Here is a 57,671-nt window from a genome sequence, read left to right on the forward strand (position 1 = left end):
CCAGTACCACCGGCAGGCTCAATGCCACGCCACGCGTGTTGAGTTCGGCGTAGGCGGCATGCAGGTCGGGTTCGCCATGGAGGGGCCAGTAGACGGCAAGTTCGGCAATGTTTTCAGTTGCACACCATGCCAGCAGGCGCTGTGCGATGGCCGCATCCCACTGCCTACGGACGGCTTCGGGCAGGGCGCGGCGGGTCGCCAGCAGGGCTTTGCGCAGGCTGGCCTTTTCCTGTAGAGCAATGGGTGGCGAGCTGGCCGGATCGCATGTTATTCTAGGGTCGCTATTCATATCACCATCAAGCCTACATTGAGAGTCGTACATTGATTTCCCCACTGAAATGGATTGCCGGTACGATGCTGTGTGTTGCATCCGCCTTCACACCCCTGGCCGCATTTGCCCAGGCCGCCACCCCAGTCAATCCGGCCGTCCCCGATACGCGCAGCGAAGATGACGCTTTCCTGCTGCTGCGCGACGCCGCGCGCAAGGACGATCTCGAGAAGGTCGATTTTTATGCCGGCCGCCTGGCCAATTACCAGGTGCCCTCCTATGTCGACTATTATCGGCTGAAACCGCGCATCCGGCAGCTCTCCGAAGCGCAATTTCGCGATTACCTGGCCCGCTACAAGGGCAGCGCGATCGCCGACCGTTTCCGCAACGACTGGCTGCTGGAACTGGGCCGCCAGCGCAACTGGGTGATTTTCGATGAACAATATCCGCAGTTCGCGCTCGATGACGATACCCAGCTGAAATGCTATGCGCTGATGTCGCGCGTGGCCAAGGGCCAGAAAGTGGCGGACGAGGCGCGCAACCTGTTGCTCTCGCCGCCCGGTTATGGCGAAGCGTGTGGCAGCCTGATCACGGCGCTGGCGCAAAGCGGGCAGTTCGACAGCAACGATTTATGGGCGCAGATCCGCCTGGCCGGCCAGAGCAACGCCACCGGCCCGGCGCGCCGCATCGCGCTGCTGCTGGGCGCCTCGGACGCGAAAATGGCGCAGGCGATCGACCTGCCGGCGCTGGTGCTGGCCAAGGGCCCGGGCGACAGCCGTGCCGACCATGAAATGTACCTGGTGGCCGTGGGCCGCATGGCCAGGAGCACGCTGAAACTGGGCGTGGTGGCGCTGCAAAAAAACCTGTCCCGGCTGACGGCGCAGGAACAGGCGATAGGCTGGGCCAGCCTGGCCTTGCAGGCCTCGTATTCGCTGGCGCCGGAAGCGCTGGAATACTGGCAGAAGTCCAGCGGTGCGCCGCTGACCCAGGAACAACTGCAGTGGAAGACAAGGATCGCCCTGCGTGAAGGCAACTGGCCGCTGGTGAAATCGACCATCCAGGCCATGCCGACGTCCCTGCGCCAGGACCCGGCCTGGGTCTACTGGCTGGCGCGCTCCTTGCAGGCGGAAACCCCGGGCCGTGCCAACGCCCAGGCCGACAAGCTGTACCGCAGCATCAATGACCAGTCGAATTTCTATGGCTTGCTGGCCAATGAAGAGCTGGGCAACCATCTGGTGCTGCCGCCACCGGGCCAGCCGGTCAGCCCGGCGGAAATCGCCGCCATGGCCGCCAATCCGGGCCTGCAGCGCGCGCTGAAATTTTTCAATATGCGCCTGCGTTTCGAGGGTACGCGCGAATGGAACTGGGAATTGCGCTCGATGACGGACCGCCAGCACCTGGCGGCCGCCGAATTTGCGCGCCAGAACAATGTGCTCGACCGCATGGTCAACACCTCGGACCGCACGCGCCTGGAAGTGGACTATACGCAGCGCTACCCGACGCCGCACGACGACGTGATGCATCCGGCCACGCAGACCCTGGGCCTGGACAAGGCCTGGGTGTATGGCCTGATCCGCCAGGAATCGCGCTTTATCATGGATGCCCAGTCGCATGTGGGCGCTTCCGGCCTGATGCAGGTGATGCCGTCGACGGCCCGCTATGTGGCCAAGAAGATCGGCTTGAGCGATTTCGTCACGGAAACGCTCAGCGATGTGCGCACCAACGTGTTGCTGGGTACCAATTACCTGAACATGGTATTGGGTGGCCTCGATGGCTCGCAAGTGCTGGCCAGCGCCGCCTATAACGCCGGCCCGGGCCGGCTGCGCATCTGGCGCGCCACCATGACGCGCCCGCTGGAAGGGGCCGTGTTTGCCGAAACCATTCCGTACACGGAAACGCGCACCTACGTGAAAAACGTGATGTCCAACGCCACTTATTATGCGGCCCTGTTTGAAAAGAGCCCGCAGTCGCTGAAGGCCCGCCTGGGTACGGTGGGTCCGAAAAACAGCGCGATTGCCGCCGATTTGCCTTAATCTCACTAACCGACAGCCGATCATGCAAACCACCGTCCTTGACCCCAGCCTGAAGCAAGCCCTGTCCAGCGCGCGCGAGCCCGGCCTGACCCTTATTATCGGCAACAAGAATTATTCGTCCTGGTCGATGCGGCCGTGGGTGGCGCTGCACGCCTTCGGCATTGCGTTCCAGGAAGTACGCGTGCTGCTCGACCAGAAAGATACGTCGAGCAAGATCGCCGAATATTCGGCCTGCGGCCGCGTACCCGTGCTGCTGGCCGGCGAGATCACCATCTGGGACAGCCTGGCCATTTGCGAATACCTGGCCGAACAGTTTCCGGACAAACACCTGTGGCCGCAGGACGTGGCCGCGCGCGCCATGGCACGCTGCATCTGCGCCGAAATGCATTCGGGTTTTACGGACCTGCGCAACGATATGTCCATGCATATCAAGGCGCACCTGCCGGGCCGAGGCCGCACGCCGGGTGCCCAGGCCGATATCGGCCGCATCAGCGAAATCTGGGAAGAGTGCCTGTCGCGTTTCGGCCACCATCAGTTCCTGTTCGGCGAGTTCTCGATTGCCGACGCCTATTTCGCGCCCGTCGTAATGCGCTTCCGTACCTATGGCGTGTCGCTGGCGCCAGCCCTGAACGCGTATTGCGAGCGCGTGCAGGCGCACCCGGCCGTGGCACGCTGGATCACGGAAGCGCTGGCCGAGACGGAAGTGGCGGCCAAGCATGATGCCGATTTGCCGGATTAAGCGGGACTGTGCCTGAGATGAAGATTTATACGGTCGGCGGCGCCGTGCGCGACGCCTTGCTGGGCTTGCCGGTCAAGGACCATGACCATGTGGTGGTGGGCGCCACGCCGGAGCAGATGCTGCGCAAGGGCTTCCGGCCGGTCGGCAAGGATTTTCCTGTGTTCCTGCACCCGCAGACCCAGGAGGAATACGCACTGGCCCGCACCGAGCGCAAGACGGCGCCCGGCTACCGGGGCTTTGTCTTCCATGCGGCGCCCGACGTGTCGCTGGAAGACGACCTGGTGCGGCGCGATCTGACCATCAATGCGATTGCCCGCGACGAAGACGGCCAGTTGAGCGATCCGTTTGGCGGCGTCGACGATATCCATAATAAAGTGTTCAGGCACGTCTCCGACGCCTTTGGCGAAGACCCGGTGCGCGTGCTGCGCCTGGCCCGCTTTGCCGCCCGCTTCGGCGATTTTACGGTGGCGCCCGCTACCCTGGCGCTGATGCGCGGCATGGTGGCGCAGGGCGAAGTCGATGCGCTGGTGGCCGAGCGCGTCTGGCAGGAGGTGGCGAAGGGCTTGATGGAAGCGCAGCCGTCGCGCATGCTGACGGTGCTGCAGGACTGCGGCGCCCTGGCGCGCATACTGCCCGAGCTGACCGTCAATGACCGTCTGTTGCAGGTGATCGACCGCGCAGCCGCCGAAGGCCATGAACTGTGCGTGCGCTTTGCCGTGCTGATGCTGGCGGTGCCGGTGGTACACATCAATACATTGGGCGAGCGCCTGCGCGTGCCGAACGACTGCCGCGAGCTGGCGGTGATGGCGGCGCGCGAGCAGCTTGTTATCGAAAATGCGCTGGCCTTGAGCGCGGAAGAACTGGTCAGTTTGTGCGAGCGCTGCGACGGCCTGCGCAAGCCGCAGCGTTTTGTGCAGATGCTGCAGGCGGTCGAATGTGCTGCGCGAGTGACTCGGGACCGCGCTTTTCCGCAGTCCGCCTGGCTGCAAGCGATGCTGGCGGCCGTGCGCGGCGTCGATGCGGGTGCGCTGGCGCTGGGCTGCGCACAGGAACCGAGACGTATCCCGCAAGTCATTCATGCCGCGCGCGTGGAAGCCGTCAGCAACGTGATCAGCAGCCGGGAAGTGCCATGACCCTGCCGAAACTGTTCCAGAATCCGTTTCGCCGCTGGCTGCAAAAAACCGGTGATGCGCGTCCGGCGGTGCTGGTCAAGCAGCTGCACGAGCGCGACCGGCGCCGGATGATGAAACACTTCTTGTCGCTGGAAAAGAGCGACCGCCTGCTGCGCTTCGGCAGTTCCCTGCCCGACGAGCTGGTGGCGCAATATGTGCAGAAGATGGATTTTTCGCGCGATATGGTCTACGGCGTCTACAGCAGCACCTTCAAGCTGGTCGGCGTGGGCCACCTGGCGTTTGCGCCGAAAGACAAGTCGCCCGCGAAAAGCGTGGTGACGACCAAGGAGCAGGTGGCCGAGTTCGGCGTGTCGGTGTCGAAATCGATGCGCGGCATGGGCGTGGGCTCGAAGCTGTTCGAGCGGGCGGCGATTCACTGCCGCAACAACGATGTCGATACGCTGTACATGCATTGCTTGTCGTCCAACAAGACGATGATGCATATCGCCAAGAAGGCGGGCATGGAAATCCAGCGCGAATATGGCGAAGCCGATGCCTATCTAAAACTGCTGCCGCCCAACCCCAGCAGCATGCTGCAGGAAGCGGTGCAGGAACAGTTCGCCATGTTCGACTACACCTTCAAGGCCAATGCGCGCGCCGCGTCCAAGCTGTGGGACAGCCTGCCGGGGCGCAAGAAAAAGCCCCAGGAACCGCCGTCACAATAAGGGCAGGGCGGTCGTATCCTTGATACGCTGCAGGGCAAAGCTCGATTTCACGTCCAGCACTGCCGGATGGCGCAACAGGGTCGCCATCATGAAGCGCGAAAAATGCTCCATGTCTTCCACGTGCACGCGCAGCAGGTAATCCATTTCGCCCGTCATCGCATAGCAGGCCACCACTTCCGGCCATTGCGACACGGCCACCGCGAAATCGGCCCGTGGCGAGGTGGTCGTCACCAGGTTGGGCGCCAGCACGCGCGCCGTGCTGTGGGTATGGGCGGCGGCGTCGCTGTGCTTTTCCAGCCGCACATTGACATAGGCCAACAGGCCCAGGCCGATCTTTTCAGGGTCCAGCAGGGCCACGTACTGGCGGATCACGCCCGCTTCCTCCAGCCGTTTGACCCGCCGCAGACAAGGCGATGGTGACAGGCTGACCTGTTCGGCCACGTCCTGGTTTGACAGCCGGCCGTCGGCCTGCAGCACCGAGAGGATCTTGCGGTCGGTTTTATCCAGCGTAATTTTGCTCATGCGTACCTCCGTGGGACTTGTTTCACGCAATATTATTGCGCAAATCATGGTTGTTCGGGAGATCTTTGGCATTTAATGCCGGCCGCCCCCGCCTATACTGTGCCCTACTTCTAGGAGGAGACATCATGCAATTTCAACCTTGGGATAACCCGATGGGTACCGATGGTTTCGAGTTCGTCGAGTATGCAGCACCAGACCCAAAAGCATTGGGCGAGCTGTTCGAGAACATGGGCTTCACGGCCATCGCGCGCCACCGCCACAAGGATGTGACCCTGTACCGCCAGGGCGACATCAATTTCATCATCAACGCGGAACAGGATTCGTTCGCCCAGCGGTTTGCCCGCCATCACGGCCCGTCCGTATGCGCCATCGCGATCCGCGTCGATGACGCCGCCTTTGTGTACCGCCGCGCGCTGGAGCTGGGCGCCTGGGGTTTTGACAACAAGACCGGGCCGATGGAGCTGAATATCCCCGCCATCAAGGGCGTGGGCGATTCGCTGCTGTACTTCGTCGACCGCTGGCGCGGCAAGGGCGCCGACAAAGCCGGCGCCGCGGCGCCGGGCGGCATCGGCGACATCAGCATCTACGACGTCGATTTTGTCGCCATTCCCGGCGCGGTCGCCAATCCGGTCGGCCATGGCCTGACCTATATCGACCACCTGACGCACAATGTGCACCGTGGCCGCATGAAGGAATGGGCCGGTTTCTATGAAAACCTGTTCAACTTCCGCGAAGTGCGCTATTTCGATATCGAAGGCAAGCACACGGGTCTCAAGTCGAAAGCCATGACCTCGCCCTGCGGCAAGATCCGCATCCCGATCAATGAATCGTCGGACGACAAGTCGCAGATCGCCGAGTACCTGGACCAGTATCACGGCGAAGGCATCCAGCATATCGCGCTGGGCACCGACAATATCTACGGCTCGGTGCAGGGCATGCGCGACACCGGGATCGATTTCCAAGACACCATCGAAACCTATTACGAACTGGTCAACCGCCGCCTGCCGAACCACGGCGAGCAGCTCGATGAACTGCGCCGTCTGCGTATCCTGATCGACGGTCACAGCACCGAAACCGAACGCGAACTGCTGCTGCAGATCTTCACGCAGACGGTGATCGGCCCGATCTTCTTCGAGATTATCCAGCGCAAGGGCGACCAGGGTTTCGGCGAAGGCAACTTCCGCGCGCTGTTCGAATCGATCGAGCTGGACCAGATCAAGCGCGGGGTGTTGCAGGTCAAGAGCGTTGCCTGATTTTTACCGGTGGTGTTTGTCGGGTTACGCCCTGCGGGCTAACCCGACCTACGCTACTGTTCGAATCGATCGAGCTGGACCAGATCAAACGCGGCGTGTTGAAAGACACGAGCGTCGCTTGAAAAATAACAAAAAGTAATAAAAAAAGCACCCGCCCGGGAGTGCAGTGCAGCAAAAGAACCGCGCGCATTCCTGTGGTAGTCTACGACAAACAAGTCATTTTTCCGCACCGTCGCGCTTACAAGGCATGGCGGTACGTGTGAGTTCAACCGACTTTGCACGCGTAGCACAGAGAATAATGGAGACAAGTAATGAATGCACCAGTCAAGGGCTCGAATCTTGAGCCGGGCGCGCACGCGTCCGATATTTCCCTCAACGACAAATACACGCTGCAGCGCGGCCGCGCCTTCATGACCGGCACGCAGGCGCTGATCCGCCTGCCGATGATGCAGCGCGAACGCGACCTGAAAGCGGGCCTCAATACGGCCGGCTATATCACCGGCTACCGCGGTTCGCCCGTCACCTCGGTCGACATGACGGCCGTAAAAGCCAAGAAATACCTGGACGAACACCACGTCAAGTTCCACCCGGGCCTGAATGAAGACCTGGCGGCCACGGCCGTGTGGGGCACGCAGCAGACCAATCTGTTCGAAGACGCCAAATACGACGGCGTGTTCGGCATGTGGTACGGCAAGGGCCCGGGCGTGGACCGCTGCGGCGACGTCTTCAAGCACGCCAACAACGCAGGTTCCGCCAAGCACGGCGGCGTGCTGGTGCTGGCCGGCGACGACCATGCGGCCAAGTCGTCGTCCACCGCGCACCAGTCCGACCATATCCTGAACGCCTGCGGCATTCCGGTGCTGTACCCGTCGTCGGTGCAGGAATATATCGATTACGGCCTGCACGCCTGGGCCATGAGCCGCTATACGGGCCTGTGGGTATCGATGAAATGCGTGACCGATATTATCGAATCGGGCGCGGCTGTCGACTTCGATCCGGACCGCGTGCAGATCACCCTGCCGACCGACTTCGAAATGCCGGCCGGTGGCCTGAACATCCGCTGGCCGGACACCGTGCTGGAGCAGGAAGTGCGGATGAACAGCTACAAATGGTATGCCGCGCTGGCCTACGCGCGCGCCAACAAGCTCAATAAAATCATCTGGGACAGCCCGAAAGCGCGCATCGGCATCATTACCGCCGGCAAATCCTACCTTGATACACGCCAGGCGCTGGCCGATCTCGGCATCGACGAGCAGACGGCGTCCGATATTGGCATCCGCCTGTACAAGATCGGCATGACCTGGCCGCTGGAAGCGGACGGCGTGCACGAGTTCGCCAAGGGCCTCGATGAGATCCTGGTGGTGGAGGAAAAACGCCAGATCCTCGAATACGCGCTCAAGGAGGAACTGTACAACCTGAAGGATGGCGAGCGTCCGCGCGTGGTCGGCAAGTTCGACGACACGGGTGAATGGAGCAACCAGAAGGGCACCGGCCACGGCGACTGGCTGCTGCCGGCCACCTATGAACTGAACCCCGCCATGATTGCGCGCGCGATCGCCAGCCGCATCTCGCGCTACTACGCCGGCCATCCGGTCGAGCAGCGCGTGAAGGAGCGCATCGCCTACCTGGAAGCGAAGGAAAACGTCCTCAAGGCCATCAGCGTGAAACCCGATCCACAAAAGGACCGCACGCCGTTCTTCTGCTCGGGCTGCCCGCACAACAGTTCGACTAAAGTCCCCGAAGGCTCGCGCGCGCTGGCCGGCATCGGCTGCCACTATATGGTGCTGTGGATGGACCGCGAAACGTCGACGTTTACCCATATGGGCGCCGAAGGCGTGACCTGGGTCGGCCAGGCGCCGTTCACCAATGAAAAGCACGTGTTCACCAACCTTGGTGACGGCACGTATTTCCACTCCGGCATTTTGGCGATCCGCGCGGCCGTGTCGGCCAAGGTGAACATCACCTATAAAATCCTGTTCAATGACGCGGTGGCGATGACGGGCGGCCAGGAATTCGACGGGCCGTTATCGCCGGCGATTATCTCGCGCCAGATCGCCGCCGAAGGCGTGGGCCCCATCATTGTCGTCACCGACGAGCCGGAAAAATATCCGTCCGACTACGCCTGGGCCGAGGGCGTCACCGTGCGCCACCGTTCCGAGCTGATGGACGTGCAGCGCGAACTGCGCGACATGCCGGGCGTGTCGGCCATGATCTACGACCAGACCTGCGCCTCGGAAAAACGCCGCCGCCGCAAACGCAATGAATACCCGGACCCGGCCAAGCGCGCCGTGATCAACGAAGCCGTCTGCGAAGGCTGCGGCGACTGTTCCGTGCAATCGAACTGCCTGTCGGTGGAACCGCTGGAAACCGAGCTGGGCCGCAAGCGCCAGATCAACCAGTCGTCCTGCAACAAGGATTTTTCGTGCACCACGGGTTTCTGTCCGAGTTTTGTCACGGTGGAAGGCGGCGGCCTGAAAAAGCCGAAAAAAGCGGCCAGCGCCGACCAGGGTGGCCCGGAAGTTCCGGCCCTGCCGACACCCGTGATTCCGACCACGGCCGAGCCGTTCGGTATTTTAGTCACCGGCATCGGCGGCACGGGCGTGGTCACCGTCGGCCAGATCCTGGCGATGGCGGCCCACGTCGAAGGCAAGGGCTGTTCCGTGCTCGACATGAGCGGCCTGGCGCAAAAGGGCGGCCCGGTGATGTCGCACGTGCGCCTGGCGGACCGCCAGGAAGATATCCATTCCACCCGCGTCGGCACCGGCGCGGCCGATCTGGTGATCGGCTGCGATTTGATCGTCACCGCCAGCCGCGACGCCTTGTCGCGCATGGGGGAAGGGCGCAGCTGGGCCATGATCAACTCGACCAGTTCGTCGACGGCGGCGTTCGTGAAAAACCCGGACTGGCAGTTCCCCGGTGCCTCCGCGCGCATGGAAATCGAAAAAGCCTGCGGCAAGGACCATGTGGACTTTATCGACGCGGGCCAGATCGCCACGGCGCTGATGGGCGACTCGATCGCCACCAATATGTTCATGCTGGGCTACGCCTGGCAAAAGGGCAAGGTACCGCTCAGCGAGGCGGCGATCATGAAAGCCATCGACCTGAACAATGTGTCGGTGGCCTTCAACAAGGCCGCCTTCAACTGGGGCCGCGCGGGCGCCCATGACACGGCCAGCCTGCAGCGCATGACGGCGCCGGCCAAAGTGGTCGAGTTCAAGCGCATCGACACGCTCGACGACATCATCGAGAAAAGGGTGGCCTTGCTGACGGCCTACCAGGACCGTGCCTATGCGCAGCAGTACCTGGACTTCGTCGGCCAGGTGCGCGCCGCCGAGAGCGCCCTGAACGGCCCGCAGCTGCGGCTGACGGAAGCGGTGGCGCGTTATTTCTACAAGCTGATGGCCTACAAGGACGAGTACGAAGTGGCGCGGCTGTACACGGACGGCGCGTTCCAGGCCAAGATCGCCGCCATGTTCGAAGGCGACATCAAGCTCAAGTTCCACCTGGCGCCGCCGATCATGGCGAAGACCGATGCCCAGGGCCACCTGGTGAAAAAGGAATTCGGCCCGTGGATGATGAAGGCCTTCGGCGTGCTGGCCAAGCTGAAAGGCCTGCGCGGCGGTACCTTCGACATCTTCGGCTACACGGCCGAGCGCAAGATGGAACGCGCGCTGATCGAGGAATACCGCCGCACGGTGGGCGGCCTGCTGCCGAAACTCACTACGGCGAAACTGGCACAAGCGGTGGCGATCGCCAGTATCCCGGAGGATATCCGCGGCTATGGCCATGTGAAGGAACGGCACCTGGTGGCGGCGAAAGAGAAGGAGGCCAGCCTGCTGACTGCATTCAATGCGCCGCTGGTCGCGCCACCATTGACGCCGACGCCGCTGGCCGCCACTGTGGCATGATGTACGCTCACACCAGGCTGTCAACCTGGCAGTTGAGCCGGGGGTAAAAGAATGGCGCCTGCGGGCGCCATTTTTTACATGTTTTTTTCAGTATCGGAACAGGCAACTGTTTGCCTGAAAAGCACTATAATTCATGAATAGTTTCTTTATGGAAAATAATTGTGAAGACTTTGCGTAATGTATCGTTGATTGCCACGCCGTTGTTGCTGCTGCTTAGTGCCTGTGGCGGAGGCGGCGGAGGCGGCAGCACCACCGTCAGCGAAACGCCGGTGCCGCCGGTGACCGGCACCACGCCGACCATCGTCGCCGCGTCCACCGTGCAAAACCTGTGCGAGAAGCCGCGCGCCGGCAACAGCACCGATCGCCAGGGAACGCTGTTGAACGAGCTGACCTGGGTGCGCAGCTGGATCGATGAGACCTATCTCTGGTACAAGGAAGTGCCGACCACCTACCTGCCGCAAAACTTCAGCACCCCCATCGCTTATTTCAACGTGCTGAAAACGTCAAGCGTCACCGCCTCGGGCAAGGCCAAGGATCAATTCCATTTCACCTACACGACGGCGGAATGGGAAGCGTCGCTGAAGGGCGTGGAATTTGGCTACGGCATGCTGTTCGCGGTCAGCCAGACCACGCCGCCGCGCAAGGCGGTGATCTCGATCGTCGAGCCGGGTTCGCCGGCGGCGCTGGCCGGCTTCCAGCGCGGCGACGTGCTGCAGAGCATAGACGGCGTCGACTTCGTCAACGCGGGCGACAAGGCCAGCGTCGATACCATCAACGCAGGCCTGTTTCCGGAAGCGCAGAACAGCCACCGCCTGGCGTTCAGCCGCAATGGCGTCAGCATCAGTGCCGCCTTGTCGCCGGTGGAAGTCAATACCACGGCCGTGCAGAACCAGCGCATCATCGATACGCCGACCGGCAAGGTCGGTTACCTGACTTTCAATACGCATAACAACGTGGCCGAGCGCCAGCTGATCGAGGCGATGCAGCAATTCCAGGCGGCCGGCATCAGCGACCTGGTGCTCGACGTGCGCTATAACGGCGGCGGCCTGCTCGACGTGGCCAATGAACTGGCGTACATGATTGCCGGTCCACAGGTGGCGGGCAAGACTTTCGAGCAGCTGCAGCTCAATGACAAGCAGAAATCGCCGGCGCCGTCGGTGTTCCGCACGCGCAGCGTGGGCTACGCGGCATCCAATCCCGTGGCTGCCGGCGTGGCCCTGCCGACGCTGGGCCTCAAGCGCGTGACGGTGCTGACCACCGCCAATACCTGCTCGGCCAGCGAATCGATCATCAACGGCCTGCGTGGCGTCGACGTGGAAGTCAACCTGATCGGCGGCACCACCTGCGGCAAGCCGTATGGCTTCTACCCGCAGCCGAATTGCGGCACCACCTATTTTGCGGTGCAGTTCCAGGGCGTCAACGCCAAGGGCTTCGGCGACTATGCGGACGGCATCAAGCCAACCTGCCAGGTCGACGATGACTACCAGCACGCGCTGGGCGACAGCAACGAAGGCATGCTGGCGGCTGCGCTGCGCTACCGTGTCACGGGCAGCTGCACGCCGGCTACCGGCCTGAGCCGCTTGTTGAGCACGGTGGAAAGTTCGGAAAGCGTGGCCTTGCGGGTGCTGCGTCCGCAGTACAAGGAGATCGCCATCCGCCAGTAAGCCACCTCCCGGTGCTTTGGCTTATAACAATATTGATATAAGGAAAGAAGAAAGCATTCGTTCTGCGAGGACTGGCATTTTGCTATCGTGCGAGGTTTCTTACCTCTAAGATATTTAGCAATGCACAAAGCTTACACGTTACACCCGCTGGCACTGGCCGTACTGGCCGTGCTGGGCGGCGCCGCAACGCAGGCACAGGCACAGGCGCAAACGCCAGCGCCGGCAGCGGAAAACCAGCCTGCGGCCACCCCGCAGGCTGTTGTCGTCACCGGTTCGCGCATCCCGCGCGCCAGCCTGGAAGGCCCTTCGTCGGTCACCATCCTGACCGGCGACGAGATCACCAAACAGGGCTACAAGAACGTCTTCGACGCGCTCAACAACCAGGTGCAGAACAGCGGCTTTACCCAGGGCGAAGACTACGGCAATACCTTCACGCCATCGGCCAATACCATCAGCCTGCGCGGCCTGGGCCCGAACCACACCCTGATTCTGCTGAACGGCCGCCGCCTGGCCGATTTTCCGATCGCCTATGACGGCGCGGTCAACTTCACCAACCTGGCCAATATTCCGTCGAGCATCGTCGACCGCATCGAGATCCTGAACGGCGGCGCCTCCGCCATCTACGGCTCGGACGCGATCGCCGGCGTGGTCAACGTGATCCTGAAAAAACAGGCCGAAGGCTTCGACATCAATGTCAAGGCCGGCGGTACCTCGCGCGGCGGCGCGGCCAGCCAGCGCGTGCAGCTGACGGGCGGCGGCAACTTCGACAAGCTCCATACCCTGTTCAGCGTCGAGCTGAGCGAGCGCGACCCGTTGTCGAGCATGGACCGCGACTTCATGTCCAGCCGCTCGGGCGTGCCGACCATCGTCGCCTCGCGCCGTACCCTGCAATCGGGCACGTCCGGCAGCTATGTCGACCTGGGCAATACCTGCAATGATTTTGGCGACATGTATGGCGGCAGCGTCATCAAGTACACGGCAAAGAACGGCAGCTATTGCGCCAGCCCGAAAACCCGTCCCACCTACTGGACCACGCAAACCAAGAACAGCAGCCAGAACGTGTTCGGCAGCGCCAATTACGAGCTTGACGCCGATACCACCCTGTTTGCCGATTTCCTGCTCGGCAAGAACAAGACCGTCAACAATACGCGCGGCCCGTCGTGGACCTCGGCCTCGCTGAACGGCGGCTCTTTCCTGAACCAGAATACGGGCGGCTACGAAGAGTGGACCCGCTATATCTCGCCCGAGGAAATCGGCGGCGTGCAGCGCTACAACCGCAGCTGGGACGACCTGGCCACCGCTGTGTCGCTGGGCGCCAAGGGTCGCATTCCCGGCACCGCCTGGCAGTATGAAGCGAACTACAACGCCTCGATCTACAAGAGCGAAGGCCATACGCCGCGCATGCGCTCGAACATCGACAGCTTCTTCCTCGGCCCCAAGCTGGGCACCGACGCCAATGGCGTGGCCATCTACGCGCCCGACGCCGCGCGCCTGTCGCGCCGTTTGACGCCGGAAGAATTCAACGGCATCACCGACTACGCTACCAGCCACGACAAGGCCTGGACCAATACTTTGAGCCTGGCCACCAATGGCGACCTGTTCCAGCTGCCGGCCGGAACCGTAAAAATCGCGACGATTGCCGAAGTAGGCAAGCAGGGCTTCCGCAACGAACCCGATGCGCGCATCAACGACGGCTATTTCAACCTGGCCACCGGCTCGGGCATCACGGCCGGCACCCGCTCGCGCGCCGCGCTGGGCGCGGAACTCAATATTCCGCTGCATGAAAAGCTGACCGGCACCCTGGCCGGCCGCTATGACCGCTACAGCTTTGCCGGCCGCAAGGAAGGCAAGTTCACCTACAACGGCGGGCTGGAACTGCGTCCGGCGCCCGAGCTGCTGTTCCGCGCCAACTACGCCACCAGCTTCCGTGCGCCGGACATGAACTATATCTACCAGGCGCGCGGCACCGGCTACTATTCGAGCACCACCGACTACTACCGCTGCGGCGCCGCCGGCCAGCCGATCGAGACCTGCGAGTTTGCCAACAAGTCGCCTGGCGCCGACTACGTGCAGAACGGCAGCCGCGACCTGCAGTCGGAAAAAGGCAAATCGTTCGGCATCGGCGCCGTCTGGTCGCCCAGCGCGAACTTCGATGTGTCGGTCGACTACTGGAACATCAAGATCGATGACCTGGTGACCAACCTGAGCGATGACAAACTGCTGCGCGACGAAGCCGATTGCCGCCTGGGCAAGACGGACATCACGTCACCGACCTGCGTCGACACCCTGGGGCGCATCGAGCGCTACTCGGCCACCGCGCTGAACAAGGCGGGCGAGATCAAGACCATCACCGTCAACCCGATCAATGCGGCCAAGCAAAGCAGCAGCGGTATCGACGTCAGCCTCAAGTATCTGCTGCGCACCACCGACTATGGCCGCTTCGCCTTCAAGGCCAACTACGCCAAGGTGCTGAGCAAGAAGTCGCAGCAATTCGCCGGCGACGAGGAAATCGACGAAACCAAGTCGCTGACCAATATGGACTGGCCCGACAAGCTGAACCTGAGCGTCAACTGGGGCGCGGGCGACTGGTCGAACACCTTGCTGGTCAGCCGCTACGGCAAGGTGCCGAACTCCGCCGGCACCGGCTATCTGACGCCGACGGCGCTGGCCAATATCAGCACTGTCTACCGCATCAATGACCGCGCCAGCGTGTCGGTGATCGTCAACAATGTGTTCGACAAGATCAAGCGCGACAGCAGCGGCGGCTGGCCGTATTACCCGATCGGCAATTACAGCCCCGTGGGACGCCAGGGCTGGATCGAATTCAATTACCATTTTGGATCGTAATTTGTAGCCGTCAGAGCCAAGCCGGGATCGCCAACGCGGTCCCGGCTTTTTTATTTTTCGGCGCGGTTGGACGACCGCCACGGCATCTATAATTGCCCGCTTGCCGATCCCCCGATGGAGTCCTCCCATGCTACGCCACGCCCTGCTGTCCGCCGTCCTGTTGTCCGTATTTTCCGCTCACGCCCACGCCGCCGCTCCCCTGACCACCATCGCCGAACGTTCTGGTTTCCTGAACACGGGCCGCTATGCCGAAGTGGAGACCTTGTGCAAGCAGTTCCAGGCCCGCTACCCGAAACAGGTGCGCTGCTTCGAATTTGGCCGCACGCCGGAAAACCGGCCGATGCTGGCGCTGGCGGTGTCGAATACGGGTGTGTTGAGTGCGCAGGAGGCTGCGCGCCGCAAGCTGCCGGTGCTGCTGGTGCAGGGCGGCATCCATGCAGGTGAAATCGACGGCAAGGATGCGGGCTTCCTGGCGCTGCGCGAAGTCCTCGATGGCAAGGCGGCGCCCGGTGCGCTGGACAAACAGGTGCTGCTGTTCGTGCCGGTATTCAATATCGACGGCCACGAGCGCTTCGGACAGTGGAACCGCCCCAACCAGCGCGGCCCGGTGGAAATGGGCTGGCGCAGCACGGCGCAAAACTACAATCTGAACCGCGATTACATGAAGGCCGACGCACCCGAGATGCGGCAGATGCTGGCGCTGGTCAACGCCTGGGACCCGCTGGCCTATGTCGACCTGCATGTCACCGACGGCGCCCAGTTCGAACCCGATATCTCGATCCAGGTCGAACCCGTGCACACGGGCGACGTGGCCTTGCGCCAGGCCGGCACCAGCTTGCGCGACGGCGTGCTGGCCGACCTGGCCAAACAAGGGTCGGACCCGAAGCCGTTCTACATCTCGTTTGCCGAGGAAGACAATCCGCAATCGGGCTTTGTCGACGGCCCGCCGAATCCGCGCTTTTCGCACGGCTACTTCCAGCTGCGCAACCGCTTCGGCGTGCTGGTGGAAACCCATTCGTGGAAGGATTACCCGACCCGCGTGCGCATCACCCGCAACACCATCGTCTCGCTGCTGGAGCAAGTGGCGCAACACGGCGCCGCCTGGCGCGATACCGCGCTGGCGGCGGACGCGCGCGCGCAGCACCTGGCCGGCAGCACGCAGCCGCTCAGCTACAAAACCACCGACAAGAGCCGCATGATCGATTTCCGCGGCTACGCCTATACGCGCACACCGTCCGATATTTCGGGCGCCCTGATGACGCGCTACGACGAGACCACGCCGCAGCTGTGGCGCGTGCCGCTGCGCGACGAGATCGTGCCCGACCTGCAGGTGACGGCGCCGAAAGCCGGCTACCTGGTGCCGGCCGCCCACGCCGCGATGGTGGCCGATAAACTGCGCCAGCATGGCGTGCAGTACCAGCTGCTGCGCACGGCGATCGCCAGGCAAGCGGTCGAAACTTTTCGCGCCGGCAGCGTGAAATTCGGCGCGCAATCGTTCGAGGGCCGGCAGACGGCGCAGGTGACGGGCGAGTGGCAGGCGGAGGAGCGCGCCATCGGCGCCGGCGCCCTGTATGTGCCGGTGAACCAGCCCAAGGCGCGCCTGGTGCTGGCCCTGCTGGAGCCGCGCGCGCCCGATTCGCTGCAAGCCTGGGGCAGTTTCAATACGGCCTACGAAGCGAAGGAATACATGGAAGATTACGTGGCCGAAGATGTGGCGCGCGCGCAGCTGGCGGCGGACCCGCAACTGGCGGCGCAGTTCCGCCAGAAGCTGGCCGACGACCCGGCCTTTGCGCACAACCCGAAAGCGCGGCTGGCGTTTTTCGCGCGCCGCCATGCGTCGTGGGACGAGCGCCTGAATCTGTATCCGGTGCTGCGCACGGATGTGGCACCGGCTGGACATGCGTTTCGTGAAAACATTTCACGAAGTGATATATATGAAATCTTTCCTAAATAAAAATTTCCTATAGGAAATTTTGTGATATAGTTAAAGCAACTATTTTCACGATGAAAGATGTAGCTCGTGTCGCGCGCATGTGTCGCTTCACGTAGTGCCTTCCTATGTCCAAGCGACCTCATTCACTTGAAACCGCAGTGGCCCTGACCGAGTTGATACGCCGTATCCCGAGCAGCCACCTCGTCACGGCCCCAGACTTGCACAAGCAGCTCAAAAACGCAGGAATCGATCGTGACCTGCGTACTGTCCAGCGCCATCTTGACATGCTCTCAGAGCATTACGATATCGAACGCGATGAGAGCAGCAGGCCATACGGCTATCGCTGGAAAAAGCTTTCCGGTGGGCTGGCATTGCCCATGCTCAGTGAGCAGGAATCGTTGCTGTTGCTGCTGGCGCAACAGCAGCTACGCCATTTGTTACCGAGCAGCTTGATGAGTTCCCTGGATAACTTTTTTCAACAAGCACGCAGCGATCTTGGACTTGGCAATTCAGGCAAGCCTGCCACCCAATGGCTGAAGAAGGTGCGTGTTGTCAGTACTACCCAGCCGCTGCTGCCACCGAAAATCGAGGCCGGTGTTTTTGAAAGTGTCAGTAATGCACTGTACGCCAACCGTTGGCTGGACATTGACTACCAAAATGCAGCGGGCAAGCGCAAAAGCGCTCGTGTAATGCCGCTCGGACTGGCACAGCAGGGTGTCAGGCTTTACTTGGTCTGCCGCTATGAAGGTTACGATGAAGAGCGCATCCTGGCGCTGCATCGTATCTTGCTGGCACATGTAACAGCGCATGACTTCGAATACCCTGTCGATTTCGACTTGCAGCGCTACGACGCTGACGGAAATTTTGGCATGGGTAATGGCAAGCGCATTCGCCTGCGCTTCTGCATCGAGAAAGAAGCCGGCTTGCACCTGCTCGAATCACCGCTGTCGCGCGATCAGCGGGTCGACGTCCAAGACGACTGTTTCGAGGTCGAAGCGACCTTGGCCGACACCGCCCAGTTGACGTGGTGGTTGAGTGGGTTTGGCGGGAAAGTATGGAATATCCGACGTGAAAGTGATGACGAGGCGGCGCTGCGACACAAGTTGACGTGAAGTGGGCCGACAATGGTGTCATGCCGTGCGCAGCGCCATGTTTGCGCTGTTCCGATCACTCTTTTGCCTGTTCTTGACCCATGCTGATACTCATGTTGATCTGCGCCTTCCTGGTACTTTGCCTGCTGTACGGCATGTATGCCAGCGCGCGCTCCGTTGCCCGTGGCGCTGGGCATATTCGCTCCCAGGTGATGCCAAATCCAGCGGCGGTGACGCCAGCGGAAACGGACCTTGATGCACCGCTGCCCAAGTTTCATGCGTGCTACCAATCCCGCATCGAAGAATTGCGTGCCTTGTTTGCCTTGTTCCAGAGCGGCGCATTGACGCAAGCCGAGTTCGAGCAGGCCAAACGGCATCTGCTTGCCAAGATGACGGCGCTGTCCTGAGCCGTTTCCATTGATTGTTTTTACATTAAGCGCATGAATGCCATGACTTCCTTGATTTTCACCGCCGACGACAACGACAAAGAGCGACAGGCATCGCACCGTGACGAGATCCGCCATGACGTCCTGCGCACCGGCGTGGCGCTGTCCGCCAACGAAATCGTCGGCCGCTTTGGCAGTGCCAATGCTGAATTCATCAAGGGCTATCGCGGCATCGACCATGCAACAGGGCAGACGTTTGCCAAAAGCCTCGCCGGCATCTCGAAGTACAAGGTCAGTAGCGAGTCGGCGGAGATGGCAAAGAGCAATCTCAAGCAGCAGGCGGGCTTTTCCGCCGAGGTCGCTTCCACCAGCCGCGACAATGCAGAAGCCATCATTGGCGGCTCGAAGATCCGTATCACGCGCAGCGATGACTTGCCACAGTATGGCAAGAACCATAACGTCGTCGATCGCGTGCAGATGCTGGACGGTCAGATTATCGAGGGCTCGCAGACGCAGATGAAATTCGTCGGCAATCGCGACAAGCTCTTGAATGATATCGCCGGTGATGATGGCAAATTTGCGCGCTATCGTGGCGTGAAACTCGAGTTGCCGTCTGAGCAGTACGAGGGCGCCAGGGAGTTTTGCCAGCAACGTGCGCGGCAGTTGCGTAAGGACGCGCAAACAGTGGAGCAGCTTGGCAAGTCCGAGGTTGCTGCCAAGCTGCGTCGTGAAGCGCAGAACTACGAGCAGTTGGCCGAGCAGGTCACCGACAGTGGCCTGACCAGTGGCGATGCCCTGTTTTACCGCACTGATCCGGGAGTTGCCACACTGCGCGATATCGCGGTGACCAGCCACCGTGCCGGTATCGAGGGTGCGAGGTGCGGCGCGGTCATCGGTGGCTGCATTTCGCTGTTGAGCAATTCGTTTGCTGTCGCCCAGGGCAGGGTGCAAGTGGGCAGCGCCATGGCGCGGGTAGGGCAGGACGTCGCCAAGTCCGCTGCTATCGGGTATGGAACGGCTGCGCTCGGCGCAGCCATCAAGGGCGGCATGCAGCAATCCGGCCAGCAAACGCTGCGTGGGCTGGCTAATAGCAGCGCCCCCACGCTGGTGGTCAATATCTGCCTGTCGCTCGGCAGCTCCATCAAGCGCTATGTCCATGGCGAGATCAGCGAAAGCGAATTGCTGGCCGAAGTGGGGGAAAAGGGCGCAGGGATGTTATCGAGCGGCATGATGGCCGCGCTTGGACAGATTGCGATTCCCATCCCGTTTGTCGGCGCGGCCATCGGTGGCATGGTTGGCTATACGCTCTCGTCGATTTTTTATCAGAGTGCACTCGATGCCGCCAAAGGAGCGGAACAGTCGCGCGTCAATCTCGAACGCGTACGAGCCATCGAAACGGACGCGCGTGCGCAGATCGCCGAACAGCAGGCCGCGCTCGATGCCTTTGTGCGAACAGAAATGTCGCAGTTGCACCAGGAAACGCAGCAATTGTTTTTAGCCATCAGCGTGGTTGGTGCCGGCAGCGTCGATCAGCTGGCGCAGGCCATCAATCACTATGCGGGCTTGCTGGGCAAGCAGCTGCAATTTGCATCGCAGGCCGAGTTTGATGACTTCATGCTGTCGGATCAGCCTTTGCAGCTGTAAACACAACTCTATTACCACTTTTATTTTCTCAGATCGGAGTAATACATGTTACTGAAGCAGTTATCCGTAGACGATAGACGAGATTTTCTCTGTATTGCTGAACTGTTGAGTATTGCTGACAAGCCTGTGTCACGGGTAGGAAAACATGGCCTGACGATCCCTTCAGATGCTCTACTCAAAGCAGCAATGGGACCTGTTCTTTCCATGTTCATGAAGAAAACACCTTCAAAAACAATTCCCGCAGGCACAATTTCCGCCATTCAGCGCAATGAGCGTGAATCGATGGCAATGGCCGAGCTTATCTATGCGTGTGGAAAAGAAACCGACGGAAAAATAGATGGCACGCCAGATCGGATGGAGCGCAAGGGTATTGAGTGGTCCTTGGTCAAGCGCATCGGCAGACTTCCCATTGAGACTGCCGAAGAGCCAGCCGCCCGTGCGACGGTCGCGCTTGATGTGCTGCGTGAGTTGCTTAAAGATAGAAAGGCACCCGTGCCATCCGTACCAAAACTGATGCTGTTTGAGCTGATGTTGTTTGCATTGACCAAGGGCAGCATCTCCAGTATCGAATGGCAGTTGCTCAACGAATTCAGCCATCACCATCAGTTGGAAAACCATATCTTCAACGATCTGTTGGAACGGGCGGAATTTACGCACCGCGAAGCTCAGAAAACCCTCGCCATCATTCTCGAATAAGGAGTTCACTATGGCTGTTCCACTTCTTCTTGGCGTGCCCGCCGCCGCTACTGCCTTGTATGGCATCTACAAAAGTGTCAATGGCGTCATGGATCAGAATAAGGCAAGCAACCTTAATACTGACGCGAAGTCAATGGCTGATGCCGCAAACGAGCGCGTGGACCGGCAGCGCAAGGATACCAACGCAGTGCTGGAAGATTACGGCACGCGCAAGCTGCGAGCCTTTAACGGCGTTATCGCCGATTTTATCGCCACCTTCGGACGCCTGAAGAATGTGGATGTAGTCAATACACCTGAACTGGATAAGCTCAATCTGGGCGATTTTTCCAGCGTCGGACTGCAAGGATTGAAAGACGATTACGCATTGCTGAAAAGTTCCGGCCTGGGCCTGGGTTCCGGACTCGGTGGTGGTGCGGCCTTGGCATTCGGCGCGTACAACGGCACCATGCTGCTGGCCACCGCCAGCACGGGCACGGCCATCTCTACACTGAGTGGTGTGACGGCGACCAATGCAACGCTGGCATGGCTGGGCGGCGGCTCCATCGCTGCCGGTGGTGGCGGCATGGCGCTCGGCACCATGGTACTCGGGGCCGTGGCGATCGGGCCGGCACTGGCCATCTTCGGGCATATAGTCGGCAACAAAGGCGAAGAAGCACTGAATAATGCGCGCAGCAATCTGGAAATGGCCAGGACGGTGCGTGACCAGGCCGAGGTCATGTTCAAGAAGCTGGAAGCCATTGCGCGCGTATCGGCACTGGCCAATACGACGTTTTCAAAAGTCAGCTCGCAACTGCGGCGTGCCGTGGGCGATCTCGGGCGTGTCATCGACAGCCATGGCGAGAACTATCAGCGTATGCCGGAAGAGGCGCACGAAGTGGTCATGCGGTCAGTCAAATTTGCGCAATTGCTGAAGGCCATGATCGATACGCCTATCCTGGACAAGGATGGCAATCTGGTGCTGTCGACCGAGAAACGGATCGCTGAAATCGCCACGCTGGCGCCTTGAGCAAGGCTGCCGCGATGACCACGCATGTCCTGCGGCGCGATACGGGGGTGCCGCGCCAGGAGTTCCCCTGCAACCAGTGCGGTTTGTGTTGCCAGCATGTGGACCTGGCTGCGGAAACCAGCTTTCTCGACCGTGGCGACGGCGTGTGCCGGCATTACGATGAGGCGGCCAGGGCGTGCACGATTTATGCGCAGCGCCCGGACATTTGCAGGGTGGAGCTGCATTACGATACCCACTACGCAGGTCGTTGTACTTGGGATGAGTTTGTCGCCTTGAATCTGCAGGCATGTGCCGCGCTGGCCGCTATGGACGGGGCCTGACATGTGACCGAGCGTTGAGAAGATGTAATGTGCGCGCGGCGGTTGATGCTATTGTGCTTGCTTTCCCGACAAGGGCTACCTGGAGCGCCAGCACATGCCGCAGCATCTACCGAAAAAAATCCTGATCCTCAGCGTCTCGGCCGGGGCCGGCCACATGCGCGCGGCGCAAGCCATCGAGTCCTATGCGACGCGCGATGATGGCCAGGGGCCGCGCGCCATCGCCAGCCATCTCGATGTGATGCAATTTGTCACACCCGCGTTTCGCAAGATGTACACGGATTTTTATATCAAGCTGGTCAACAAGGCCCCGGCGCTATGGGGCTATCTGTACCACGCCACCCACGATGCGCCGAAGGACAGCACCATGCAGCGCCTGCGCCGCGGCGTCGAGCGCCTCAATACGCGCGCCCTGATGGCGCAGATCGCCGCCTTTGCGCCCGACGCCATCATCTGCACGCACTTCCTGCCGGCCGAACTGCTGTCGCGCGCGCTGCGCGAACGCCAGCTGGCCTGCCCGGTATGGGTGCAGGTGACGGACTTCGACCTGCACCGCATGTGGGTGCACGATCATATGCAGGGCTATTTCGCGGCCACCGACGAAGTGGCGTTCCGCATGCGCCACGAGGGGATCGCCGCCGAACGCATCCACGTCACGGGCATCCCCGTGATGCCGGCGTTTGCCAGGGCGCCGGACCGCGCGCAGTGCGCCCAGGCGTTCGGACTGGACCCGCAACGCAAGACCATTTTGCTGATGGGCGGCGGCGCGGGCCTGGGCAGCCTGGACACCATCGCCGCGCGCCTGCTGGCGCTGGCGGGCGATTTCCAGCTGATCGTGCTGGCCGGGAAAAACGCGGCGGTGCTGGCGGCGCTGCAGAAGCTGGCCGCACAGTATCCGGGCCGCCTGCTGGCGCAGGGTTTTACCAGCGAAGTGGAGCGGCTGATGGCCTGCGCCGACCTGGTGATCACCAAGCCGGGCGGCCTGACCACTTCCGAATGCCTGGCACTGGGCCTGCCGATGATCGTCAACTCGCCGATTCCCGGCCAGGAAGAACGCAATGCCGACTATCTGCTGGAGCAGGGCGTGGCGCTGAAAGCATTTGACGGCGTGACCCTGGAATACCGCGTGCGCCATCTGCTGGACCATCCTGAGCAGCTGCAGGCGATGCGCGCAAGAGCCCTGGCGCTGGGCCGCCCGCGCGCCGCGCTGGACGTGCTGGCGCAGGTGCTGGGCACGCAGGCATGACGGCCAGCGTCGTCAAGCCGTGGCAGATTGCGCTGACCGTGGCCTGGGTCGCCCTGCTGGGCCTGTTTTTTGCGCAGGTCGAGATCCAGATCGAAGGCGCGGCCGGCTGGGCGGCCAACCTGCCCACCTGGCGCATCGAGCATCACTGGCTGCTCGATATCTTCTGGGGCGGCCGGCCGATGACCGGGTACCATGCCTGGGTGTTTCCGTTTGTGGCGCTGTTTTTTCATTTTCCGCTGCTGTTCCTGGCGCAGTGGTCGTGGCGCCTGGAGGCGCGCGCCATCGGCTGCATCATGCTGTTCTGGGTGATTGAGGATTATCTGTGGTTCGTCATGAATCCCGCCTATGGCGTGGCGCATTTCAGCCCGGCGCATATCGCCTGGCACAAGCACTGGATATTATTTGCGCCGACCGATTACTGGGTCTCGCTGCTGGCGGCCAGCGTGCTGCTGTTCTTTTCTTACCGGAGAAAGCCATGATCCGTATTCCTGCCGGGCTGCTGGCGCTGTCCCTCGGCCTGATGATGGCGCCGGCGGGCGCCCAAACTCCCGCTTCGCCCGCGCGCAATCCCGACTGGGCCACGCGCCTGCCGCATGTGTCGAACCTGCACCAGGTCACGCCTGCCTTGTACCGCAGCGCGCGGCTTGACAGCGTCGATGTGGCGCAGTTGCAGGCGCTGGGCGTGAAAACCGTGATCAGCCTGCGCTCGTTCCACTCCGATACCGACCTGCTCAAGGACAGCGGCATCCGCACCGTGCGCATACCGATCAATACCTGGGCCATCCGCGACCGCCACGTGGTCGAAGCCATGCGCAGCATCCGCGCCGCCGAACAGGATGGCCCGGTGCTGCTGCATTGCCTGCACGGCGCCGACCGTACCGGCATGATGACAGCCATGTACCGCATGCTGTACCAGGGCTGGCCGCGCGACAAGGCCATCGACGAACTGAAAAACGGCGGTTACGGCTACCACGCGGTGTGGCGAAATATCGAAAAATACCTCAAGCGCGTCGACGTGGACGCCATCCGCGCGCAGATCGACCAGGGAACGCCATGAAGACGATTTTGCTTAGCCTTGCCGCATGCGCGCCACTGATCGCGCTGGCCGCGCCCACTGTCAACCTGGTCGATATCAGCAAGTCCGGCGTGCCCGGCAAGACCTTTGCCGCCAGCACCAGCATGCCGGCCAGCGTGGCCAATGTCTGCGCGGCGATCCAGGATTTCGCCGCTTACCCGCAGTTCATGCCGAACGTCGATAAAATCAAGGTGGCGAACGCCGGCGGCGGCGCCTCGCTGGTCGATATCACCCTGAAACTGCCGATGGGGAAGATCAAGCAATACCGCCTGAAGATGACGCCGAAAGTCACGGACGCCTCCTGCCAGCTGGCCTGGAAGCTGGTGCCGATGGAAGGTCTGAAGCCGGATGACACCATCGCCGACACCAGCGGCTACTGGCAGCTGTCGCCCGACCCGCAGGACACCGGCGCCACTGCCATCAAATACCAGGTGTACACCGATCCCGGCCCGGTGCCGATGGGCCTGGGCTGGATCGTCGACAGCATGAGCCGCGACAGCATTCCGAAGATGTTCGAGGCCTTGCGCGCGCGGGTGGCCGCGAAAAAATAAGGCCGGACCTGGCCTTCGGCTTGGTCACGCTGGCCCGCAAGTTCAGGCATGATTGCGATTCCAATCACGTTTTTCCGGAAATCCGCATGGAACACCACAGCTTTTTACTGAATATCCTGTTTTACCTGGTCGCCGCCATCGTCACGGTGCCGCTGGCCAAGCGCCTGGGCATGGGCGCCGTGCTGGGCTACCTGGTGGCTGGCGTCGTCATCGGACCCTGGGGCCTGGGCCTGATCAACAACGTCGAAGTGATCCTCAGTTTTTCGGAGTTCGGCGTGGTGCTGCTGATGTTCCTGATCGGACTGGAACTGGAACCGAAGCGCTTGTGGCTGCTGCGCCGGCCCATCTTCGGCTGGGGCGGGGCGCAGGTGGCGGTGGTCAGCGCCGGTCTGTGCGCCGGCGCCATGGCGTTTGGCGTCGACTGGCGCACGGCGCTGGTGGCTGCCCTGGGCCTGTCGCTGTCGTCGACCGCCATCGTGCTGGCCACCCTGGGCGAGCGCAAACTGATGTCGACGCCGGCCGGCTCGGCCGGTTTTTCCATTTTGCTGTTCCAGGATATCGCCGCCATTCCCATGATCGCGCTGGTGCCGCTGCTGGGCGGCCTGGCCACGCACAGCGATGCGCCGGGCTGGCTGCGGGTGGTGAAACTGGTGGCCGTCTTGGGTGCGCTGGTGGTGGCCGGGCGTTTCCTGGTCAACCCGATTTTGCGCTTTATCGCCAAAACGGAATTGCGCGAAATTTTCACCGCCTTTGCGCTGATGCTGGTGATCGCCATCTGCGTGCTGATGGAATCGGTGGGCCTGTCGATGGCGCTGGGCACCTTTGTCGCCGGCGTGCTGCTGGCCGACTCCGAATACCGGCATGAACTGATCAGCGACCTGGAGCCGTTCAAGGGTTTGCTGCTGGGCCTGTTCTTTATCGCCGTGGGCATGTCGGTCGACTTCGGCGTGCTGCGCGCGCAGCCGCTGTTGATCCTGGCGCTGGTGGCGGGCCTGCTGGCAATCAAGATCGCGCTGCTGTATGGCCTGTCCAAACTGTTCGATATTCCGCGCGGCCAGCAGCTGTTCTTTGCGCTGCTGCTGTCGCAGGGCGGCGAGTTCGCCTTCGTGGTGTTCGCCACCGCGCTGGCCGCCCATGTGTTTACGCCCGAGACCAGCGCCGTGCTGGTGGTGGTGGTTACCGTGTCGATGGTGGCCACGCCCTTGCTGCTGCTGTTGCACGACAAGCTGGTGGCGCCGCGTCTGCGCAGCGATAAAAAACGCCGGCCCGACGACACCATCGAAGCGCAGGACAATCCCATCATGATCGCCGGCTTCGGCCGCTTCGGCCAGATCATCGGCCGCCTGCTGGCCGCCAACAAGATCGGCGTGACGGTGCTCGACCACGACCCGGACCAGATCGACCTGCTGCGCAAGTTCGGCTTCAAGGTGTTTTATGGCGACGCCACGCGGGTCGACCTGCTGGTGGCGGCCGGCATTGAAAAGGCGAAAGCGCTGGTGATCGCCATCGATGACGTCGACGACAGCCTGGCGCTGGTCGACGCGGTGCGGCTGCGCCTGCCGCACCTGACCATCCTGGCGCGCGCGCGCAACGTCACGCATTACTATGAATTGATGAACCGGGGCGTGACCCTGATCGAGCGCGAGACCTTTGCCGCCGCGCTGCTGCTGGGCGAGCAGACCCTGCGCCAGGCGGGATTTTCCGCCGAGCGGGCCGAGCGCGCCGCCGCCATCTTCCGCACGCATAACCTGAAGACCCTGCTCGACGTGGCGCCGCACTTCCAGGACCAGCAAAAAGTGATGTCCCTCACGCGCAAGGCGCGCGAGGAACTGGAGGACATGTTCGAGAGCGATGCCGCCGCGTTTGCGGCGGAAGGAGAAAACGGTCGTCCCCGATGATCGCCGTCGGGATTACTTCCCGCGCTTGCTTTCGATCGCCTCGATGCGGTCCATGATGCTGTTCATGCGTGCCACCAGCGCCTGGTACGGTTTCGGCGTGGCCAGGTCGACCCCGGCCGCTTTCACCAGCTCATACGGATAGGCCGAGCCGCCCGAAGCGAGCATCTTCAGGTAGGCCGCCAGTGCGCCTGGTTCCTTGGCCAGGATGCGCTGCGCAAAGTCCTGCGCCGCGGCGATCGAGGTGGCGTACTGGAACACATAGAAGCCGTGGTAGAAGTGCGGCACATACGCCCATTCCAGCGCATAGGCCGGATCGATCTTCATCACGCCCTGGGCTTCGCCGTGGTAGCGCTTGAGGATGTCGGCATAGATGGCCGTCATCTGTTCGCCCGTCAGCGCTTCGCCTTTGTCCACCTTGGCGTGGATGGCCGCCTCGAATTCGGCGAACATGGCCTGGCGGAAGAAGGTGCCGCGCAAACCCTCCAGCGCCGCGCCCAGGTACAGCAGGCGTTCGTCGTCATCCTTGGCCACGTTCAGCTGATGTTCGAGCAGCAGCGCCTCATTGGTGGTCGAGGCGATTTCCGCTACAAAGATGCTGTACGGCGCATAGATCGACGGCTGTGCCTTGTTGGCCAGCACCGAGTGCATGGCGTGGCCCCATTCGTGGGTCAGGGTGCTGACGGCTTCGTAGTTGTCGGTGTAGTTCAGCAGCACGAACGGGTGCACGTCATACGCTTCGCCATTCATGTAGGCGCCGGCGGCCTTGCGCGGGCGCGGGTAGACATCCATCCAGCGCGCGTTGGCCGCCGCCGTCAGTGCCTTGACATAGTCCGGGCCCAGCGGCGCGGCGGAGGCCAGCATCATGCGCTTGCCTTCGGCCAGCGGGAAGGTACGGTCGCTTTTCAGCAGCGGCGCATAGATGTCGTAATAGGCCAGGTCGCTCACGCCCAGCATGCGCGCGCGCAGCTTGAAGTAGCGGTGCAGGGTCGGCAGGTTGGCGTTGGTCTGGGCGATCAGGGTCTGGTAGACGGCCGGCGGCAGGTTGTCCGAGTCCAGCGCGGCGCTTTGCGAGTCGGCATAGCGGCGTACTTTCGCGTAGGCGGCGTCGGTCTTCAGCTGGCCATACAGGGTTTCGCCAAACGTGCGCTCGTAGTCCTTCCACTTGCCGAAAAAGGCGTCGAACACCAGCTTGCGGTCGGCGCGGTTGTCGTCGCCGCGATACCTCGTATACGCCGCCTGGTCGAGCCGCACTTCCTTGCCGTTGGAAAGCTTGACGGTCGGCCACGGCACTTCCGAGTTGGCCAGGGTACGGTAGACGCTGGCGGCCGAGCCGGTTGCCAGGCCGAACTGCGCCAGCAATTGCTCGCCCGCGCCATCGAGCGTGTGCGGCGCATTGCGCAGCATGCCGGTCAGCTGGAAGCGGTACAGCTGCAAGCCCTTGTCTTTCGCCAGCAGGGCGTCGATGCGCTTGCCGCCCAAAGCGAGGATTTCAGGCTGGATGAAAGTGGTGGCCTGCGCAAAGCTGTTGCCCAGCAGGGCCGCGCGCTGGTTCAGCTGGTTGCCCTTGCCGTCGCCCGTATCCTGGTCGTAGTACTGCGACGCATAGGAGGTCAGGCGGCCGACGCGCTTGCGCACCTCGGCATACAGGTCCAGGCAGGATTTCAGGCGGGCCGCCGAAGCGCCCAGCTGGCCGCGGCAAGAAGCCAGCTGCTTGAGCTGCGCATCGAGTTGCCTGGCGTCGGCATCAAAAGCGGCGTCATCCCGGTACAGCGCGCTCAAGTCCCAGCGGTCGGCGACTGTATCGGTCTGCGCGATGGCGGGGGCGGCGGAAAAAGCGGTGGCGAGGGCGAAACCGAGGGCCAGCAGGGTCAGGGCGGGGCGTTTGAAAGTCGTCATACTATCCATTCCATATCCGGGTTCAAGAGGGCGGCATGCAGCGCGCCCACTGTACAGCAAGATGGCGCAGCGGGACAGCAGCCTGCCCCGGCGCCTGAATGGCTTACTTTTTGCCCAGCAGGTCGAGCAGGATCGACGTTTCCGCCGTGATCGCCGCCTTGATGGTCGGCTGGTACTCGGGTGCCCATTGCGGCGAGTGCGGGCCGGCCAATGGCTTGCCGCTGGCCTTGGCCGCCGCCAGCTTGCCTGGCTCCACCGCGCCGATATGCAGCAGCACGGCCTTGGCGCCGGCCTGGCCGTAGTTGGCGAAGTCTTCCGAGGTCATCTTGGCCGGCATTTCCACCACCTGGCTCGCACCCAGCGACTTTTGCAAGGTGCCCACCATGCGCATGGTCAGCTCGGGATCGTTGTAGACGGCGTCCGTACCCGGGCGCACTTCCACCAGCGGTTCCTTCGGCGCGCCGGCGGCAAATGCTTCGCCTTTCACTTCACGCGCAATGCTGGCCAGCACGCGCTTGCGCACGGCGTCCTTGAAGGTGCGCACGGTCAGCTGCATGGTGACCTGGTCGGGCACGATATTGGCCTGCGTGCCGCCGTGGATGCTGCCGACCGTGATGACGACCGGATCCATCGGATTGTTTTCGCGCGAGACCAGGGTCTGCAGCGCCAGCACGATGCGCGCGGCCATCACCACCGGGTCGCGCGTGTCGTGCGGCGCTGCGCCGTGGCCACCCTGGCCATACACGGTAATGCTGATGGTGTCGGCGGCGGCGCGGAAGTAGCCGGCGTGGTAGCCCACTGTGCCCGATGGCAGGGTCGCTTCATCATGGAAGGACAGCGCGTAGTCCGGTTTCGGGAAGCGCGTAAACAGGCCGTCCTTCAGCATGGCGGCCGCGCCCAGCAGCGGCTCTTCCGCCGGCTGGCCGACCAGCATCAGGGTGCCGCTCCAGTGCTGGCGGTTGTCCGCCATCAGCTTGGCGCTGCCATACCAGGCCGACATATGCACATCGTGGCCGCAGGCGTGCATGACGGGCACGGTGTCGCCGGCGGCGTTCTTGGTGACCACGCTGCTGGCGAACGGCAGGCCGGTTTTTTCCAGCACCGGCAGGGCGTCGATTTCGGTACGCAGCATGACGACCGGGCCGGGGCCGTTGCGCAGGATCGCCACCACGCCGGTGCCGCCGACGCCGGTGGTGACCTCAAAGCCCAGCGCTTTCACTTTTTCGGCCAGCTTCCTGGCCGTTTCCACTTCCTGGAACGCCAGTTCGGGATGGCGGTGCAGGTCCAGGTACAGCGCTTCGACGGCCGCAGTGTTGGCGTTGAGCTGGGCGGCGATGGCCGGCGGCAGGGCTGCGGCATGGCTTGCGCCAGTCGCGAGCAGGGCGGTGGCAAAGGCGATTTTGGTGATCTGTGCTGCAGGAAATTTCATAGGTTTCTTTTGAGATGCGGACGTATGGCGCCCACTGTGAACAAGGTGTTTTTTAACTTAACGGAAACATTTCCTAAAATCAATAAATGGGGCGGAGATATTTTGATAATGTATAATCTGCAATATAAAAAATTCCATATGGAATTAAAAATATCCCTATTGCACTAATTTAGAGAAAAGACATGATGAGTTTTATCGCAAATATCAAGATCGGCAAACGGTTGGGCATCGGCTTCATGCTGATCCTGGCCATGACCGTGGTGATCGCCACCGTGGGCATCTGGCGCTTGAATGAAGTGGCCACCTCGACCCGCGCCATGATGGCCGAACCGCTGACCAAGGAGCGCTTGATTACCGACTGGTACGGCCTGAACTTCGCATCGATCCGCCGCACCGCCGCCATCGTCAAGAGCAGCGACCCTGCGCTGGGACCGTACTTCAAGGAAGACTCGGCCGCCTCCGTCAAGCGCGCCGCGGAACTGTTGAAACAGATCGAACCGCTGATTTCGGGCGAGCAGGAAAAAGCCCTGTTCGCGAAAATCCTCTAACAGCGCAAGCTGTACAGCGCCTCGCGCGACGGCGCCGTCAAGGCCAAGGCCGACGGTGATGTCGAGGGGGCGGCAAAAATTCTCGACGGCTCGTTTACGCCGGCGGCCAAGGTCTACCAGGACCTGCTGCAGGAACTGGTGACCCTGCAGCGCGTCAGCATCGACGCCACCGCCAAACAGATCGACGCCTCGGCCGTGCAGGACACTCGCATCATCCGCTCGTTGACGCTGTTTGCGGTGGGCTTCGGCATCCTGTGCTCATGGCTGCTGACGACCGGCATCACGCGCCCGCTGCGCCAGGCGCTGGCGCTGGCCGAAACCGTGGCCGCCGGCGACCTCACGCACAGCGTCGCCACCACTGCGAAAGATGAAATGGGCGCGCTGCTGACGGCCCTGGGCAATATGAACAACAACCTGGTGGGCATCGTCAGCCAGGTACGCAGCGGCACCGACAGCATCGCCACCGCATCGAGCGAAATCGCGGCCGGCAACCTGGACCTGTCGTCGCGTACCGAGCAGCAGGCCGGCTCGCTGGAAGAAACGGCCTCGTCGATGGAAGAACTGACCGGCACCGTCAAGCAGAACGCCGACAATGCGCGCCAGGCCAACCAGCTGGCCATCACGGCGGCCGGCATCGCCAGCCGTGGCGGCTCGGTGGTGGCCGAAGTGGTGGCCACCATGGGCTCCATCAATGCCTCGTCGCGCAAGATCGTCGACATCATCAGCGTCATTGACGGCATCGCTTTTCAAACCAATATCCTGGCGCTGAACGCGGCGGTGGAAGCGGCGCGCGCCGGCGAGCAGGGCCGCGGCTTTGCGGTGGTGGCCGGTGAAGTGCGCAATCTGGCCCAAAGATCCGCCAGCGCGGCCAGGGAGATCAAGGGCCTGATCGACGACTCGGTCAGCAAGGTGGATATCGGCGCGAAACTGGTCGACCAGGCCGGCGCGACCATGGATGAAGTGGTGGCCAGCGTCAGGCGCGTGACCGACATCATCGGCGAAATCTCCAGCGCCAGCACCGAGCAGACACACGGCATCGAGCAGGTCAACCAGGCGATCGCGCAAATGGATCATGTGACCCAGCAAAATGCGGCCCTGGTGGAAGAAGCGGCGGCCGCCGCCGGCTCGCTGCAGGATCAGGCCCATGGCCTGGCGCAGGTGGTCAGCGTCTTCAAGCTGCGCGAACAGGCGGGCTTGCTGCGCCGTCCGGCAGCGGCCGCCACGGTACGCGCGGCGGCGCCGGCAGCCCGTGCGGCCGCCCGCAGCACGGCGGTATCGCCAAAAAAATTGCCAGCGGCGAAAGCGCTGGCAAATGATGACTGGGAAGAGTTTTAAGCAGTCAGTGCGGCGCCATCGCAATGGTGGCGCCGCCAGGCCTTACACCGCTTGTAACGGTATCGTCGCGCCAAACGTGGTCGGCGTCGAACACGGTTCTTCATCGAACGCGATATCGCCCATCGGATTGGCCAGGCCGTCCGCTTTCAGGTCGGTAAAGCCGAACAGCTTGCCGTCCATCAGGTGCGACGGCGCCACGTTCGACATGGCCGAGAAGATGCTTTCCACGCGGCCCGGGAATTTCTTGTCCCAGTCGCGCATCATGGCCTTGATCTGCTTGCGCTGCAGGTTTTCCTGCGAGCCGCACAGGTCGCATGGAATGATGGGGAAACCCTTCACTTCGGCATAGCGCTCGGTGTCTTCTTCCTTTACATAGGCCATCGGACGGATCACCATGTGCTTGCCGTCGTCGGACACCAGCTTGGCCGGCATGCCTTTCAGTTTTCCGCCGAAGAACATATTCAGGAAAAAAGTTTCCAGGATATCGTCGCGGTGGTGGCCCAGCGCGATCTTGGTCGCGCCCAGTTCGTCGGCCACACGGTACAGGATGCCGCGGCGCAGGCGCGAGCACAGCGAGCAGGTGGTCTTGCCTTCCGGGATCAGCCGCTTGACGATGCTGTAGGTATCCTGGTTTTCAATATGGAAGGCCACGCCCAGTTCCGTCAGGTACGCTGGCAAAATTTCTGGCGGGAAGTTCGGCTGCTTCTGGTCCAGGTTGACCACCACGATATCGAAGTGGATCGGTGCCCGTTCGCGCAGGGTCATCAGGATGTCGAGCAGGGCGTAGCTGTCTTTGCCGCCGGACAGGCACACCATCACCTTGTCGCCTTCTTCGATCATGTTGAAGTCGCCGATCGCCTGCCCCACCAGACGGCACAGGCGCTTGTGCAGCTTGTTGTTTTCCAGGGCGATCTTTTCCGCCTTCTTGCGCGCCAGTTTCTGCGCTTCGATATTGGCCGGGATTTCCACCGCCGTCGTCGTCACTTCCATGATTGCCTCGCTCATGCCGCATCCTTGATCTGGAATACTTCCACGCCCACGCCTTCGCAGTCGGGGTAGACGTCCGGTTTCATCGACGACACGCGTGCGGCGCGCACGCGCGGGTGCGCCAGCATGGCGGCCAGCACGTCGTCGACCAGGGTTTCCTGCAGCTGCACATGGCCTTGCGCCATGCGTTTGGCGATGGTGTCGCGCATGAAGTCATAGTCGACCACTTCGTCCAATTGATCGTCTTTCGGCGTCGACTGAGCCAGCGGGATATACAGGTCGACATTGATCAGCACGCGCTGCTCGCCCTTTTTCTCGAAGTCGTAGACGCCGATATTGATCAGCACTTCGTAATTGCGCAGGAACAGGCGCCGGCAATCGGCCAGGCGGGGGTGGTACAGGGCGGAGGACATGGTTTTACCTTTTCGTATTGCTGGATATTGAGAGTAGAGGAGTGTTCGGTGCGGCTGCTGATTATTTGGCCAGGAACATGACGTCGCGCGGCAAGCCGATCAGGTGCTGGCCGCCATCGACCAGCAGGGTGGTGCCGGTCAGCGCGCGCGCGCCGGCCACGTAGCAGACGGCATCGGCCACGTCCTGCGGCGTGCTGGAGCGCCCCAGCGGGGTGTTTTCATGCGCCTTGACGAAGTTCGCTACGCTTTGATCGCCGGACACCATGGTGATGCCGGGGGCGATGCCGACCACGCGCACTTTCGGCGCCAGCGCCTGGGCCAGCATGGTGGTCGCCGACAGCAGCGCGGCCTTGGACAAGGTGTATGACAAAAAATCAGGATTGAGATTGTACAGTTTTTGGTCCAGCAAGTTGATCACCACGGCTTGCCCGCCTGCCGGCGTGGCCTGGTACAGCGCCTGCGCCAGCAGTACGGGCGCGGCCAGGTTGGCGTGCATGTGGGCGTCGAGCGCGGTGAACGAAAAATCGCCGGCATTGTCGTATTCAAACAACGAAGCGTTATTTACCACGCAAGTAATGCGGCCCAGCCGCTCCTGCGCCTGCGGCAATAATTGGCGTACCTGCGCCTCCTGCGCCAGTTCGCACTGGAAGGCATGGGCGCGCCGGCCCAAAGCGAGCAGTTCGTCGACCAGGCTCAGGGCGTCGTCGCGCGAATCGCGGTAGTGTACGGCGATATCCCAGCCGTCGCGCGCCAGGCCCAGCGCGATGGCGCGGCCGAGGCGGCGCGCCGCGCCCGTGACCAGGGCGACCCGGGGTGTGCTGCCTGTTGTATCTGTCGAAGTGTGATTCATGTACTTTATGCGTGTGATGATGGAGGCGGCGGGCCACTACTGGCGGCATGCGCCGCCGATTCGCTACAATGCGGGAATGTCCCTACCCGAACCCGATAGCGACGCGCTGGCCGCGTCCCATGCCTTGCAGCACCTGATCGCCGCCGAGATCGCGCGGCACGATGGCGCCATTCCCTTTGCCCGTTTCATGGAGCTGGCGCTGTATGCGCCCGATCTTGGCTATTACAGCGGCGGCGCCGCCAAGCTGGGCGAACATGGCGATTTTACAACCGCACCGGAAATTTCGCCGCTGTTCGGCGCCACCCTGGCCCATGTGGCAGCCGCTATTATGGCGCAAACGGCCCCCCGCATCCTGGAATTCGGGGCCGGCACCGGCAAGCTGGCGTTCGATATCCTGACCGAGGCGGCCAGCGCCGGCATCCATATAGAGCAATATGCGATCGTCGAATTGTCGGGCGAATTGCGCGCGCGACAGGAAGCCGCCCTGGCCGGATTTGCGCAGGTGGTGTGGCTGGACGGCTTTCCCGACAGCTTTGAAGGCGCCGTGTTCGGCAATGAAGTGCTCGACGCCATGCCCGTCAGCCTGATCAGCAAGACCCCCAGCGGCTGGTGCGAGCTCGATGTCGGCATCGCCGATGGCAGGTTTGTGTATGTCGAGCGCGCCGCCGGCGGCGAGGTGGCGGCGCAGATCGCCGCGCAGGTGCCCGACGCCGACCAGTTGCCGGTCGGCTATGTGACGGAAATCCACGGCGTGGCCTGCGGCTTCATGCGCTCGCTGGCGCGCATGCTGACGGCGGGCCGCGGCGGCGCGGCGGTTCTGTTCGACTATGGTTTTCCGGCCCACGAGTATTACCTGGGCCTGCGCGCCACCGGCACCCTGATGTGCCATTACCGCCACCATGCGCATGCCGACCCGTTTTATTTGCCCGGCCTGCAGGACATCACGGCCCATGTCGACTTCACCGCCATGGCGCTGGCCGCCCAGGAGGCGGGGCTGGAGGTGCTGGCTTACATGAACCAGGCCAGTTTCCTGCTGGGCGCCGGCATCGGCGACCTGCTGATGCGCAGCGACCCGGAACAGGCGAAAACCTTTTTGCCGCAATCGATCGCGCTGCAAAAGCTGGTCTCGCCGGCCGAAATGGGCGAATTGTTCAAGGTACTGGCGGTGGGCCATGGCGTGACATTGCCGGACGCCCTGTTGTCGGCGGACCGCAGCCACCGCCTGTGATCAAGTGTCGCGTGGCCGGCCGTGTATTTTCGCCGCCGGCCATGGTTCATCTTGTCAAATCGTATATGATGATCGATACCGCCTGGCTGCAGCTGGCAAACACCCGTCGCCGCGTACGGATTTCAAGATAGAACGATGGGAAAGATACATACACACTATGACAACCTGAAAGTGGCGCGCCTGGCGCCGCAGGAAGTCATACGTGCCGCGTACAAGGCCCTGAGCCAGAAATACCATCCCGACAAGAATCCCGGCGACGAAAAGGCGGCCCGCATCATGGCCATCCTCAACAGCGCCTACGGCACCCTGTCCGACCCGCTGCGCCGCAAGGAGCACGACGAGTGGATCGCCGCCGAGGAATGGGAAATCGAATGGCTGGAAAGCACCCACCGGGAAGAAGGCAAGGAAGAGGGAAAACGCAAGGACGGCCGCGCGCATGCGCCCCAGCAGGAGCATGGCTGGGCGCAGGACGTGCCGCCGTCCAGGCCCAGGCGGCCGGCCGTGCCGCTATGGCGCAACTGGCGCTGGTGGCTGAGCCTGGTTGTCTGCCTGCTGCTGGGCTGGCTAAGTGCCCTGCTGGTGCAGGGTAGCGCGCCCGAGGTGCCGGCCGCGCTGGCCTCGGCCTGGAATGGCCTGGCGCGCGATGGCGTCAAGCCGGATGCCGCCGCCGGTCACGATCCGGGTGCCAAGCCGGAGGCCAAGGCGGAGCCCGTGGCCATCGACAGCTGGGCGGTGGGCAAGCCCTATGCGCCCGAACCGGCCCAGCCGAAGATGCCGGAAATCAAAGTACTGGCCGTGTCGCAGCTGATCCTGAAGGCGGGCCTGCCCGCCTGCGATGGCGGCGCGCAGGCGCTGGTGGCGCCGAATGGCGAGCCGTGGCCGCTGCAGTCCGGCTATGTGAGCGGCTTTGCCATCAGCAACAAGGGCGAGGACCTGTCCATCACCCTGGACAACAGCGCCAATGCCACGCCGGTGTTCGTCAAGCTGTTCGACCTGGAACGGCGCGCCAATGTGCGCTATCTGTACCTGCTGGCGCATGACAAGCTGACCGTCGAGCAACTGGCGAGCGGCAAGTACGAGGTGCGCTACCAGGCGGTCGAGCCGGGCAGCGAAGGATGTGGCGGCAAAAGCAGCGACAGCGTGGTCACGCCGCCGGCCAGCCCGCCACGGGCGCAGGAAGAGACGCAGAATCCTGTTGTAAGCAGCATCTAATCTGATTATCCTTGACAGGCATCAAGCAGCGGCGTTTCTTGCGTATTTAATCCTTAGGAGTATCCATGACCGACCTCACAGCCGATGCAGACGACAACTGGCTGCTCGACGAGGATGAGCCAGTGGCGGCCTTGAGCGGAGCGGCGGCGCCTGACCAGCGCCTGTGGCGCGTCCTGATCGTTGACGATGACGTCGATGTGCATGCGGTCACGCGGCTGGCGCTGCGCAACGTCAATTTCAAGGGCCGCGAGCTGGAGCTGTTTTCCGCCTACAGCGGCCGCGAAGCGTTCGATATCTTGCGCGACACGCCCGATATCGCGCTGGTGCTGCTCGACGTGGTGATGGAAACCGACGATGCGGGCCTGATCCTGGCCAAGCGCATCCGCGCCGAACTGAACAACCATATCGTGCGGGTGGTCCTGCGTACGGGCCAGCCGGGCCAGGCGCCCGAGCAGCGCGTGATCGTCGAGTACGACATCAACGACTACAAGGCGAAGACCGAGCTGACCACGCAAAAGCTGTTTACCACCGTCATTTCGGCCCTGCGCGCGTATGAAAGCCTGATGATGCTCGAGCGCAGCCGCATCGGCCTGGGCAAGATCCTGGCCGGCGCCACCAATCTGTACCAGATCCATTCCCTGCGTGAATTCGCCTCCGGCGTGCTGAACCAGGTCAGCGCCATCCTCGACGTGGGCGCCGACGGCGTGCTGTGCCTGATGCAGGGCGGCGCCGGCCAGCCCGAAGTGGTGGCCGCCACCGGCACCTATGCGGCGCTGGCCGAATCAAACGCGATGCCGCCCGAACATGCGCTGACGGCGGCGATCGACAAGGCCTTTGCGGAAAAGCGCAGCCAGTTCGAGCATCCGGCCAATGTGCTGTTCATCCATACGGAAAGCAAGCGCGAGCTGGCCATTTCGATCACGCCGCCGTGGCCGCTGGCACCGATCCAGCGCGACTTGCTGGAAGTGTTTTGCGAGCGCATCGCCGCCGCCTTCGACAATCTGTACATGTTCGGCCAGTTGCGCAAGGCCCAGGAAGCGACCGTGGTGGCGCTGGCCGACCTGGCCGAATTTCGCGACAGCGACACCGGCGGCCATGTGCGGCGGGTGCAGCAGCTGACCGACGCCATCGCCCAGCGCATGAAGCTGCGCGGCGTCTGCCTTGACGAGCTGACGCCGCAACTGCTCGACATGATCGGCCTGGCCAGCATCCTGCACGACGTCGGCAAGGTCGCCACGCCGGACGCGGTGCTGTTGAAACCGGGCCTGCACACGGAGCAGGAAAGGGCGCAGATGCAGCTGCACGCCAGCGTCGGGCGCACCATCCTCGAGCGGGCCGCCAATATGGTCGACGGCGTCAGCTACCTGACCTATGGCGCGCAGATCGCCGGCGGCCACCACGAGCATTTCGACGGCGCCGGCTATCCGAACGGCCTGAAGGGACGCGCGATCCCGCTGGCCGCGCGCATCGTGGCGGTGGTCGACGTGTTCGACGCCCTGCTGCACGAGCGGCCCTACAAGGAACCGTGGCCGTATCCGCAGGTGCGCGAGTATATCGAGCAGCGCAGCGGCAGCCAGTTCGATCCGGAAGTGGTGGCCGCGCTGCTCGACCTGATCGACAACCAGCCGCAGCTATGGCATCCGGAGCACGCCGCCTGATGCCGCCGTGCGCGACATGAAGGACTTCAAGGGGCTGTCGGCCCTGATCATCGAGCCGCATGGCGGCATGCGCTCGAGCCTGCACAATATGCTCAATCTGTGCGGCCTGGCCAAGATCGACGACGCCGCCAGTTCCAGCCAGGCGATCCGCATGCTGGGCAACCGCAGCTACGACCTGATCCTGTGCGAATACGACCTCGAAGGCGGGCAGGACGGCCAGCAGATGCTGGAAGACCTGCGCCACCACCGCCTGATCCACGCCTCGACCATGTTTTTCATGGTCACCGGCGAAGGCAGCTTTGCCAAGGTGGTCAGCGCGGTCGAGCTGCTGCCGACCGACTACATTCTGAAACCGTTCACGGCCGACAACATGTTGGAACGCATCGCCCGCGCCGTCGACAAGCGCGCCGCCTTCATGCCGGTGCACGAACTGATCGATGTCGGCAACGAGCGCGGCGCGATTGCGGCCTGCGGCGAAGGGGCCAGCCTGTATCCGCGCTACGCCACCGATTTCCTGCGCCTGCGCGCGGAACTGCACCTGCTGCTGGGCGAGGCGGCCGAGGCCGAGCCCATCTATGCTTCGCTGTATGAGGCCAAGGCGATCGGCTGGGCCCGCTTGGGCCAGGCCAAGACGCAGTTCCTGCAGGGCGATTACCCGGCCGCGCAGGCGATGCTGGAAGAACTGCTGGACAACAACAAGCGTTTTCTCGACGCCTATGACTGGCTGGCGCGCACGCACCAGGCGCAAGGCCACCAGCAGGCGGCGCAAAACGCGCTGGCCGACGCGGTGGCCTTGTCGCCGCACGCGGTGCGCCGCCTGCGCCGCCTGGGTGAGGCCGCGCTGGCGGCCGACGACGTCGACATGGCGGAAAAGGTGCTGAAACTGGTGGTCGGCAAGGCCAAGTATTCGGAATTCCGCGATCCGGAAGACCATGTGCGCCTGGTGCAGACCCTGGTGCGCAAGAACGATCCGCTGCAGGCCGGCGCCGTGATCCGCGAGCTGGACCGCACCATGGGCGGCCAGCCGAACACGGAGCTGTGCAGCGCCCTGTGCAGCGCCATGCTGCATGGGCAGACCGGCAACCAGGTGCGCCTGCAGGAATCGCTGGACGCGGCGCTGGCCGCCAACCGCCACAGCGGCGGCGCCTCGAACGCGGTCAAGACGGAGCTGGCGCGCTACTGCCTGGCCCATGGGCGCGAGGATGGCGCGGCCGAGGTGATGCGCGAGGTGATGCGCAATGCCCCCGACAGCGCGGCCATGACGCGCGCGATGGCCGTGTTCGAGCAAAGCGGCCGCGACGAACTGGCCAAGGCGCTGGCACGGCAAAGCCGCCAGGAAGTGGCCGATATGGTGGCCGCCGGTGCGGCCAAGGCGGGGCAGGGCGACTTCCGCGGCGCCGTCGAGCTGATGAGCGAGGCCGTCACGCGCCTGCCCGACAATCCGCAAGTGGTGTTCAACGCCGCCGTGGCGGTGCTGAAATGCCTGGAGCATGAAGGCTGGGATGAGCGCCTGGGCCAGCAGGTATTGAGCCTGATCGCCGGCGTGCGCCGGCTCGACCCGCGCAACCCCAAATTGCCGGTGCTGTCGGGCCTGCACCAGCAGTTGCTGCGCAAGTACAAGCCGGGCGGCGCGGCCTGGATGCACCCGCCTGACGCCCGTTGAATCGGGTGCTGGCACGGGAAAATGCGGGGTGCAAGCAGGGGGCACAAAAAAAATGCAAAAATTTTTCGCCAACCCTTGCACATTATTAATTTGGGGGCTTATAATCACGCCCCGAAGCAGCCAACTTCTTCTTTATAAGCAAATGCAGCAGCAAGCGATGCGAAACAAGGTTGACAGTTGTGAGTAGATGCTTCATACTCTGCGGTTCCCGCGGAGGGGTGGCCGAGTGGTTAAAGGCGACAGACTGTAAATCTGTTCTTTCGAGTACGCTGGTTCGAATCCAGCCCCCTCCACCAAGTTTTTGCAAGAAAACTGGGTAAGCAAGTGAAGATAAGTGAACGATACCTCGCGGGTGTAGCTCAATGGTAGAGCAGAAGCCTTCCAAGCTTACGACGAGGGTTCGATTCCCTTCACCCGCTCCAGTTCCCGTTCAGATGCTTTATGCATCCATGCAGCAAAATTACAGCCCTTGTAGCTCAGTGGTAGAGCACTCCCTTGGTAAGGGAGAGGCCACGTGTTCGATCCACGTCAAGGGCACCAGAATTCGCAGCAGGCAACACAGAAGCAATTCAAACCAGACCGTCGGGCGTGTGCCTGAGCAATCTAATCAAATCATTAGGAGTTCAAAATGGCAAAAGGTAAATTCGAACGGACCAAGCCGCACGTCAACGTCGGCACCATCGGCCACGTCGACCACGGTAAAACCACGCTGACCGCTGCAATCGCAACGGTTCTGTCGAAGAAATTCGGCGGCGAAGCCAAAGCATACGACCAGATCGATGCGGCTCCAGAAGAAAAAGCACGCGGCATTACCATCAACACCGCCCACGTCGAGTACGAAACGGCTTCGCGTCACTACGCGCACGTTGACTGCCCAGGCCACGCCGATTACATCAAGAACATGATTACCGGTGCAGCCCAGATGGACGGCGCGATCCTGGTGTGCTCGGCAGCTGACGGCCCGATGCCACAGACCCGCGAACACATCCTGCTGGCCCGCCAGGTTGGCGTTCCATACATCATCGTGTTCCTGAACAAGTGCGACCTGGTCGACGACGCAGAGCTGCTGGAACTGGTCGAAATGGAAGTGCGCGAGCTGTTGTCGAAATATGAATTCCCAGGCGACGACGTGCCTATCATCAAAGGTTCGGCCCGTATGGCGCTGGAAGGCAAAGAGGGCGAAATGGGCGTTGACGCCGTATTGCGTCTGGCCGATGCCCTGGATTCCTACATCCCTACGCCAGAGCGCGCTGTTGATGGTGCCTTCCTGATGCCAGTGGAAGACGTGTTCTCGATCTCGGGTCGCGGTACCGTGGTGACCGGTCGTATCGAACGCGGCATCATCAAGGTCGGCGAAGAGATCGAAATCGTCGGCATCATCGATACCGTCAAAACGACTTGCACCGGCGTGGAAATGTTCCGCAAACTGCTGGACCAGGGTCAAGCAGGCGACAACGTTGGTCTGCTGCTGCGCGGCACCAAGCGTGAAGACGTGCAACGTGGTCAAGTTCTGGCAAAGCCAGGCTCGATCAAACCGCACAACCACTTCACCGGCGAGATCTATGTCCTGTCGAAAGACGAAGGCGGCCGTCACACGCCATTCTTCAACAACTATCGTCCACAGTTCTACTTCCGTACGACGGACGTGACCGGTTCGATCGAGTTGCCAGCAGACAAAGAAATGGTCATGCCAGGCGATAACGTGTCGATCACCGTCAAGCTGATCAACCCGATCGCGATGGAAGAAGGCCTGCGTTTCGCTATCCGTGAAGGTGGTCGTACTGTTGGCGCCGGCGTGGTTGCAAAAATTCTCGCATAAGGAAACGTTATGCTTCCACTCGGGGTGTCTCGGGTGGTAGAATAGCACTCCACAAAAGTTTTACGTAGGGACGTAGCTCAATTGGCAGAGCGTCGGTCTCCAAAACCGAAGGTTGGGGGTTCGATGCCCTCCGTCCCTGCCACCGTCAAGGTGCAGGGCACCGAAAGTAGAAAAATGTCAAATCAATCCGTGCAAACCGTTAGCACGTCGAGTGACAAGATAAAAGTCGCGCTGGCAGTAGTGGCTGCGATTGCAGGAGTAGTCGGGTTTTATTACCTGGCAGGCCAACCAGCTCTGGTGCGTGCAAGCGCGCTTGTGGCTGGTTTGGTTATTGCTGTTGCGCTCTTGTATGTCTCGACGACCGGCCGTGAATTCCTGAATTTCGCCAAAGAAGCCGTGCGCGAGACCAAGAAAGTCGTTTGGCCTACCCGCAAAGAAGCCACGCAGATCACCGCGATCGTGTTTGCCTTTGTGCTGGTCATGGCGATTTTCCTGTGGGGCACGGATAAATTGCTTGAGTTTTTGCTGTATGACATAATTCTTGGTTGGAAAAAATAATGAGCGAAAATGTGCAAGATGACGCGGCACCCGCAGCTGGCGACGTTCCGGCAACGGAATCTGGCGCAGCGCTGAGCGTACCGGTCAGCAGCAAGCGCTGGTACGTTGTGCATGCTTATTCCGGCATGGAAAAAAGCGTCATGCGTGCACTGACCGAGCGCATCGAACGCGCCGGCATGCAAGACCAGTTCGGCCAGATCCTGGTGCCGATCGAAGAAGTGGTTGAAGTCAAGAATGGTGTGAAGTCGGTCACCGAACGTCGTTTCTACCCAGGTTATGTCCTGGTAGAAATGGAAATGACGGACGAGAGCTGGCACTTGGTGAAAAACACCAGCAAGGTTACCGGTTTCATCGGTGGCAAATCGAACAAGCCGACGCCGATTTCCGCGCGCGAGATCGATGCCATCATGCGCCAGATGCAGGAAGGTGTTGAAAAACCCCGTCCGAAAACCTTGTACGAAGTGGGCGAGCAAGTCCGCATCAAGGATGGTCCGTTCACCGATTTCAACGGCAATGTCGAAGAAGTCAACTACGAGAAATCCAAAGTGCGCGTCTCGGTCACCATCTTCGGCCGCGCCACCCCGGTGGAGCTCGAATTCGGCCAGGTCGAAAAAGTTTAAGTCTGTATCAAGCGCCACCAGGAGCGTCGCAAGAGTTACTGCGAAATCCGGTCAGAGGAGCCCCGCCAGGGTAGGATCGGCGGGGCGCTACTACTCAATCCAAGATAGGAGCCATCATGGCAAAGAAAATCATTGGTTTTATCAAGCTGCAAGTGCCAGCTGGTAAAGCAAACCCATCCCCACCAATCGGTCCAGCTCTGGGTCAACGTGGTCTGAACATCATGGAATTCTGCAAGGCCTTCAATGCACAGACCCAGGGTCTGGAGCCAGGCATGCCGATTCCAGTCGTGATCACCGCATTTGCTGACAAGTCCTTCACCTTCGTGATGAAGACGCCACCAGCAACCTACCTGATCAAAAAAGCTGCAGCGATCACCAAAGGTTCGCCGAAGCCACATACCGACAAAGTCGGTACGCTGACCCGCGCACAGGCTGAAGAAATCGCTAAATTGAAAACCCCTGATCTGACCGCTGCCGACATGGATGCTGCCGTACGCACCATCGCTGGTTCCGCACGTTCGATTGGTATCACGGTGGAAGGTGTTGTATAATGGCTAAGTTATCCAAACGTATCAAGGCTTTCAAAGCCAAAGTTGACCGTACCAAAGCGTACGAGTTCGACAACGCTGTCGCGCTGATCAAAGAGTGCGCAACCGCCAAGTTCAATGAATCGATCGACGTATCGGTACAACTGGGTGTTGATCCTAAGAAATCCGACCAGGTTGTTCGCGGCTCCGTCGTGCTGCCAGCTGGCACCGGCAAGACCGTACGCGTGGCTGTATTCGCGTCGGGCGAAAAAGCGGAAGCGGCCAAGGCTGCTGGCGCCGACATCGTCGGTATGGAAGACCTGGCCGAGCAGATCAAAGCCGGCGACATGCCTTTCGACATCGTCATCGCTTCGCCAGATACCATGCGTATCGTTGGTACCCTGGGTCAGATCCTGGGCCCACGTGGCCTGATGCCTAACCCGAAGGTTGGCACTGTTACTCCTGACGTCGCTACCGCCGTGAAAAACGCGAAAGCCGGTCAAGTTCAGTACCGTACCGACAAATCCGGTATCATCCACGCTACCATCGGCCGTAAATCGTTCGCTGACGCAGATCTGAAATCGAATCTGGTCGCACTGATCGACGCGCTGAACAAAGCCAAGCCAGCATCGAGCAAAGGCGTGTACCTGCGCAAAGTTTCGCTGTCGTCGACCATGGGCGCTGGCGTCCGTGTTGACCAGGCAAGCCTGGCAGCTTAAGTAAAGAATCAAGTCCCGCGCGCCTCCGGGCGCTGCGGGCGCATCTTTGGGCTGTCGGCATGGTGCTACACCGTGCCGGCAGACAATCAAAGACCGTTGGGCCGACTGCGATCACACATGCAGAAGGTTAATAGGCTGGCCGGCAACGGCCAGTGCCCAACGCAGATGGTGTACCCGAACAAGTTTTGTAGTCCTCATGCTGCGTGAATCCATCCGCTCAGTTTAGTACTTCTTGACTTCGGACGCCGTGTTCGAACCGATGCAAGGCGCTCAACCACTCGGTTGTGATCGCTGAACATCATTTAAGGAGGTTGACCGTGAGTCTCAATCTGAATGACAAAAAGGCCGTTGTCGCCGAAGTTTCCGCACAAGTAGCAAATGCGCAAACCATCGTCGTGGCCGAATATCGTGGCATCCAGGTTGGTCACTTGACGCAACTGCGTGCTAAAGCGCGTGCCCAAGGCGTGTACCTGCGTGTGTTGAAAAACACTCTGGCTCGTCGCTCCGTTGAAGGTACCGCATTCGCCAGCCTGGCAGATGCCATGACCGGCCCGTTGATCTACTCGATCTCGGCCGATGCCGTTGCAGCAGCTAAAGTCATCGCTGACTTCGCTAAAACCAACGACAAACTGGTCATCAAAGCAGGTAACTACGCAGGCAAGCCGCTGGATACAGCTGCTGTCACCGCGTTGGCGAGCATTCCTAGCCGTGAAGTCCTCATTTCGCAGTTGTTGGGCGTTATGCTGGCTCCGGTTTCGGGCTTTGCACGTGGTCTGGCTGCCCTGGCAGCGAAAAAAGGCGAAGGCGCCGAAGCTCCTGCAGAAGAAGCAGCAGCAGAAGAAGCCCCAGCAGCCGCTTAATTGCGCGCGCTTTTTTCTCTCAGTACCAATCTGATGTAACTAACGTAATAAATTTAGGAGTTTCAAAATGGCAATTAGCAAAGACGACATCCTGGAAGCAGTTAGCGCCATGTCCGTAATGGACCTGAACGACCTGGTCAAAGCTTTCGAAGAAAAATTCGGCGTATCGGCAGCAGCAATGGCTTCGGCCGGTCCTGCAGCAGGCCCAGCAGCAGCAGCTGAAGAGCAAACCGAATTCAACGTCATCCTGGACAGCTTCGGCGCAAACAAAGTTGGCGTCATTAAAGCAGTTCGCGAAATCACCGGCCTGGGCTTGAAAGAAGCTAAAGACCTGGTCGATGGCGCACCAAAAACTGTGAAAGAAGCAGTGTCGAAAGCTGACGCTGAAGCTGCACAGAAGAAACTGGTAGAAGCCGGCGCAACCGCTTCGATCAAGTAATATCTGTACTGGCGTCAGTTAGCGCCCGAGTCAAAGTCTGAGGTTTCCCCTCGCAAGGGGGGAAATCCGACTTTGGCTCCTTTGTCGTCCGCATCGTATTTGTAGTCGTTGTAAGCCGCAGTTTTTATTCGATTCAAGCCGGAAAGCAGAGCCTTGAGGTTTCGTCTGTGTCACACGCAGCCGCGAATGTTGCAAACGAGCACTTGCAAAACCTGAATTTTCTATCCTTTCTGTCACTCACGGAGTGTCCATGCACTACTCATTTACTGAGAAGAAACGCATTCGCAAATCATTCGCGAAGCGCGCCAACGTTCACCACGTTCCGTTCCTGCTGGCGACCCAGCTCGAGTCTTATCATAGCTTCTTGCAAGAGGACATAGCACCGTCCGGCCGCAAGAACGATGGCCTGCAGTCGGCCTTCACTTCGATTTTCCCCATCGTGTCGCACAATGGTTTTGCGCGCCTCGAATTCTTGTCGTACGTTTTGGGTGATCCTGCCTTTGACGTCAAAGAATGTCAACAACGTGGCCTGACGTTCGCGTCGCCGCTGCGCGCGAAAGTGCGCCTGGTGATCCTGGACAAGGAATCGCCGACCAAGCCGGTCGTCAAGGAAATGAAAGAACAGGAAGTCTACATGGGCGAATTGCCGCTCATGACGACCACCGGTTCGTTTGTTATCAATGGCACCGAGCGCGTCATCGTTTCCCAGCTGCACCGCTCGCCAGGCGTGTTCTTCGAGCACGACCGCGGCAAGACCCACTCGTCGGGCAAGCTGCTGTTCTCCGCGCGTATCATTCCTTACCGCGGTTCGTGGCTGGACTTCGAGTTCGACCCGAAAGACATCCTGTTCTTCCGCGTCGACCGCCGCCGCAAGATGCCAGTGACGATCCTGCTGAAAGCGATCGGCATGTCGCACGAGCAGATCCTGGCGAACTTCTTCGTGTTCGACAATTTCAACCTGCGCTCCGAAGGCGCGGAGATGGAATTCGTCTCCGAGCGTCTGCGCGGCGAAGTGGCGCGTTTCGACATCGTCGACAAGTCGGGCAAGACCCTGGTGCTGAAAGACAAGCGTATCAACGCGAAACACGTGCGTGATATCGAAGCTGCCGGCATCAAGCACATTTCCGTACCGGAAGACTACCTGCTGGGCCGCGTATTGGCGAAGAACATCGTCGACGGCGACACCGGCGAAGTCGTCGCGTCTGCAAATGACGAGCTGACCGAAGACCTGCTGGGCCGTCTGCGCGACGCCAGCATCTCCGAAATCCAGACCTTGTACACCAACGACCTGGACCAGGGCGCCTATATCTCGCAAACTCTGCGTATCGACGACACCGCCGACCAGATGGCCGCGAAAGTGGCGATCTACCGCATGATGCGTCCAGGCGAGCCGCCAACCGAAGATTCGGTCGAAGCGCTGTTCAACGGCCTGTTCTACAACTCGGACCGCTACGACCTGTCGGCCGTGGGCCGCATGAAGTTCAACCGCCGCATTGGCCGCGATGAACTGACCGGCGCCATGACCCTGTCGAACGACGACGTGCTGGCCGTGATCAAGATCCTGGTGGAACTGCGCAATGGCCGCGGCGAAGTCGACGATATCGATCACCTGGGTAACCGCCGCGTACGTTGCGTGGGCGAACTGGCCGAGAATCAATTCCGCGCCGGCCTGGTGCGGGTTGAGCGCGCCGTCAAGGAACGCCTCGGCCAAGCCGAAGCGGACAACCTGATGCCGCACGACCTGATCAACTCGAAGCCGATTTCGGCCGCGATTCGCGAGTTCTTCGGTTCGTCCCAGTTGTCGCAGTTTATGGACCAAACCAATCCTCTGTCGGAAATTACCCACAAGCGCCGCGTATCGGCCCTGGGACCCGGCGGTCTGACACGCGAACGCGCCGGCTTTGAAGTGCGCGACGTGCATCCGACCCACTACGGCCGCGTCTGCCCGATCGAGACACCGGAAGGTCCGAACATTGGTCTGATCAACTCGCTGGCGTTGTATGCCCGCCTGAATGAATATGGCTTCCTGGAAACTCCGTACCGCAAGGTCGAAGGCTCCAAGATCACCGATCAGATCGACTACCTGTCCGCCATCGAAGAAGGCCGCTACATCATCGCTCAGGCGAATGCGACCATCAACGACGCCGGCATGCTGTCCGATGAACTGGTCTCGGCCCGTGAAGCTGGCGAAACCATCCTGGTCTCCCCGGAGCGCATCCAGTACATGGACGTGGCGCCAGGCCAGATCGTGTCCGTCGCTGCCTCGCTGATTCCGTTCCTCGAACACGATGATGCGAACCGTGCATTGATGGGCGCCAACATGCAACGCCAGGCTGTGCCTTGCTTGCGTCCTGAAAAAGCGCTGGTCGGTACCGGTATCGAACGCACCGTTGCGGTCGACTCGGGCACCACCGTGCAAGCGCTGCGTGGCGGTATCGTCGATTACATCGATGCGGGCCGTGTCGTGATTCGCGTCAACGATGAAGAAGCACTGGCTGGTGAAGTCGGCGTCGACATCTACAACCTGATCAAGTACACCCGTTCGAACCAGAACACCAACATCAACCAGCGTCCTATCGTGCAAGTGGGCGACCGTGTTGCCAAGCGCGACGTGATCGCCGACGGCGCATCGACCGACCTGGGTGAATTGGCGCTGGGCCAGAACATGACCGTGGCCTTCATGCCATGGAATGGTCTGAACTTCGAAGATTCGATCCTGATCTCGGAAAACGTCGTCAAGGACGACCGCTACACCTCGATTCACATCGAAGAGTTGTCGGTGGTGGCCCGTGACACGAAACTGGGCGCGGAAGAAATCACGCGCGACATCTCGAACCTGGCTGAAAACCAGCTGGCTCGCCTGGATGAATCCGGTATCGTCTACATCGGCGCCGAAGTGCAAGCCGGTGATACCCTGGTCGGTAAAGTGACGCCAAAAGGTGAAACCCAGCTGACCCCGGAAGAGAAGCTGCTGCGCGCGATTTTCGGCGAAAAAGCCTCGGACGTGAAAGACACCTCGCTGCGCGTGCCTTCGGGCATGATCGGTACCGTGATCGACGTGCAAGTCTTCACCCGTGAAGGCATTGTCCGCGACAAACGCGCCCAGCAGATTATCGATGACGAACTGAAACGCTTCCGTCTGGACCTGAACGACCAGATGCGTATCGTTGAAGGCGATGCCTTCCAGCGTCTGGAAAAAATGCTGATCGGCAAAGTTGTCAACGGTGGCCCTAAAAAGCTGGCCAAAGGCGCCAAGATCACCAAGGAATACCTGGACGATCTGGACAAATACCACTGGTTCGACATCCGCCCGGCGGACGACGATGCAGCGGTAGCGCTCGAAGCGATCAAGGAATCGATCAACGAGAAGCGTCACCAGTTCGATCTGGCCTTCGAAGAGAAGCGCAAGAAGCTGACGCAAGGCGATGAGCTGCAACCAGGCGTGCAAAAAATGGTCAAGGTGTACCTGGCCGTGAAACGCCGCCTGCAGTCGGGCGACAAGATGGCGGGTCGCCACGGTAACAAGGGTGTGGTTTCCCGTATTGTTCCTGTGGAAGACATGCCATACATGGCCGATGGCACGCCAGCCGACGTGGTGCTGAACCCGCTGGGCGTTCCTTCGCGGATGAACGTTGGTCAGATTCTCGAGACTCACCTGGGCTGGGCTGCCAAGGGTCTGGGTATCCGTATCGGCGAAATGCTGAAGGCGCACACGCAAGCCGAAGAAATGCGCAAGTACCTTACCGTGATCTACAACGAAAACGGCCGCGCTGAAGATCTGGACGCGTTTGACGACGAAGAAATCATGAAGCTGGCGGAAAACCTGAAAAAAGGTGTTCCATTCGCCACGCCAGTGTTCGACGGCGCCAACGAAGAAGAGATCCGCCGCATGCTGGACCTGGCTTACCCTGACGCGATTGCCAAGAACCTCGGCATGACCCCGTCGAAAAACCAGGTGACCATGTATGACGGTCGCACCGGTGAAGCATTCGAGCGCAAGGTCACTGTCGGCGTGATGCACATGCTGAAACTGCATCACCTGGTTGATGACAAGATGCATGCACGTTCGACCGGTCCTTACTCGCTGGTGACGCAACAGCCGCTGGGTGGTAAAGCCCAGTTCGGTGGTCAGCGCTTCGGTGAGATGGAAGTGTGGGCACTGGAAGCGTATGGCGCGTCGTATGTCTTGCAAGAGATGTTGACCGTCAAGTCCGATGACGTGAATGGCCGTACCAAAGTGTACGAGAACCTGGTCAAGGGCGACCACGTGATCGACGCCGGCATGCCGGAATCGTTCAACGTGCTGGTCAAGGAAATCCGTTCGCTGGGTATCGATATCGACCTCGAACGCAACTAAAAGACAGCCACCTGTCATTTGGTTTGGGAAACACAAAGCCCGGCTGGGAAACCATGCCGGGCAATGTAGTCTCAGGAATATAGAAATTTAATCACCTCTGGAGTGATACATGAAAGCACTGCTCGATCTATTCAAGCAAGTACAGACCAACGAGACCTTCGATGCAATCAAGATCGGTCTCGCTTCGCCTGAGAAAATCCGTTCGTGGTCCTACGGCGAAGTCAAAAAGCCGGAAACCATCAACTACCGTACCTTCAAGCCTGAACGCGATGGCCTGTTCTGCGCCAAGATCTTTGGCCCGATCAAGGACTACGAGTGCCTGTGCGGCAAGTACAAGCGCCTGAAACACCGCGGCGTGATCTGCGAAAAATGCGGCGTCGAAGTCACGCTGGCCAAGGTGCGCCGCGAGCGCATGGGCCACATCGAACTGGCTTCGCCTACCGCCCACATCTGGTTCCTGAAGTCCCTGCCATCGCGCCTGGGCATGGTGCTGGACATGACCCTGCGGGACATCGAACGCGTGCTGTACTTTGAAGCATATGTCGTGACCGATCCAGGCATGACCCCGCTGAAAAAGTGCCAGATCATGTCGGAAGACGACTACGCCGCCAAGTACGAAGAGTACGGCGACGACTTCACCGCTTTCATGGGCGCCGAAGGTATCCGTGAACTGCTGCGCTCGATCGACATCCACCGCGATGCCGAAACGCTGCGCGTGGAACTGAAGGAATCGAAGTCCGAAGCGAAGATCAAGAAATACGCCAAGCGCCTGAAAGTGCTGGAAGCGTTCCAGCGTTCGGGCATCAAGCCTGACTGGATGATCATGGAAGTGCTGCCGGTGCTGCCGCCGGAACTGCGCCCATTGGTACCGCTGGACGGTGGCCGTTTCGCGACCTCGGATCTGAACGATCTGTATCGCCGCGTGATCAACCGTAACAACCGCCTGAAACGCCTGATGGAGCTGCGCGCTCCAGAGATCATCACGCGCAACGAAAAGCGCATGCTGCAGGAAGCGGTCGATTCGCTGCTGGACAACGGCCGTCGCGGCAAAGCGATGACCGGCGCCAACAAGCGTCCGCTGAAATCCCTGGCAGAGATGATCAAGGGCAAGGGCGGCCGTTTCCGTCAAAACTTGCTGGGCAAACGCGTCGATTACTCCGGTCGTTCGGTCATCGTCGTGGGCCCGCAATTGAAACTGCATCAGTGCGGCTTGCCGAAACTGATGGCGCTGGAACTGTTCAAGCCTTTCATTTTCAATAAACTGGAACTGATGGGCCTGGCAACCACGATCAAGGCAGCCAAAAAGCTGGTCGAGATCCAGGAACCGGTCGTGTGGGATATCCTGGAAGACGTGATCCGTGAACATCCGATCATGTTGAACCGTGCGCCGACGCTGCACCGTCTGGGTATCCAGGCGTTCGAGCCGGTCCTGATTGAAGGCAAGGCCATCCAGCTGCACCCACTCGTCTGCGCGGCATTCAATGCCGACTTCGACGGTGACCAGATGGCGGTCCACGTTCCTTTGTCGATCGAAGCACAGATGGAAGCGCGTACGCTGATGCTGGCGTCGAACAACATCCTGTTCCCGTCGAACGGCGAACCGTCGATCGTGCCGTCCCAGGATATCGTGCTGGGTCTGTACTATGCCACGCGTGAAGCGATCAATGCCAAGAACGAAGGCATGATGTTCCCGGACGTGTCGGAAGTGATCCGCGCCTACGACAACAAGGAAGTCGAACTGACGACCCGCGTCACCGTACGTATTACCGAATACCCGAAAAACGCCGAAACCGGCGAATTCGAAAAAACGGTGACCCGCTACGAAACGACCATCGGCCGTGCGATCCTGTCGGAAATCCTGCCTAAAGGCCTGCCTTTCTCGGTGCTCAATCGCGCACTGAAAAAGAAAGAGATTTCCAAGCTGATCAACACGTCGTTCCGCAAGTGCGGCCTGCGCGCCACCGTGGTGTTCGCAGACAAACTGATGCAATCGGGTTTCCGCCTGGCGACACGCGCCGGTATCTCGATCTGCGTCGACGACATGCTGGTACCGCCACAAAAAGTCACCCTGATCGCGACGGCCGAATCGGAAGTCAAGCAGATCGAGCAGCAGTACGCTTCGGGTCTGGTGACCGCCGGCGAGCGTTACAACAAGGTCGTCGATATCTGGGGCAAGACCTCGGATGAAGTCGGCAAGGCCATGATGGACCAGCTCAAGGTCGAAGACGTGATCAAGCGCGACGGCACCAAGTCGACGCAGGAATCGTTCAACGCCATTTACATGATGGCCGACTCCGGCGCGCGCGGTTCCGCAGCCCAGATTCGCCAGTTGGCCGGTATGCGTGGTCTGATGGCGAAACCGGATGGTTCGATTATCGAAACGCCGATTACCGCGAACTTCCGCGAAGGCCTGAACGTGTTGCAGTACTTCATTTCGACCCACGGCGCTCGTAAAGGTCTGGCCGATACGGCGCTGAAAACGGCTAACTCCGGTTACCTGACGCGTCGTCTGGTCGACGTGACACAGGATCTGGTCGTGATCGAAGATGATTGCGGCACCATGAACGGCGCCCTGATGAAAGCGCTGGTCGAAGGCGGTGAAGTCATCGAACCATTGCGTGACCGTATCCTCGGCCGCGTGACGGTGCACGATGTCGTCCATCCTGAATCGCAGGAAACGCTGTACGAAGCCGGCACGCTGATGGACGAAGACATGGTCGAAGAGATCGAACGTCTGTCGATCGACGAAGTCAAGGTTCGTACGCCACTGACTTGCGACACGCGCTTCGGCCTGTGCGCCAAGTGCTATGGCCGCGACCTGGGCCGCGGCATGCTGGTCAACGCCGGCGAAGCCGTCGGTGTGGTGGCAGCGCAGTCGATTGGTGAGCCGGGTACCCAGCTGACCATGCGTACCTTCCACATTGGTGGTGCGGCGTCGCGTGCGGCAGTGGCATCGTCGGTGGAAGCCAAATCGAACGGTACCATCCGCTTCACGGCAACCATGCGTTACGTGACGAACGGCAAGGGCGCGCAAATCGTCATTTCCCGTTCCGGCGAAGTGCTGATCACCGACGACCATGGCCGTGAGCGCGAGCGTCATAAAGTACCGTACGGCGCGACCCTGATCGTCAAGGACGGCATGGTCATCAAGGCCGGTACCGCGCTGGCGACATGGGATCCGCTGACCCGTCCGATCATTACCGAATACGCCGGTCAAGTGCGTTTCGAGAACGTCGAAGAAGGCGTCACGGTTGCCCGTCAGGTCGACGAAGTGACCGGTCTGTCCACCCTGGTGGCGATCGATGCAAAACGTCGCGGTTCGCTGACCAAAACCTTGCGTCCACAAGTCAAGCTGATCAACGACGCGAACGAAGAAGTCAAGATCGCCGGCACCGAACACTCGGTGGCGATCGGCTTCCAGGTCGGCGCGCTGATCATGGTCAAGGATGGCCAGGCGGTATCGGTGGGTGAAGTGCTGGCACGTATCCCGACCGAATCGCAAAAGACACGCGATATTACCGGTGGTCTGCCACGCGTGGCCGAGCTGTTCGAAGCCCGTTCCCCGAAAGACGCCGGCATGCTGGCGGAAGTCACGGGTACGGTTGCGTTCGGCAAGGAAACCAAGGGCAAGCAGCGTCTGGAAATCACGGACATGGACGGCAACAAGCACGAGTTCCTGATTACCAAGGACAAGCAAGTGCTGGTGCATGACGGCCAAGTCGTGAACAAGGGCGAGATGATCGTGGACGGCCCGGCCGATCCGCAAGACATCCTGCGTCTGCTGGGTATCGAAGCGTTGGCGCGTTACATCGTCGACGAAGTGCAGGACGTGTACCGTCTGCAAGGCGTGAAGATCAATGACAAGCACATCGAAGTGATCGTGCGTCAGATGCTGCGCCGCGTTCAGATCGTCAATGCCGGCGACACCAACTACATCGTTGGCGAGCAGGTGGAACGTTCGGAACTGCTGGACGAGAACGATCGCATGGCGCAAGAGAACAAGATTCCTGCGACCTACGAAAACGTCTTGCTGGGTATTACCAAGGCATCGCTGTCGACCGACTCCTTCATCTCGGCCGCATCGTTCCAGGAAACCACCCGCGTGCTGACCGAAGCGGCGATCATGGGCAAGCGCGACGGTCTGCGCGGCCTGAAAGAGAACGTCATCGTCGGCCGCCTGATTCCTGGCGGTACGGGCCTGGCCTTCCACCGCGCACGCAAAGAGAAAGAAGCGTGGGAAGTCGAAGAGCGTCAAGCGCTGCTGCTGGCCGAGAAAGCCTCGATGGCCGGCGAAGCTGCCGAAGCGTTGCAGGACATTGAAACGCAAGCCCAGCATCACCACGGCGACGAAGCGTAACACTAGCTACTAGCTGACAAGAACGGCACCCGGGAGAAATCCTTGGTGCCGTTTTTTTATGGTCTCTTCGTCGCGCACGCAAAGAGAAAGAAGTACGGGGTGGGCGAAGAGCGTCAAGCCCTGCTGCTGGCCGAGAAAGCCTCGATGGCCGGCGAAGCTGCCGAAGCGTTGCAGGACATCGAAACGCAGGCCCAGCATCACCACGGCGACGAAGCGTAACACTAGCTACTAGCTGACGAGAACGGCACCAAGGAGAAATCCTTGGTGCCGTTTTTTTATGCCCAATCGAATCATGCTGTTCGCTGCTCAGGCGCTCTTCTCACGCCAGTTTCCAGCGTGCTCGTGCTAAGATCTGGCGCATGATCGCCCAAGCCCTGTTCACTCCCGCCCAGCAAAAGCTGCTGGGACTGCTGTTTGTCCGCGTCAACGAAGGCTTTCATCTGAACGAGATCATGCGGCTGACGGGTCTGGGCAGCGCGTCGGCGCAGCGCGAGTTGCGGCGGCTGCATGATGCGGGGCTGATCACGTCCGAGCGCATCGGCAATGTGCGGCGCTTCTGGCCGAACAAGGAAAGCCTGGTGTATCCCGAGTTGAGCGGCCTGGTGCAAAAGACCTTCGGCCTGGTGGGAGTGCTCAGCAGCACACTGGCGCCGTTGCGCGCCCAGCTGCAGCTGGCCTTTGTGTCCGGCGCCACCGCCAAGGGCCAGGATCTTCCCGGCAGCGCCATCGATCTGCTGCTGGTGGCCGAGGAGGCCAATTACGGCGATTTGTTGACTCGCCTGGCGCCGGCCGAGCGAACCTTGCGCCGCAAAATCAATCCGAACCTGTATACCCTGGCCGACTACCAGCGCCGGCTGCGCGAGGGCCAGCCGTTTTTGCTGCAGGTATTGCAACAGCCAAAATTGTTCGTGATTGGCGATGAACGCACACTGACGTCGATATCTTTGCCTGAAGTCAGCGGATTTTAATCGCGCGTGAAAACGATGAAGATTCTGATATAAAGTGGTGCAATCTTAAAAGAATATCCGGGACGGACAGACAGGGCGATGAATAAATTACAGGCATTCGGATTGATTGTTTCCCAGGCGGTGCGCGGCGAACTGGTGTTTCCCATCAGTGTCAATTCCGCGCTGCAATTGCAACTGGCCCTGGCGGAACCCGATTGCCATATCGATCATGCAATCAAACTGGTGCTGGCCGAACCCTTGCTGGCGGCGCGCACCGTCGCCCTGGCCAACTCGGCCGTCTACAGCCGCGGCGATGCGCGTCCCGTCACCAGCGTGCGCGCGGCCGTCATGCGCATGGGTTACCGCAATCTGTATTCGCTGGTGGCCGCCATGGTGGTGCGGCAGTTCGGCAGCAAGATCGTCGACCCGGTGCTGCGCCAGAAGGCGGCCCAGCTGTGGGAGCATACGGCGCACGTGGCGGCGCTGGCCCATGTGATCGCGCGCCGCGTGACGCATGTCGATGCCGATACGGCGCTGTTCGCCGGCATCGTGCACGAGGTGGGCGGCTTCTATCTGCTGTCGCGCGCCGACGAGTTTCCCGGCCTGCTGGACGACGATGGCGAGCACTGGATGGAATCGGCCGAGGAAATCATTTCGCGCGAAGTGATGAAAAAGCTGCTGATCCCGCAACCGGTCAGCGAGGCCATCGAAGGCTTGCGCGACGGCCTGCTGGCGATCCCGCCCGATTCCCTGCTCGACACCCTCCTGCTGGCCAAGCAACTGTCGCCCGTGCCGTCACCGCTGCAAACGACGTTTATCGAGATGCTGACGCCGTCCGATTCCGTGATCGACTTCATTATCGACAACGACACCCTGCAAAGCATTCTGGCCGAATCAAACGAGGAAGTGCGCTCGATGAGCGCGGCGCTGCTGGTGTAGCTAACACTATGGAAGGCGGAGCTTGTTCTCGGGGGGAGCAGCTTAATGTTCAGGAGTGCCTATTACCTGCTTTGTTGAGGCGAGGAGGGTAGTCTTTAATGAGATCAAGCTCCCATCTCGGAATGTATTCCAATAGATCAGAGGAAAAGGTTACCCATGCGATTGTGCAGTTTTCACGAATGTGGCGAACGGTCTCCACACCTGGACTGAGTTGATGGGCTTTGCCTATGCTGCGCCGAAATACGCTTTTATCGATACACAGTTTGCCGTTATGCAAAATGTTAAAGCCGCGCTGGGCGTCATCTTGGGCAATTTTATCGGGGCGGGATTCGAGATAGATGGGATTTAGGTGTTGACACCAAACCCGCCCCCTTAAGCCATTCTTTCCCGACGCCTTGCCGATGTACTCAATGCTGTCATCATGTTTTGATCTCCAGACATACAGGCCAGGTAACGTGGGCACCATCTCGCGTGTCAACGTCATAGGGTTGTGTGTAATTGCTAGCAACTCCTTGAGTTCTTCGTAGGTCATTTTGGCAATAAGTATTCTTGCGTTGAGTTAGCCTATCTGCTGGACTGAAACAGTAAGGGTATGAGCATTGTGTGCACCTGAAAAAAACGGCAGCCCAATCATGGCACTGCCGTTTTGTCTTCAGGGATTGTCTGCTTACTTCTGCTGCGCGATCCAGCGATCGACCTTGGCTTCCAGCAGTTTCAAGGGCAGGGTGCCGTCGCCGAGTACCACCTCATGGAATTTCGGCAGGTTGAACTTGTCGCCCAGTGCCGCCTGCGCGCGCTGGCGCAGTTCGATGATTTTCAGCGCGCCGATCTTGTAGCCCAGCGCCTGGCCCGGCCACGCCATATAGCGTTCCGTTTCGCTTCTGGCCACGGCGTCGTAGCCCAGGGTATCGCGCATGTACTTGATGGTTTGCTCGCGCGTCCAGCCCTTGGTGTGCAGGCCCGTGTCAACCACCAGGCGCACGGCGCGCAGCATCTCGTCGTTCAGGTGGCCGAAGTACTGGGCCGGATCGTCGAACAGCCCCATTTCCTTGCCCAGGGTTTCCGCATACAAAGCCCAGCCTTCCGTAAACGCATTGTTGCCGCCGAAACGGCGGAAGTTCGGCAAGTCCATTTCCTGTACCAGCGCCAGGTGGAAATGGTGGCCCGGCTTGCCTTCGTGCAGGAACAGAGTGGTCATGCCGGTGTCGCCATACAGTGTCGGGTCGGTCACCACCGACCAGAACACGCCCGGGCGCGAGCCGTCGGCGGCCGGCGCCGTGTAGTGGTCGGCGGCCGTGTCGCGGCTCAGTTCGGGCTCCAGGCGCAGGTCCAGCGGCGCCTTCGGCACCAGGGTGAACAGCGCCGGCAATTTGGTGTCGAGCAGGACGTTCAGCTT

At 61.0% G+C, this 57,671-nt stretch carries 45 protein-coding genes, 4 tRNA genes and 1 pseudogene (2 of these 50 cut by a window edge); 41 read left to right on the top strand and 9 right to left on the bottom strand.

All coding sequences use genetic code 11. From position 1 onward, the window contains the following. Positions 1-289: the start of a 5-formyltetrahydrofolate cyclo-ligase gene (locus Q8L25_RS02820; RefSeq protein ID WP_308923473.1), read on the bottom strand. 311 nt of this gene lie to the left of the window's left edge; the window shows 289 of its 600 coding nt (coding positions 1-289); the start codon lies at positions 287-289; its stop codon lies off the left edge, out of view. 65 nt (positions 290-354) lie between these two features. On the opposite strand from Q8L25_RS02820, the gene Q8L25_RS02825 reads away from it, so the two are divergent. The 4 genes from Q8L25_RS02825 to Q8L25_RS02840 are packed head-to-tail and all read left to right on the top strand — an operon-like array spanning position 355 to position 4,877. Next, positions 355-2,301: a transglycosylase SLT domain-containing protein gene (locus tag Q8L25_RS02825; RefSeq protein ID WP_308923474.1), complete on the top strand. Its 1,947-nt coding sequence runs from the start codon at positions 355-357 to the stop codon at positions 2,299-2,301. 22 nt (positions 2,302-2,323) lie between these two features. Next, the gene (locus Q8L25_RS02830) at positions 2,324-3,040 is read left to right on the top strand and encodes a glutathione S-transferase family protein (protein WP_308923475.1); all 717 of its coding nucleotides are present in this window, start codon (positions 2,324-2,326) and stop codon (positions 3,038-3,040) included. Positions 3,041-3,057: 17 nt separating this feature from the next. Further along, positions 3,058-4,173, top strand: coding sequence for a multifunctional CCA tRNA nucleotidyl transferase/2'3'-cyclic phosphodiesterase/2'nucleotidase/phosphatase (locus tag Q8L25_RS02835; protein ID WP_308923476.1), 1,116 nt, complete (start codon positions 3,058-3,060; stop codon positions 4,171-4,173). Continuing rightward, positions 4,170-4,877, top strand: coding sequence for a GNAT family N-acetyltransferase (locus Q8L25_RS02840; protein ID WP_308923477.1), 708 nt, complete (start codon positions 4,170-4,172; stop codon positions 4,875-4,877). Before Q8L25_RS02835 ends, Q8L25_RS02840 begins: the two co-directional genes overlap by 4 nt. Here the strand turns inward: Q8L25_RS02840 and Q8L25_RS02845 are convergent. After that, positions 4,869-5,399, bottom strand: a complete 531-nt coding sequence (locus Q8L25_RS02845; protein WP_308923478.1) for an Lrp/AsnC family transcriptional regulator — start codon at positions 5,397-5,399, stop codon at positions 4,869-4,871. The two genes, Q8L25_RS02840 and Q8L25_RS02845, sit on opposite strands and share 9 nt — an antisense overlap. 125 nt (positions 5,400-5,524) lie before the next feature. Here Q8L25_RS02845 and hppD point away from each other — a divergent pair, with 125 nt between their 5' ends. The 16 genes from hppD (at position 5,525) to kefC (ending at position 26,914) form a co-directional block, all read left to right on the top strand. Then, positions 5,525-6,652 (top strand): 4-hydroxyphenylpyruvate dioxygenase, encoded by a 1,128-nt coding sequence (gene hppD, locus Q8L25_RS02850; protein ID WP_308923479.1) that lies wholly within the window; start codon positions 5,525-5,527, stop codon positions 6,650-6,652. Between the two features lie 311 nt (positions 6,653-6,963). Next, positions 6,964-10,560 carry an indolepyruvate ferredoxin oxidoreductase family protein gene (locus tag Q8L25_RS02855; RefSeq protein ID WP_308923480.1) on the top strand — a complete coding sequence of 1,199 codons (3,597 nt, stop codon included), beginning with the start codon at positions 6,964-6,966 and terminating at the stop codon, positions 10,558-10,560. 161 nt (positions 10,561-10,721) lie between these two features. Further along, positions 10,722-12,224, top strand: a complete 1,503-nt coding sequence (locus Q8L25_RS02860) for a S41 family peptidase (protein WP_308923481.1) — start codon at positions 10,722-10,724, stop codon at positions 12,222-12,224. 120 nt (positions 12,225-12,344) lie between these two features. Further along, positions 12,345-15,071 (top strand): TonB-dependent receptor domain-containing protein, encoded by a 2,727-nt coding sequence (locus tag Q8L25_RS02865; RefSeq protein ID WP_308923482.1) that lies wholly within the window; start codon positions 12,345-12,347, stop codon positions 15,069-15,071. 127 nt (positions 15,072-15,198) lie between these two features. Then, positions 15,199-17,025: a M14 family metallopeptidase gene (locus tag Q8L25_RS02870; protein WP_308923483.1), complete on the top strand. Its 1,827-nt coding sequence runs from the start codon at positions 15,199-15,201 to the stop codon at positions 17,023-17,025. Positions 17,026-17,162: 137 nt separating this feature from the next. Next, entirely contained in the window at positions 17,163-18,116 is a 954-nt protein-coding gene (locus Q8L25_RS02875; RefSeq protein ID WP_308923484.1) for a WYL domain-containing protein, read from the top strand. Between the two features lie 92 nt (positions 18,117-18,208). Next, positions 18,209-18,502, top strand: a complete 294-nt coding sequence (locus Q8L25_RS02880; RefSeq protein WP_308923485.1) for an SHOCT domain-containing protein — start codon at positions 18,209-18,211, stop codon at positions 18,500-18,502. A 42-nt stretch (positions 18,503-18,544) separates the two neighbouring features. Then, positions 18,545-20,125 (top strand): hypothetical protein, encoded by a 1,581-nt coding sequence (locus tag Q8L25_RS02885; protein ID WP_308923486.1) that lies wholly within the window; start codon positions 18,545-18,547, stop codon positions 20,123-20,125. Positions 20,126-20,170: 45 nt separating this feature from the next. Continuing rightward, positions 20,171-20,821 carry a hypothetical protein gene (locus tag Q8L25_RS02890; protein ID WP_308923487.1) on the top strand — a complete coding sequence of 217 codons (651 nt, stop codon included), beginning with the start codon at positions 20,171-20,173 and terminating at the stop codon, positions 20,819-20,821. 10 nt (positions 20,822-20,831) lie between these two features. Next, positions 20,832-21,827: a hypothetical protein gene (locus tag Q8L25_RS02895; RefSeq protein ID WP_308923488.1), complete on the top strand. Its 996-nt coding sequence runs from the start codon at positions 20,832-20,834 to the stop codon at positions 21,825-21,827. A gap of 14 nt (positions 21,828-21,841) precedes the next feature. Further along, a complete protein-coding gene (locus Q8L25_RS02900; RefSeq protein WP_308923489.1) occupies positions 21,842-22,147 on the top strand; it encodes a YkgJ family cysteine cluster protein in 306 nt (101 codons plus the stop codon). A 94-nt stretch (positions 22,148-22,241) separates the two neighbouring features. Further along, positions 22,242-23,390 (top strand): glycosyltransferase, encoded by a 1,149-nt coding sequence (locus Q8L25_RS02905; protein WP_308923490.1) that lies wholly within the window; start codon positions 22,242-22,244, stop codon positions 23,388-23,390. Beyond that, complete coding sequence (locus Q8L25_RS02910) at positions 23,387-23,869, top strand: hypothetical protein (RefSeq protein ID WP_308923491.1); 483 nt, start codon at positions 23,387-23,389, stop codon at positions 23,867-23,869. Before Q8L25_RS02905 ends, Q8L25_RS02910 begins: the two co-directional genes overlap by 4 nt. Beyond that, a complete protein-coding gene (locus Q8L25_RS02915; protein WP_308923492.1) occupies positions 23,866-24,447 on the top strand; it encodes a dual specificity protein phosphatase family protein in 582 nt (193 codons plus the stop codon). Before Q8L25_RS02910 ends, Q8L25_RS02915 begins: the two co-directional genes overlap by 4 nt. Further along, positions 24,444-25,016: an SRPBCC family protein gene (locus Q8L25_RS02920; RefSeq protein ID WP_308923493.1), complete on the top strand. Its 573-nt coding sequence runs from the start codon at positions 24,444-24,446 to the stop codon at positions 25,014-25,016. The genes Q8L25_RS02915 and Q8L25_RS02920 overlap by 4 nt, the downstream gene beginning before the upstream one ends. A gap of 86 nt (positions 25,017-25,102) precedes the next feature. Continuing rightward, positions 25,103-26,914 (top strand): glutathione-regulated potassium-efflux system protein KefC, encoded by a 1,812-nt coding sequence (gene kefC / locus Q8L25_RS02925; RefSeq protein ID WP_308923494.1) that lies wholly within the window; start codon positions 25,103-25,105, stop codon positions 26,912-26,914. A 12-nt stretch (positions 26,915-26,926) separates the two neighbouring features. Here the strand turns inward: kefC and pepF are convergent, their stop codons facing one another. Together pepF and Q8L25_RS02935 are read right to left on the bottom strand one after the other, a co-directional pair. Further along, complete coding sequence (pepF, locus tag Q8L25_RS02930) at positions 26,927-28,810, bottom strand: oligoendopeptidase F (protein ID WP_308923495.1); 1,884 nt, start codon at positions 28,808-28,810, stop codon at positions 26,927-26,929. Positions 28,811-28,913: 103 nt separating this feature from the next. After that, a complete protein-coding gene (locus Q8L25_RS02935; protein WP_308923496.1) occupies positions 28,914-30,239 on the bottom strand; it encodes an amidohydrolase in 1,326 nt (441 codons plus the stop codon). A 185-nt stretch (positions 30,240-30,424) separates the two neighbouring features. On the opposite strand from Q8L25_RS02935, the pseudogene Q8L25_RS02940 reads away from it, so the two are divergent. Next, positions 30,425-32,122, top strand: a pseudogene (locus Q8L25_RS02940) (methyl-accepting chemotaxis protein). Between the two features lie 42 nt (positions 32,123-32,164). Here the strand turns inward: Q8L25_RS02940 and ttcA are convergent. From ttcA to Q8L25_RS02955, 3 genes are all read right to left on the bottom strand, one after another. Then, positions 32,165-33,127, bottom strand: a complete 963-nt coding sequence (ttcA, locus tag Q8L25_RS02945) for a tRNA 2-thiocytidine(32) synthetase TtcA (RefSeq protein WP_308923497.1) — start codon at positions 33,125-33,127, stop codon at positions 32,165-32,167. After that, positions 33,124-33,522 carry a dihydroneopterin aldolase gene (locus Q8L25_RS02950; RefSeq protein WP_308923498.1) on the bottom strand — a complete coding sequence of 133 codons (399 nt, stop codon included), beginning with the start codon at positions 33,520-33,522 and terminating at the stop codon, positions 33,124-33,126. The genes ttcA and Q8L25_RS02950 overlap by 4 nt, the downstream gene beginning before the upstream one ends. Before the next feature lie 61 nt (positions 33,523-33,583). Beyond that, on the bottom strand, positions 33,584-34,372 hold the full coding sequence (locus Q8L25_RS02955; protein ID WP_308923499.1) for an SDR family oxidoreductase: 789 nt from the start codon (positions 34,370-34,372) through the stop codon (positions 33,584-33,586). Between the two features lie 76 nt (positions 34,373-34,448). Here Q8L25_RS02955 and Q8L25_RS02960 point away from each other — a divergent pair, with 76 nt between their 5' ends. From Q8L25_RS02960 to Q8L25_RS03055, 20 genes are all read left to right on the top strand, one after another. Next, positions 34,449-35,600, top strand: a complete 1,152-nt coding sequence (locus Q8L25_RS02960; RefSeq protein WP_308925638.1) for an SAM-dependent methyltransferase — start codon at positions 34,449-34,451, stop codon at positions 35,598-35,600. A 135-nt stretch (positions 35,601-35,735) separates the two neighbouring features. Further along, the gene (locus Q8L25_RS02965) at positions 35,736-36,812 is read left to right on the top strand and encodes a DnaJ domain-containing protein (RefSeq protein ID WP_308923500.1); all 1,077 of its coding nucleotides are present in this window, start codon (positions 35,736-35,738) and stop codon (positions 36,810-36,812) included. A 65-nt stretch (positions 36,813-36,877) separates the two neighbouring features. After that, positions 36,878-38,470, top strand: coding sequence for a DUF3369 domain-containing protein (locus Q8L25_RS02970; protein ID WP_308923501.1), 1,593 nt, complete (start codon positions 36,878-36,880; stop codon positions 38,468-38,470). Between the two features lie 16 nt (positions 38,471-38,486). After that, the gene (locus Q8L25_RS02975) at positions 38,487-40,133 is read left to right on the top strand and encodes a response regulator (RefSeq protein ID WP_308925639.1); all 1,647 of its coding nucleotides are present in this window, start codon (positions 38,487-38,489) and stop codon (positions 40,131-40,133) included. A 212-nt stretch (positions 40,134-40,345) separates the two neighbouring features. Then, positions 40,346-40,429, top strand: a tRNA-Tyr gene (locus Q8L25_RS02980). A gap of 52 nt (positions 40,430-40,481) precedes the next feature. Then, a tRNA-Gly gene (locus Q8L25_RS02985) sits at positions 40,482-40,555 on the top strand. Positions 40,556-40,598: 43 nt separating this feature from the next. After that, positions 40,599-40,673 (top strand) — tRNA-Thr (locus Q8L25_RS02990). An 88-nt stretch (positions 40,674-40,761) separates the two neighbouring features. Then, positions 40,762-41,952 (top strand): elongation factor Tu, encoded by a 1,191-nt coding sequence (gene tuf, locus Q8L25_RS02995; protein WP_065310157.1) that lies wholly within the window; start codon positions 40,762-40,764, stop codon positions 41,950-41,952. A 66-nt stretch (positions 41,953-42,018) separates the two neighbouring features. Further along, positions 42,019-42,094 (top strand) — tRNA-Trp (locus Q8L25_RS03000). 32 nt (positions 42,095-42,126) lie between these two features. After that, on the top strand, positions 42,127-42,510 hold the full coding sequence (gene secE, locus Q8L25_RS03005; RefSeq protein ID WP_065310327.1) for a preprotein translocase subunit SecE: 384 nt from the start codon (positions 42,127-42,129) through the stop codon (positions 42,508-42,510). Continuing rightward, entirely contained in the window at positions 42,510-43,130 is a 621-nt protein-coding gene (gene nusG / locus Q8L25_RS03010; RefSeq protein ID WP_094442924.1) for a transcription termination/antitermination protein NusG, read from the top strand. Before secE ends, nusG begins: the two co-directional genes overlap by 1 nt. Before the next feature lie 116 nt (positions 43,131-43,246). Further along, a complete protein-coding gene (gene rplK, locus Q8L25_RS03015; RefSeq protein ID WP_034753131.1) occupies positions 43,247-43,681 on the top strand; it encodes a 50S ribosomal protein L11 in 435 nt (144 codons plus the stop codon). Continuing rightward, on the top strand, positions 43,681-44,376 hold the full coding sequence (rplA, locus tag Q8L25_RS03020; protein WP_065310183.1) for a 50S ribosomal protein L1: 696 nt from the start codon (positions 43,681-43,683) through the stop codon (positions 44,374-44,376). The genes rplK and rplA overlap by 1 nt, the downstream gene beginning before the upstream one ends. 317 nt (positions 44,377-44,693) lie before the next feature. Beyond that, on the top strand, positions 44,694-45,236 hold the full coding sequence (gene rplJ / locus Q8L25_RS03025; protein WP_029496119.1) for a 50S ribosomal protein L10: 543 nt from the start codon (positions 44,694-44,696) through the stop codon (positions 45,234-45,236). Positions 45,237-45,303: 67 nt separating this feature from the next. Beyond that, positions 45,304-45,675 (top strand): 50S ribosomal protein L7/L12, encoded by a 372-nt coding sequence (gene rplL, locus Q8L25_RS03030; RefSeq protein ID WP_010394320.1) that lies wholly within the window; start codon positions 45,304-45,306, stop codon positions 45,673-45,675. A 250-nt stretch (positions 45,676-45,925) separates the two neighbouring features. Continuing rightward, entirely contained in the window at positions 45,926-50,032 is a 4,107-nt protein-coding gene (gene rpoB, locus Q8L25_RS03035) for a DNA-directed RNA polymerase subunit beta (RefSeq protein ID WP_308923502.1), read from the top strand. Between the two features lie 109 nt (positions 50,033-50,141). Beyond that, entirely contained in the window at positions 50,142-54,389 is a 4,248-nt protein-coding gene (gene rpoC, locus Q8L25_RS03040; protein WP_308923503.1) for a DNA-directed RNA polymerase subunit beta', read from the top strand. 42 nt (positions 54,390-54,431) lie between these two features. Beyond that, complete coding sequence (locus Q8L25_RS03045; protein WP_308923504.1) at positions 54,432-54,608, top strand: hypothetical protein; 177 nt, start codon at positions 54,432-54,434, stop codon at positions 54,606-54,608. Between the two features lie 140 nt (positions 54,609-54,748). Continuing rightward, a complete protein-coding gene (locus Q8L25_RS03050; protein ID WP_308923505.1) occupies positions 54,749-55,357 on the top strand; it encodes an ArsR family transcriptional regulator in 609 nt (202 codons plus the stop codon). Between the two features lie 78 nt (positions 55,358-55,435). Then, a complete protein-coding gene (locus Q8L25_RS03055; protein ID WP_308923506.1) occupies positions 55,436-56,275 on the top strand; it encodes an HDOD domain-containing protein in 840 nt (279 codons plus the stop codon). A 49-nt stretch (positions 56,276-56,324) separates the two neighbouring features. Here the strand turns inward: Q8L25_RS03055 and Q8L25_RS03060 are convergent, their stop codons facing one another. Both Q8L25_RS03060 and Q8L25_RS03065 read right to left on the bottom strand, forming a co-directional pair. Further along, on the bottom strand, positions 56,325-56,807 hold the full coding sequence (locus Q8L25_RS03060; protein WP_308923507.1) for a hypothetical protein: 483 nt from the start codon (positions 56,805-56,807) through the stop codon (positions 56,325-56,327). 135 nt (positions 56,808-56,942) lie between these two features. Next, on the bottom strand, positions 56,943-57,671 hold the end of the coding sequence (locus tag Q8L25_RS03065; protein ID WP_308923508.1) for a DUF885 domain-containing protein. It continues 1,074 nt past the right edge of the window; 729 of the gene's 1,803 nt are visible here — the last part of the coding sequence; its start codon lies off the right edge, out of view; its stop codon occupies positions 56,943-56,945.

It is taken from the genome of Janthinobacterium sp. J1-1 (assembly GCF_030944405.1).
Taxonomy (GTDB): Bacteria; Pseudomonadota; Gammaproteobacteria; order Burkholderiales; family Burkholderiaceae_D; genus Janthinobacterium.

Bases quoted from the DNA above. Each gene is read 5' to 3' on its own strand.
- Q8L25_RS02825 (WP_308923474.1), top strand. From the start codon at position 355: ATGCTGTGTGTTGCATCCGCCTTCACACCCCTGGCCGCATTTGCCCAG.
- Q8L25_RS02830 (WP_308923475.1), top strand. From the start codon at position 2,324: ATGCAAACCACCGTCCTTGACCCCAGCCTGAAGCAAGCCCTGTCCAGC.
- Q8L25_RS02835 (WP_308923476.1), top strand. From the start codon at position 3,058: ATGAAGATTTATACGGTCGGCGGCGCCGTGCGCGACGCCTTGCTGGGC.
- Q8L25_RS02840 (WP_308923477.1), top strand. From the start codon at position 4,170: ATGACCCTGCCGAAACTGTTCCAGAATCCGTTTCGCCGCTGGCTGCAA.
- Q8L25_RS02845 (WP_308923478.1), bottom strand. From the start codon at position 5,399: ATGAGCAAAATTACGCTGGATAAAACCGACCGCAAGATCCTCTCGGTG.
- hppD (WP_308923479.1), top strand. From the start codon at position 5,525: ATGCAATTTCAACCTTGGGATAACCCGATGGGTACCGATGGTTTCGAG.
- Q8L25_RS02855 (WP_308923480.1), top strand. From the start codon at position 6,964: ATGAATGCACCAGTCAAGGGCTCGAATCTTGAGCCGGGCGCGCACGCG.
- Q8L25_RS02865 (WP_308923482.1), top strand. From the start codon at position 12,345: ATGCACAAAGCTTACACGTTACACCCGCTGGCACTGGCCGTACTGGCC.
- Q8L25_RS02870 (WP_308923483.1), top strand. From the start codon at position 15,199: ATGCTACGCCACGCCCTGCTGTCCGCCGTCCTGTTGTCCGTATTTTCC.
- Q8L25_RS02880 (WP_308923485.1), top strand. From the start codon at position 18,209: ATGTTGATCTGCGCCTTCCTGGTACTTTGCCTGCTGTACGGCATGTAT.
- Q8L25_RS02885 (WP_308923486.1), top strand. From the start codon at position 18,545: ATGACTTCCTTGATTTTCACCGCCGACGACAACGACAAAGAGCGACAG.
- Q8L25_RS02890 (WP_308923487.1), top strand. From the start codon at position 20,171: ATGTTACTGAAGCAGTTATCCGTAGACGATAGACGAGATTTTCTCTGT.
- Q8L25_RS02895 (WP_308923488.1), top strand. From the start codon at position 20,832: ATGGCTGTTCCACTTCTTCTTGGCGTGCCCGCCGCCGCTACTGCCTTG.
- Q8L25_RS02900 (WP_308923489.1), top strand. From the start codon at position 21,842: ATGACCACGCATGTCCTGCGGCGCGATACGGGGGTGCCGCGCCAGGAG.
- Q8L25_RS02905 (WP_308923490.1), top strand. From the start codon at position 22,242: ATGCCGCAGCATCTACCGAAAAAAATCCTGATCCTCAGCGTCTCGGCC.
- Q8L25_RS02910 (WP_308923491.1), top strand. From the start codon at position 23,387: ATGACGGCCAGCGTCGTCAAGCCGTGGCAGATTGCGCTGACCGTGGCC.
- Q8L25_RS02915 (WP_308923492.1), top strand. From the start codon at position 23,866: ATGATCCGTATTCCTGCCGGGCTGCTGGCGCTGTCCCTCGGCCTGATG.
- Q8L25_RS02920 (WP_308923493.1), top strand. From the start codon at position 24,444: ATGAAGACGATTTTGCTTAGCCTTGCCGCATGCGCGCCACTGATCGCG.
- kefC (WP_308923494.1), top strand. From the start codon at position 25,103: ATGGAACACCACAGCTTTTTACTGAATATCCTGTTTTACCTGGTCGCC.
- pepF (WP_308923495.1), bottom strand. From the start codon at position 28,810: ATGACGACTTTCAAACGCCCCGCCCTGACCCTGCTGGCCCTCGGTTTC.
- Q8L25_RS02935 (WP_308923496.1), bottom strand. From the start codon at position 30,239: ATGAAATTTCCTGCAGCACAGATCACCAAAATCGCCTTTGCCACCGCC.
- ttcA (WP_308923497.1), bottom strand. From the start codon at position 33,127: ATGAGCGAGGCAATCATGGAAGTGACGACGACGGCGGTGGAAATCCCG.
- Q8L25_RS02950 (WP_308923498.1), bottom strand. From the start codon at position 33,522: ATGTCCTCCGCCCTGTACCACCCCCGCCTGGCCGATTGCCGGCGCCTG.
- Q8L25_RS02955 (WP_308923499.1), bottom strand. From the start codon at position 34,372: ATGAATCACACTTCGACAGATACAACAGGCAGCACACCCCGGGTCGCC.
- Q8L25_RS02960 (WP_308925638.1), top strand. From the start codon at position 34,449: ATGTCCCTACCCGAACCCGATAGCGACGCGCTGGCCGCGTCCCATGCC.
- Q8L25_RS02965 (WP_308923500.1), top strand. From the start codon at position 35,736: ATGGGAAAGATACATACACACTATGACAACCTGAAAGTGGCGCGCCTG.
- Q8L25_RS02970 (WP_308923501.1), top strand. From the start codon at position 36,878: ATGACCGACCTCACAGCCGATGCAGACGACAACTGGCTGCTCGACGAG.
- Q8L25_RS02975 (WP_308925639.1), top strand. From the start codon at position 38,487: ATGAAGGACTTCAAGGGGCTGTCGGCCCTGATCATCGAGCCGCATGGC.
- tuf (WP_065310157.1), top strand. From the start codon at position 40,762: ATGGCAAAAGGTAAATTCGAACGGACCAAGCCGCACGTCAACGTCGGC.
- secE (WP_065310327.1), top strand. From the start codon at position 42,127: ATGTCAAATCAATCCGTGCAAACCGTTAGCACGTCGAGTGACAAGATA.
- nusG (WP_094442924.1), top strand. From the start codon at position 42,510: ATGAGCGAAAATGTGCAAGATGACGCGGCACCCGCAGCTGGCGACGTT.
- rplK (WP_034753131.1), top strand. From the start codon at position 43,247: ATGGCAAAGAAAATCATTGGTTTTATCAAGCTGCAAGTGCCAGCTGGT.
- rplA (WP_065310183.1), top strand. From the start codon at position 43,681: ATGGCTAAGTTATCCAAACGTATCAAGGCTTTCAAAGCCAAAGTTGAC.
- rplL (WP_010394320.1), top strand. From the start codon at position 45,304: ATGGCAATTAGCAAAGACGACATCCTGGAAGCAGTTAGCGCCATGTCC.
- rpoB (WP_308923502.1), top strand. From the start codon at position 45,926: ATGCACTACTCATTTACTGAGAAGAAACGCATTCGCAAATCATTCGCG.
- rpoC (WP_308923503.1), top strand. From the start codon at position 50,142: ATGAAAGCACTGCTCGATCTATTCAAGCAAGTACAGACCAACGAGACC.
- Q8L25_RS03050 (WP_308923505.1), top strand. From the start codon at position 54,749: ATGATCGCCCAAGCCCTGTTCACTCCCGCCCAGCAAAAGCTGCTGGGA.
- Q8L25_RS03055 (WP_308923506.1), top strand. From the start codon at position 55,436: ATGAATAAATTACAGGCATTCGGATTGATTGTTTCCCAGGCGGTGCGC.
- Q8L25_RS03060 (WP_308923507.1), bottom strand. From the start codon at position 56,807: ATGACCTACGAAGAACTCAAGGAGTTGCTAGCAATTACACACAACCCT.